Origin of the sequence: Vibrio sp. 10N.286.51.B11 (assembly GCF_041469245.1) — a bacterium.
Classification (GTDB): Bacteria; Pseudomonadota; Gammaproteobacteria; order Enterobacterales; family Vibrionaceae; genus Vibrio; species Vibrio crassostreae_C.
Genome location: NZ_JBFRKI010000038.1, coordinates 158,533 through 214,401, shown reverse-complemented (window position 1 = coordinate 214,401; position 55,869 = coordinate 158,533). Strand labels below are relative to the sequence as shown.

At 44.8% G+C, this 55,869-nt stretch carries 45 protein-coding genes and 2 tRNA genes (1 of these 47 only partly in view); 18 read left to right on the top strand and 29 right to left on the bottom strand.

All coding sequences use genetic code 11. The annotated features are described in order from the left end of the window. On the top strand, positions 1-398 hold a 398-nt coding region (locus AB4154_RS18855), incomplete at its 5' end, for a hypothetical protein (protein ID WP_372123809.1). A gap of 97 nt (positions 399-495) precedes the next feature. Further along, the gene (locus AB4154_RS18850; RefSeq protein WP_372123808.1) at positions 496-1,209 is read left to right on the top strand and encodes a hypothetical protein; all 714 of its coding nucleotides are present in this window, start codon (positions 496-498) and stop codon (positions 1,207-1,209) included. Here the strand turns inward: AB4154_RS18850 and AB4154_RS18845 are convergent. The 6 genes from AB4154_RS18845 to AB4154_RS18820 form a co-directional block, all read right to left on the bottom strand. After that, positions 1,206-2,036 (bottom strand): LysR family transcriptional regulator, encoded by an 831-nt coding sequence (locus AB4154_RS18845; RefSeq protein ID WP_136989294.1) that lies wholly within the window; start codon positions 2,034-2,036, stop codon positions 1,206-1,208. The genes AB4154_RS18850 and AB4154_RS18845 overlap by 4 nt on opposite strands. Before the next feature lie 106 nt (positions 2,037-2,142). Further along, the gene (gene prfC / locus AB4154_RS18840) at positions 2,143-3,723 is read right to left on the bottom strand and encodes a peptide chain release factor 3 (RefSeq protein WP_017063282.1); all 1,581 of its coding nucleotides are present in this window, start codon (positions 3,721-3,723) and stop codon (positions 2,143-2,145) included. A 172-nt stretch (positions 3,724-3,895) separates the two neighbouring features. Further along, positions 3,896-4,351 (bottom strand): ribosomal protein S18-alanine N-acetyltransferase, encoded by a 456-nt coding sequence (gene rimI / locus AB4154_RS18835; RefSeq protein WP_017059243.1) that lies wholly within the window; start codon positions 4,349-4,351, stop codon positions 3,896-3,898. Then, complete coding sequence (locus tag AB4154_RS18830; RefSeq protein WP_017063280.1) at positions 4,344-4,742, bottom strand: DNA polymerase III subunit psi; 399 nt, start codon at positions 4,740-4,742, stop codon at positions 4,344-4,346. Before AB4154_RS18830 ends, rimI begins: the two co-directional genes overlap by 8 nt. A gap of 198 nt (positions 4,743-4,940) precedes the next feature. Next, complete coding sequence (locus AB4154_RS18825; protein ID WP_017063279.1) at positions 4,941-5,444, bottom strand: GNAT family N-acetyltransferase; 504 nt, start codon at positions 5,442-5,444, stop codon at positions 4,941-4,943. Next, entirely contained in the window at positions 5,428-5,955 is a 528-nt protein-coding gene (locus tag AB4154_RS18820) for an SCP2 domain-containing protein (RefSeq protein ID WP_029235120.1), read from the bottom strand. The genes AB4154_RS18825 and AB4154_RS18820 overlap by 17 nt, the downstream gene beginning before the upstream one ends. 258 nt (positions 5,956-6,213) lie before the next feature. Here AB4154_RS18820 and AB4154_RS18815 point away from each other — a divergent pair, with 258 nt between their 5' ends. The 3 genes from AB4154_RS18815 (at position 6,214) to AB4154_RS18800 (ending at position 10,344) form a co-directional block, all read left to right on the top strand. Then, positions 6,214-8,253 (top strand): bifunctional diguanylate cyclase/phosphodiesterase, encoded by a 2,040-nt coding sequence (locus tag AB4154_RS18815; protein WP_017072096.1) that lies wholly within the window; start codon positions 6,214-6,216, stop codon positions 8,251-8,253. Between the two features lie 180 nt (positions 8,254-8,433). Next, positions 8,434-9,447 (top strand): peptidase U32 family protein, encoded by a 1,014-nt coding sequence (locus AB4154_RS18805; RefSeq protein WP_017068227.1) that lies wholly within the window; start codon positions 8,434-8,436, stop codon positions 9,445-9,447. Between the two features lie 18 nt (positions 9,448-9,465). Further along, positions 9,466-10,344, top strand: coding sequence for a U32 family peptidase (locus tag AB4154_RS18800; RefSeq protein WP_017059237.1), 879 nt, complete (start codon positions 9,466-9,468; stop codon positions 10,342-10,344). An 85-nt stretch (positions 10,345-10,429) separates the two neighbouring features. Here the strand turns inward: AB4154_RS18800 and AB4154_RS18795 are convergent, their stop codons facing one another. From AB4154_RS18795 to rlmE, 17 genes are all read right to left on the bottom strand, one after another. Next, positions 10,430-11,767: an MATE family efflux transporter gene (locus AB4154_RS18795; protein WP_372123806.1), complete on the bottom strand. Its 1,338-nt coding sequence runs from the start codon at positions 11,765-11,767 to the stop codon at positions 10,430-10,432. 89 nt (positions 11,768-11,856) lie between these two features. Beyond that, a complete protein-coding gene (locus AB4154_RS18790; RefSeq protein ID WP_017056675.1) occupies positions 11,857-12,264 on the bottom strand; it encodes a MarR family winged helix-turn-helix transcriptional regulator in 408 nt (135 codons plus the stop codon). Between the two features lie 153 nt (positions 12,265-12,417). After that, the gene (nlpI, locus tag AB4154_RS18785; protein WP_372123804.1) at positions 12,418-13,341 is read right to left on the bottom strand and encodes a lipoprotein NlpI; all 924 of its coding nucleotides are present in this window, start codon (positions 13,339-13,341) and stop codon (positions 12,418-12,420) included. Positions 13,342-13,465: 124 nt separating this feature from the next. Further along, positions 13,466-15,586 carry a polyribonucleotide nucleotidyltransferase gene (pnp, locus tag AB4154_RS18780; RefSeq protein ID WP_017059234.1) on the bottom strand — a complete coding sequence of 707 codons (2,121 nt, stop codon included), beginning with the start codon at positions 15,584-15,586 and terminating at the stop codon, positions 13,466-13,468. 378 nt (positions 15,587-15,964) lie between these two features. Next, on the bottom strand, positions 15,965-16,234 hold the full coding sequence (rpsO, locus tag AB4154_RS18775; protein ID WP_010436144.1) for a 30S ribosomal protein S15: 270 nt from the start codon (positions 16,232-16,234) through the stop codon (positions 15,965-15,967). 213 nt (positions 16,235-16,447) lie between these two features. Continuing rightward, the gene (gene truB, locus AB4154_RS18770) at positions 16,448-17,401 is read right to left on the bottom strand and encodes a tRNA pseudouridine(55) synthase TruB (protein WP_017059233.1); all 954 of its coding nucleotides are present in this window, start codon (positions 17,399-17,401) and stop codon (positions 16,448-16,450) included. After that, complete coding sequence (rbfA, locus tag AB4154_RS18765) at positions 17,401-17,814, bottom strand: 30S ribosome-binding factor RbfA (protein WP_017059232.1); 414 nt, start codon at positions 17,812-17,814, stop codon at positions 17,401-17,403. The genes truB and rbfA overlap by 1 nt, the downstream gene beginning before the upstream one ends. A gap of 134 nt (positions 17,815-17,948) precedes the next feature. Then, positions 17,949-20,639, bottom strand: a complete 2,691-nt coding sequence (gene infB, locus AB4154_RS18760; RefSeq protein ID WP_017059231.1) for a translation initiation factor IF-2 — start codon at positions 20,637-20,639, stop codon at positions 17,949-17,951. A 22-nt stretch (positions 20,640-20,661) separates the two neighbouring features. Beyond that, positions 20,662-22,149, bottom strand: a complete 1,488-nt coding sequence (gene nusA / locus AB4154_RS18755; protein WP_017059230.1) for a transcription termination factor NusA — start codon at positions 22,147-22,149, stop codon at positions 20,662-20,664. Positions 22,150-22,184: 35 nt separating this feature from the next. Further along, the gene (gene rimP, locus AB4154_RS18750; protein ID WP_004738265.1) at positions 22,185-22,640 is read right to left on the bottom strand and encodes a ribosome maturation factor RimP; all 456 of its coding nucleotides are present in this window, start codon (positions 22,638-22,640) and stop codon (positions 22,185-22,187) included. A 234-nt stretch (positions 22,641-22,874) separates the two neighbouring features. Continuing rightward, positions 22,875-22,951 (bottom strand) — tRNA-Met (locus AB4154_RS18745). A 53-nt stretch (positions 22,952-23,004) separates the two neighbouring features. After that, positions 23,005-23,089 (bottom strand) — tRNA-Leu (locus AB4154_RS18740). 16 nt (positions 23,090-23,105) lie between these two features. Beyond that, positions 23,106-23,438, bottom strand: a complete 333-nt coding sequence (gene secG / locus AB4154_RS18735; protein WP_017059392.1) for a preprotein translocase subunit SecG — start codon at positions 23,436-23,438, stop codon at positions 23,106-23,108. Between the two features lie 310 nt (positions 23,439-23,748). After that, the gene (gene glmM / locus AB4154_RS18730; protein WP_017059393.1) at positions 23,749-25,089 is read right to left on the bottom strand and encodes a phosphoglucosamine mutase; all 1,341 of its coding nucleotides are present in this window, start codon (positions 25,087-25,089) and stop codon (positions 23,749-23,751) included. A 21-nt stretch (positions 25,090-25,110) separates the two neighbouring features. Continuing rightward, positions 25,111-25,941 (bottom strand): dihydropteroate synthase, encoded by an 831-nt coding sequence (folP, locus tag AB4154_RS18725; RefSeq protein WP_372123802.1) that lies wholly within the window; start codon positions 25,939-25,941, stop codon positions 25,111-25,113. 88 nt (positions 25,942-26,029) lie between these two features. After that, positions 26,030-27,997: an ATP-dependent zinc metalloprotease FtsH gene (ftsH, locus tag AB4154_RS18720; protein WP_017059395.1), complete on the bottom strand. Its 1,968-nt coding sequence runs from the start codon at positions 27,995-27,997 to the stop codon at positions 26,030-26,032. Between the two features lie 107 nt (positions 27,998-28,104). Continuing rightward, positions 28,105-28,734, bottom strand: coding sequence for a 23S rRNA (uridine(2552)-2'-O)-methyltransferase RlmE (gene rlmE / locus AB4154_RS18715; protein ID WP_017059396.1), 630 nt, complete (start codon positions 28,732-28,734; stop codon positions 28,105-28,107). Between the two features lie 114 nt (positions 28,735-28,848). Between rlmE and yhbY the strand changes: the two genes are divergently transcribed. Beyond that, positions 28,849-29,145: a ribosome assembly RNA-binding protein YhbY gene (gene yhbY, locus AB4154_RS18710; protein WP_004738252.1), complete on the top strand. Its 297-nt coding sequence runs from the start codon at positions 28,849-28,851 to the stop codon at positions 29,143-29,145. Between the two features lie 125 nt (positions 29,146-29,270). Here the strand turns inward: yhbY and greA are convergent, their stop codons facing one another. Then, positions 29,271-29,744 carry a transcription elongation factor GreA gene (greA, locus tag AB4154_RS18705; RefSeq protein ID WP_017059397.1) on the bottom strand — a complete coding sequence of 158 codons (474 nt, stop codon included), beginning with the start codon at positions 29,742-29,744 and terminating at the stop codon, positions 29,271-29,273. Between the two features lie 511 nt (positions 29,745-30,255). Between greA and AB4154_RS18700 the strand changes: the two genes are divergently transcribed. Then, entirely contained in the window at positions 30,256-31,335 is a 1,080-nt protein-coding gene (locus AB4154_RS18700) for a porin (RefSeq protein WP_372123801.1), read from the top strand. A 110-nt stretch (positions 31,336-31,445) separates the two neighbouring features. After that, entirely contained in the window at positions 31,446-32,879 is a 1,434-nt protein-coding gene (gene dacB / locus AB4154_RS18695; RefSeq protein ID WP_372123799.1) for a serine-type D-Ala-D-Ala carboxypeptidase, read from the top strand. Positions 32,880-33,004: 125 nt separating this feature from the next. Here dacB and AB4154_RS18690 read toward each other — a convergent pair whose 3' ends face one another. Continuing rightward, a complete protein-coding gene (locus tag AB4154_RS18690) occupies positions 33,005-33,850 on the bottom strand; it encodes a magnesium transporter (RefSeq protein ID WP_372123797.1) in 846 nt (281 codons plus the stop codon). 376 nt (positions 33,851-34,226) lie between these two features. Beyond that, positions 34,227-35,414 (bottom strand): tyrosine--tRNA ligase, encoded by a 1,188-nt coding sequence (gene tyrS / locus AB4154_RS18685; RefSeq protein ID WP_017059402.1) that lies wholly within the window; start codon positions 35,412-35,414, stop codon positions 34,227-34,229. A gap of 129 nt (positions 35,415-35,543) precedes the next feature. Here tyrS and AB4154_RS18680 point away from each other — a divergent pair, with 129 nt between their 5' ends. After that, positions 35,544-36,833 carry a peptidoglycan DD-metalloendopeptidase family protein gene (locus AB4154_RS18680; protein WP_372123796.1) on the top strand — a complete coding sequence of 430 codons (1,290 nt, stop codon included), beginning with the start codon at positions 35,544-35,546 and terminating at the stop codon, positions 36,831-36,833. A 77-nt stretch (positions 36,834-36,910) separates the two neighbouring features. Here the strand turns inward: AB4154_RS18680 and AB4154_RS18675 are convergent, their stop codons facing one another. The 3 genes from AB4154_RS18675 to erpA all read right to left on the bottom strand — a co-directional run bounded on the left by AB4154_RS18675 (position 36,911) and on the right by erpA (position 41,839). Further along, complete coding sequence (locus AB4154_RS18675) at positions 36,911-40,000, bottom strand: efflux RND transporter permease subunit (protein WP_372123794.1); 3,090 nt, start codon at positions 39,998-40,000, stop codon at positions 36,911-36,913. A 10-nt stretch (positions 40,001-40,010) separates the two neighbouring features. Beyond that, a complete protein-coding gene (locus AB4154_RS18670) occupies positions 40,011-41,135 on the bottom strand; it encodes an efflux RND transporter periplasmic adaptor subunit (RefSeq protein ID WP_372123793.1) in 1,125 nt (374 codons plus the stop codon). A 362-nt stretch (positions 41,136-41,497) separates the two neighbouring features. Beyond that, positions 41,498-41,839 (bottom strand): iron-sulfur cluster insertion protein ErpA, encoded by a 342-nt coding sequence (gene erpA, locus AB4154_RS18665; RefSeq protein ID WP_004734539.1) that lies wholly within the window; start codon positions 41,837-41,839, stop codon positions 41,498-41,500. A gap of 296 nt (positions 41,840-42,135) precedes the next feature. Here erpA and hemL point away from each other — a divergent pair, with 296 nt between their 5' ends. The 9 genes from hemL to AB4154_RS18620 all read left to right on the top strand — a co-directional run. Next, a complete protein-coding gene (gene hemL, locus AB4154_RS18660; RefSeq protein WP_010436060.1) occupies positions 42,136-43,431 on the top strand; it encodes a glutamate-1-semialdehyde 2,1-aminomutase in 1,296 nt (431 codons plus the stop codon). 343 nt (positions 43,432-43,774) lie between these two features. Then, positions 43,775-44,860, top strand: coding sequence for an AI-2E family transporter (locus AB4154_RS18655; protein WP_004734536.1), 1,086 nt, complete (start codon positions 43,775-43,777; stop codon positions 44,858-44,860). Positions 44,861-44,970: 110 nt separating this feature from the next. Then, positions 44,971-45,993, top strand: coding sequence for a 16S rRNA (guanine(1207)-N(2))-methyltransferase RsmC (rsmC, locus tag AB4154_RS18650; protein ID WP_017088379.1), 1,023 nt, complete (start codon positions 44,971-44,973; stop codon positions 45,991-45,993). A gap of 216 nt (positions 45,994-46,209) precedes the next feature. Further along, a complete protein-coding gene (locus tag AB4154_RS18645) occupies positions 46,210-49,599 on the top strand; it encodes a response regulator (RefSeq protein ID WP_372123790.1) in 3,390 nt (1,129 codons plus the stop codon). A gap of 711 nt (positions 49,600-50,310) precedes the next feature. Beyond that, a complete protein-coding gene (locus tag AB4154_RS18640; protein WP_017056650.1) occupies positions 50,311-51,993 on the top strand; it encodes an ABC transporter substrate-binding protein in 1,683 nt (560 codons plus the stop codon). 169 nt (positions 51,994-52,162) lie between these two features. Continuing rightward, positions 52,163-53,149, top strand: a complete 987-nt coding sequence (locus AB4154_RS18635; protein WP_017059409.1) for an ABC transporter permease — start codon at positions 52,163-52,165, stop codon at positions 53,147-53,149. A gap of 2 nt (positions 53,150-53,151) precedes the next feature. Next, complete coding sequence (locus AB4154_RS18630; protein WP_017056648.1) at positions 53,152-54,177, top strand: ABC transporter permease; 1,026 nt, start codon at positions 53,152-53,154, stop codon at positions 54,175-54,177. A 2-nt stretch (positions 54,178-54,179) separates the two neighbouring features. After that, complete coding sequence (locus AB4154_RS18625; protein WP_017059410.1) at positions 54,180-55,163, top strand: ABC transporter ATP-binding protein; 984 nt, start codon at positions 54,180-54,182, stop codon at positions 55,161-55,163. A 74-nt stretch (positions 55,164-55,237) separates the two neighbouring features. Beyond that, on the top strand, positions 55,238-55,869 hold the 5' portion of the coding sequence (locus AB4154_RS18620; RefSeq protein WP_017059411.1) for an ABC transporter ATP-binding protein. The gene runs 364 nt beyond the window's last position; 632 of the gene's 996 nt are visible here — the first part of the coding sequence; the start codon lies at positions 55,238-55,240; its stop codon lies off the right edge, out of view.

Genomic DNA, 55,869 nt, shown 5'->3' with positions numbered 1-55,869 from the left:
TAGTTTCTGGTGACCGTCCAATTACACCACCAACAGATGAACTCCCTTTAGAACCAACACCTCCAGGTCACGGTCATCACACTGTGTCAGTTGATATTAACGATGGCTATGTTGAAATCACGGTAAATGGCAAATCCCAAACGACTGACTATACAGCAGAAGCTGATGACCGTGGTGTTGTTCACATCAAAGATCGTCACGGAAACATTGTGGGTGAAGGCAACATAGATGAAGTCAATGGTACAGTCACTTTTGGGAACGGTATTGTTGTAAATGACCGAGGTGATGTAACACTTCCTCCAGCGGTTAAAAACAACGTAAAAGACAGAGTGCAATCTATCGACCCAACTAAACTACAGAAAGCTAAATCCGCTATTCAACAACGTTTACGCGGCTAAAATTCAACCTGAGTTGAACCCGCTCACCCGATAATAGTGAACGCTATTATCGGGTGTTTTTACTCACTAGCTAAGGAAAGCGATTCGGAATTTGAATATGAAACGCCTTCTATTAATACTTGCTTCCACCTTCCCTTTTCATTCATCAGCAAATGACACTCTGGTTGAATCTATTGAGCGTTTTACGGATATTTTTTCCGTCAGCTTATCTCAAAACCCAGACAACGAAAAAACGGTTGCCACTCTTGATATCAACTATCAAATCAATGATAAATTGCGTGTTTTTGGAGAGGTTGATACTCAAGACTATTGGCAAGCAGGGTTGGGATATTCATTCTGGCAAGGGGACACGTACTACACTGAAAACACCGTAAAAGTCAGCGAACATGAGATCACAACAGGCATTTTTGTTGCTAAGTTGATTCATGAAAATTGGACACTGCTTGGCGATATCAACTACAACTATATGGACAGAGATTTCGATGCTTGTCTTCCAAACTTATGCATGGAATATAGAGCCTCTGACACATTCGATTATAGTGCAGGCGCTCTGTGGAGCCCGATTCAATATGCTGACTTTCTTTACAAATTCAACCAAGAAATCGGATTCAAAAAAGATACCCAAGACTTTTATATTAAAGATGAGACTACTACGAGATCTAGACATATCAGAAATGAAACTAGGACCAACATTCATTATCACGAAGTAGCTGTATTCTTTAACTTGAAGTACGTAAAACCGTCCGTTACCTATACCATATACCCTGAAACCAAAAACTATGTGGAATTCGGTTTAGCCTTCGATTTCTAGCTATTTAATAACTGTTTAAGCTCATCTCGTAACTCTTGATGTTGCCCATTAGTTTGATACTTCTTGTGATAGAAAAACTCAAACTCCACGGGACGCATTGAGAATGGAGGCTCATGAATTTGTAAGCCAATGATTTTTGCTAAATGGATCATGCTAACCGGAACAGCTGCAATATAGTCAGTCCCTTTTACCGCCAATATCAAGTTAGTGATGTTTCTTACTTCGATAGCAACATCACGAGTAAAGCTCTTTTCGGAAAGAAAGTCGACTATTTGAGTATCTTGGCGAAGTAACTTCAAGGTTACATGCCGTGCTTCAAGAAACTCATCCATCGAAATCTTCTCACCAAATTGACTGTTTTCAGGATCACTCATAAGAAGCAATCTATCAGTAGTTGCAAATTCAGACGCTAAACTTGACTGTTTAGGTAAACCAGTATCGACCACTAAATCTACTCGATTGAGTCGGATATCCTCGACAACATTCTCTACAGAAATTGGGGATTCAACTAACTGAACACCATTGAGCATGGGCATTTTGTGGAGCAGATTCGCAGGCATATAAACCGTAAAATCACGCTTTCTTGATACTGCACCTTCCATCAACTCTAAAGCATCAGATAATTGACCAGCCAGTTTGTGAGACATTGACGTTGGTTCTATTGAACGCCCTACTCTTACGAACAACGCATAGCCTACCACCGCTTCAAACCTCTTGATTGCAGCACTAACCGCAGGTTGAGTTAGCTCTAACGATTCAGCCGCTTTGGTTATCGATCTTTGTTGATATACAGAGAGGAATGGCTTTACTAAATTGAGATCAAACACGCTTTACTCCATCAAAACGGTGTACTCTTAGTGTAACAAAAAAGCCGAATGCTAGAAGCAATTCGGCTTTAATATTATCCAACAATGTTATGTAGAACTGTCGCTATTAGTGCTCGCGCGTCGCTCGGAATTGAACTTCAGGGAAACGTTCAGAAGCTAGGTTCAAGTTCACCATAGTTGGTGCGATGTAAGACAGGTTGTCACCGCCATCTAGCGCTAGGTTAGATTGGTTCTTACGTTTGAACTCTTCCAGTTTCTTAGCGTCGTCACACTCAACCCAGCGAGCTGTTGCAACGTTAACACCTTCGTAGATAGCTTCTACGTTGTATTCCGCTTTCAAGCGCGCTACAACCACGTCGAACTGAAGTACACCAACCGCACCAACGATCAGATCGTTGTTCTGCATAGGACGGAATACTTGTACTGCGCCCTCTTCAGAAAGCTGAACTAAGCCTTTTAGAAGTTGCTTCTGCTTAAGTGGATCGCGTAGGCGAATACGACGGAATAGCTCAGGTGCGAAGTTAGGAATACCAGCGAACTTAAGGCTCTCACCTTGAGTAAAGGTATCGCCAATCTGGATTGTGCCATGGTTATGCAGACCAATAATGTCACCAGCGTATGCTTTTTCAGCACGCGCACGGTCGCCCGCCATGAAGGTTACCGCATCCGAAATACTTACGTTCTTACCAGTACGAACATGGTTCATCTTCATGCCTTGGTCGTAAGTACCTGATACGATACGCATGAATGCGATACGGTCACGGTGTTTTGGATCCATGTTTGCTTGGATCTTAAACACGAAACCAGAGAACTTCTCTTCTGTCGCTTCAACATCACGCTCGTTCGCTTGACGCGTTTGAGGTGCTGGAGCCCATTTCGTTAGACCATCAAGCATGTGGTCAACACCAAAGTTACCCAATGCAGTACCGAAGTAAACCGGCGTTAGCTCACCAGCAAGGAACAGTTCGTGATCAAACTCCGGACAAGCACCAATAACAAGCTCTAGTTCTTCACGTACGCTTTCCGCAAGATCAGCACCTACCGCTTCATCTAGCTCAGGGTTGTCCAAACCTTTAATGATGCGAACTTCTTGAATCTCATGACCGTGGCCAGATTCGTACAAGATCGTTTCGTCACGGTGAATATGGTAAACACCTTTAAACTCTTTACCACAACCGATTGGCCATGAGATTGGAGCACAGGCCATACCTAGCTCGCTTTCCACTTCATCAAGCACTTCCATCGGGTCACGAACATCACGGTCAAGTTTGTTCATAAACGTTACGATTGGAGTATCACGCAGACGCGTTACTTCCATTAGTTTACGAGTACGATCCTCGACACCTTTCGCAGCATCGATAACCATCAAACATGAATCAACCGCTGTTAGCGTACGGTACGTATCTTCCGAGAAATCTTCGTGTCCTGGAGTATCTAGTAGGTTTACTAGGCAATCATTGTATGGGAATTGCATTACCGACGTAGTTACCGAGATACCACGTTCTTTTTCCATCTCCATCCAGTCAGATTTAGCGTGCTGGTTAGAGCCACGGCCTTTTACGGTACCCGCTTTTTGAATCGCGTTTCCGAATAAAAGAACTTTTTCAGTAATCGTGGTTTTACCCGCATCCGGGTGAGAGATAATCGCAAACGTTCTACGTTTGCTCACTTCTTGTTGGAAAGACATAGTCGCCCTTTGCTGATCTAAAGCGTAAAAAGGGCAAGTAGATAATACTTGCCCTTGAATTCTGTGTGCGGATTATACAGAAAGCGTATCACTTTCTAAAGGGTCAGTTTACACCCTATTTTTTGGCTAATTTTGTGATTAGCTATCTAGTTAGCGAAAAGACGTAACATGACTAGCTAAAAGACATAAAAAGATAGCTCATAATGATGGCATCTTCGTTGCCTTGTTTAGTTGGATAGTAATTACGACGGCGATCAACTTCGTTGAAGCCTGCCTTTTCGTAAAGATTAAACGCGTTCACATTACTTTCGCGAACTTCCAGCCAAGCGCTTTCAGCATCAGCTTGTTCACATATATCAAGGAAATGTTCAGTTAGTGCCTTACCATAACCTTTGCCTTGCTTGCTTGGGTCTACCGCAATATTAAGCAGCGTCACTTCACCAACAATATTTTGAGCGAAGAAATAGCCCACCACTTGTCCATCAACTTCAAGGACATGATGACAAGCGCCTCGGCTATCAAGATCTCGGATCATATTTTCAGACCAAGGGTGAGAATGCGCGGCCTGCTCTATCTTCCAAATGGCGTCTAGGTGTTGTTGTGAAGTCGGTAAAAATTGATTAGTCATAAGCACAAATTTGTTGCCATAAGTCGCGGCGGTGTTGGTTGTTACCGTTAATGTCAGACAGTAATGGCGATTGAAGTGTTTTAGCCTTCAGCTCTTGAGCCGACTCACAACCCGCAAACCATATCCACTCAACCGAACCTAAATCCACAGTAGACAAGTGTTGCGGTTGAAGGTGTAAAGCCTGAGATAAGTCGAGCTTGATACTTTTGAGTACTCGCTCAAACATCACGGCGAGATCTTCCTGAGGTTTTTCAGGCGAAACCAACAGTAACTTGCAATCGCTCGAGAGCGGAGTCAATTCAGATTCATAACCTGCTAAACGCTCTGGGTGACTTAGTTCCCATTGGCTAATGCCCATCTCATGTAGGTATTGCGCGTGTGTTTGTGACATATCTAGCGGTAGTAACCTTAAGTTTATTGGAGCCAAAGTTTATTGAAACCAGAAGTTTGTTAGAACTAGTTTTGTGAAAGCTGCCTCTATTGAAAGAGCGCTTATTAGAGCAGGGCTGATACTAACAAAAAATAAAGGAGCATCAAGCTCCTTTATTTAGACTAAATCAGTTTGTATCTTGTTGCGTGATAAATCAGCTTATAAGTCGTTGAACTCGGGGCTGTAAGCAATCTCACCAGCATGTCCAGCAAACGCACCGTTTACCAATTCAATCGCTTGGAAAGCACCTTCAGGCACATCCCAAACACAACTCAGGCCAAACTCGCTCGCAGCCTTGAAACCAAAGCGGCTGTAATAAGCAGGGTCACCCAACACAACGCAAGCTGGGTAACCAAAATCAACCAAAGTGGAAAACGCATCTTCAACTAGAGATTTGGCAATGCCTTGGTTGCGGAACTCTTCTTTCACAGCGAGAGGCGCAAGCCCTTGCCAGTTATGATCGTCGCCATCAAGAGTGATAGGGCTAAACATCAGGTGACCAACCACCTCGCCTTCATCAGAACAAGCCACCAGCGATAGCGTTAAATGGCTATTCTCACGCAAGCTCATAACCAAGTTAGCTTCTGCATCTGTTTCAAAAACAGATTTCAATAAACGATCAATGACAAGTATATCTGCCGGTGCTTCAGTTCGAATAAGCATTCATTACCTCACTTTGTGTATCTGGGGATTGTACTCCCTTCTGCACAAAATCAGCTAATTGATTTAACAAAGTTTTCATAGGAGTCGGCAATAAGTCCAAATCTACGCTATCCATCAAGTTTTTAACTTCTAAACCGAGCTCGGTATCGCCTTCAATAGACAGTCTACGTTGGAAGAAAAGCGTATCTGGGTCTTCTTTACGCCCCGCAATCAACACAAGATCGTTAAGATTGCCGCTAAAGCTTACATCTTCAACCACCTCTTTATCAGCTACAACCAGTTGCTCATTTTTGTAGCTAATACACCAACTTAACCCCATGTCTTTTATTGAGACTTTCAGCCATTTGTCTTCTAAAAACTCAAAGTCACCGTCCTCTAAAGCTTCCTTGAATACATTCTTAAGCGCCTCCAATAAGGCTCTTTTTTGTACTGTTTTAGGCAATAACTGGACTGGAGATCGCAAAATTGATGCGGCATTTTGAACTAGTTGAGTGCGAATCTTGTTTATCACGTGACTTATCCGTAACTTTGTCAATAATATGGAATGCATCATAGATGATGTTGAGATCTCAGTTACTGTTATGTATCAAATTAACTTCTGTTTGATACTCGACCTTTAATATCCTGAAAATCACAGTTATAGTAACTCAGGTAATGAGAATTACAGCGGATCGCTGCACTCACAGGTAAATATCGATAGCCACACAAAAAGTAATAAATATTTATCGATAGTGAATATTCAAGCTCTTGGAGAATTGGTAGTACTTTGATGCCTCCCCAACAACTACAACATTGGTTTACCCAGCTAACTGCAAATAGTCCGTTCTTTTTTGCAGTACTTGATGCTCAACATAACTATTTTATGGTGAATGAGCGTTACTGCGATATTGCTGGTTTGAGTCAACCAGAGCTTGCAGGCATGAATGATCGCCAAACATTGGGCGAACAGTTCTACCAACATCTCAAGCCTTACTATGAGCGTGCATTCAGTGGCGAAACGATTGAGGCCGAAGTCACCCTCAACGAAACAGACCTCGATACCAGCCTTCATTTCAGCCTATCTCCGCTTACCAATGGCAACAAAACCGACTACATCGTCTTTCACGCCTTCGACACATCAGAAAACCAAGTACTTGTCCGTTCTTTAGAAGAATCCGAAGCCAAATTCCACAAACTATCTCAACTACTCCCTGACGGATTACTGCTCGTTGAAAGTGACTATATCTTGTCATCCAACCCAGCGGCAGCGCGCCTGCTTGGCTTTAACTCAACCACAGAGTTAATTGGCGAACAGCTGGGACGCCTATTTATCGATGAACAAACCAAAACAGTCTTCAATAATAACCTCAGCTCTATTATTTCTGAGTCTGGTTTGGTTTGCTTAACGGGTGCGCGATGCGGCTTTGAACGTAAAGTTCAGCTCAACATCGACTCCACCACCGTTCTTGGAAGCAACACTCAGCTGGTGCTTATTCAAGACGCACAAGAAACCGCAAAACAATACACACCAGCAAACAGTGAAGATGCCTACATAGATGCACTGACCAAGCTCTACAACCGAGTTGGGTTTACTAAGCGTCTTGAGCAGTTCATTCACAATGATACGCCGGTGGTGATGCTCTACTTAGACATTGATAACTTTAAGAATATCAATGACTCACTTGGTCATCACATCGGTGACAAGGTGATTAAAGAGGTCGCTTCGCGTCTTAAACGCTTACTGCCTCGTAAGGCCGTGATTGGACATTTAGGCGGGGATGAGTTTGGTATTATCCTGCCAGAACCTGAACATCAGCGAACACCTGAAATGCTCGCTGAAAAGATCATATCTCTGATCAATCAACCCTTCGATCTTCACCACTTTAGCAAACGCTTAGCCTGCTCAATTGGTAGCGTGAGCTTTCCTCAAGATGGGACTGATGCTCGTATCTTGCTGCAAAATGCAGACACAGCAATGTATGAAGCCAAAGATCGTGGTCGCAACCGCCTGATCAAGTTCAACGAACAGATGAACAAAGAAGCGCGCATGCGACTGTGGCTTGAGATAGAGCTCCAAAAAGCACTGCAACAAAATGGACTTGAGGTTTGGTATCAACCGAAAGTGAATGCCCGTGATTTCACCATCAACGGCGCTGAAGCTCTGGTACGTTGGAAGCATCCTGTCGAAGGTTATATCAGTCCGGCCGCGTTCATTCCTGTGGCGGAACGAGCAGGGCTTATTGAACAACTTGGCCGAGTGGTAATGCGTGAAGTGTTTGCTACGGTTAAGCGCTGGAAGATGCAAGGTATCCTTCCAGGTCGTGTCGCGATCAACCTATCTCCAGAACAGTTTGGTAACCCAAAGCTGATTGATTATATGGAAAAATTGCTGCGTTCGACCGAGCTTGATCCAAGTGCGATTACGTTTGAGCTAACGGAAAGCGCGGTAATGAGTGATAGTGAACACACACTTCAAATGCTTAACGCCATCAAGAAACTTGGCTTTGCTCTCTCAATTGATGATTTCGGTACAGGTTACTCTTCACTGTCTTACCTTGCTCGCTTCCCAATTGATGAGCTTAAAATAGACCGTGCTTTCATCTCTGATATCGATACCCTACCAAAGCAAATTACCGTAATTGAAAACATCATCAACCTAGGTAAATCTCTCGATTTGACCGTGGTTGCAGAAGGTGTCGAAACCAGTGAGCAAGCGACTCTGCTGTCTAACCTCAACTGTAGTTCGATTCAAGGCTTCCACTTCTATCGTCCGCAACCAAAACAAGATGTCGAAGAGTTGTTTGCTCAAAACCGCCGTCATAAGAACTGATTAGACGATTCCAATACGCACCTCATTCAAAACCAAAGCAACACACAAAACTACCACTCGTCAGTACCTCAAACGGAGTAAAAGCAGATTTATCCATCTAAACCTGCCTTACATCAATTCCGTCATTCACAATTCTTCATAAAATGCTCGCTTCAACTTAATTCTACTGGTAGTGAGCAAATGGAACTCTTATGCCCAGCGGGTAACTTACCTGCTTTGAAAACCGCTATTGATTGTGGTGCGGATGCTGTCTATATCGGATTCAAAGACGATACCAATGCCCGACACTTTGCAGGCCTAAACTTTGCGGGTAAAAAGCTCGATCGTGCTGTGCAGTATGTGCATGACCACAACAAGAAAATTCATGTTGCCCTAAATACGTTTGCTCACCCAAATGGCTTCGACCGTTGGACTAATGCCGTAGACAACGCCGCTGCTCTGGGTGTTGATGCGCTGATCATCGCAGACATCGCGGTGCTTGAGTACGCAGCAAATAAGTATCCAGATCTAGAACTGCACCTATCAGTGCAAGCATCTGCGACCAATGCGGCGGCTATCGACTTCTACCATAAAAACTTCAACGTTAAGCGTGTCGTACTACCGCGTGTGTTGTCGATTCATCAGGTCAAACAGCTTTCTCGTAACATCACTTCTGACGTTGACCTTGAAGTATTCGCTTTTGGTAGCTTGTGCATCATGGCAGAAGGCCGTTGCTACCTCTCTTCATACATGACAGGCGAATCACCAAATACCGTTGGTGCTTGTTCTCCCGCAAAATACGTTCGCTGGCAAGAAACAGAAACTGGCCTCGAGTCTCGCTTGAACGAAATCCTTATCGATAAGTATGAAGCAGGTGAGAACGCAGGTTACCCAACGCTGTGTAAAGGCCGCTTTGAAGCCGAGATCGATGGTGAACGTAAGCGCTATCACGCACTTGAAGAGCCCACCAGCCTCAACACGCTATCCATGTTGCCTGAGCTTTTCGCGGCAAACGTTGCCTCAGTGAAGATTGAAGGTCGCCAACGCAGCCCGGCTTATGTTGAACAAGTCACTCGCACTTGGCGCGCAGCTATCGATCGCTACTTAGCGAACCCAGAACAATACCAAGTGGAACAAGCTTGGAATGCGACACTGGCGAATGTATCTGAAGGTACACAAACCACGCTTGGCGCTTATCACCGTAAATGGCAATAGAGCCAAATGGAGAACTCAATGAAATACGCATTAGGCCCTCTACTTTATTTTTGGCCAAAACAAGACGTTGAAAGCTTCTATGAGCAAGCGAAATCAAGCTCAGCCGATATCATCTACCTAGGTGAAGCGGTGTGTTCAAAGCGTCGTGAGATGAAAGCGAAACACTGGATGGACATTGCTAAAGAGCTGTCGGCTTCAGGTAAGCAAGTCGTACTTTCCACCATGGCATTGCTAGAAGCACCAAGCGAAGTCAACATCATGAAGAAGTACATCGATAACGGTGACTTTGCGATCGAAGCCAATGATGTGTCTGCTATTCAACTGGCCAGCGAAAGCAAAGTACCTTTCGTGGTTGGCCCGGCAGTAAACACCTACAACGCACGCACCCTGAACCTGTTCTTGAAACAAGGTATGACGCGTTGGTGTATGCCGGTTGAGCTTTCTCGCGAATGGCTAAGCAACGTAATGACCCAGTGCGAAGAGCTAAATATTCGTAACAAGTTCGAAGTTGAAGTGTTTAGCCACGGCTACCTACCGCTTGCTTACTCAGCACGCTGCTTTACCGCTCGCGCTGAAAACAAAGCTAAAGACGATTGCGAAACCTGCTGTATCAAGTACCCAACAGGGCTACAAGTAGAAAGCCAAGAAGGCCAATCAGTCTTCAACCTTAACGGTATTCAGACGCAATCAGGCTACTGCTACAACCTAGTCAACGATTTGCCAAATATGCACGACTTGGTTGATGTGGTTCGTTTAAGCCCTCTCGGTATCGATACCTTCTCTGAAATCAACAACTTCAGAGCAAACGAGCAAGGTCAAAAACCGATGAAAATTGAAAGCCGCCAATGTAATGGGTATTGGCATCAGCTTGCAGGTTTAGACGTTAAGAACATCTAGTTCCTCGCATTGGACTAACCAGTAACAAATACAAAAAAGGTCTAGCATTCGCTAGACCTATTTTATTCGACTTAAGAAACGCGACCTATGCCGCCGCGGTTTCCATCGATGAGGCATCGAGCTTCTTTATATCTTTGTAGAGCATCACCATCACCACCACACTTAGCGCGATGTTAGACAGTGGGTACGCAATCCAGATCCCCGGCACACCATACAACTTAGGCATAATGTACAAGAACGGTAGTTGGATAAGCATATTACCTATAGTCACAAACATCGCCTTGCTGCCCTTGTTCACCGCTTGATAGTAAGCAGCTGCGACTACCAAGAAGCCATCCAGCGCCAGTGCAAACATGTGAAGGCGAATACCCAACACGGTGTACTCAACCAACTGAGGTTCGTCTGAGTTAAATACTGATACAAACTCACGTGGGAACGCATTGAGAAGCAGCACGAACGCCACACCAATCAATACCGAACTCATCATCGCAATCTTAAGTAGCTTGCGGATGTTTGCTTGGTTACGCGCACCATGGTTGTAGCTCACCAATGGTTGCATGCCGTTGGCGATACCTTCAGCCATGAGATAATAAACCGTCACGATGTAGCCCAAAATCGCGTAAGCACCGATCATCAACTGGTCGCCATATTGAGAGAACAACGCATTGTGCAACGCCACCATCATCGAACCATAAGCGTACATAAAGAAGCTTGATGTACCAATGGCGAAGATTTGTGGAATCACATCCAGCTTCAATCTCAACTCATTCCAACGTAAACGTAGGTTTGCTCGACGCGAGAAGAAGTAAGCCAAGCCGAGAGCCGTTACTACAAACTGGGCAATCGCTGTTGCTAATGCTGCACCCATCAACTCCCAGCCATAGAGAGCGATAAACAGGTAATCGAGCACGATATTAATCACCGCACCAACGATCATCAGTATCGTCGCTAAGTTCGGACTGTCATCGTTACGCAGTAGAAACGGCATCGCGATCGAACCTAGCGTGAAGACACTAGCACCAATCAGAATGTGTAAGTACTGCAGACCAAGTTCATACACTCGCCCTTCAGCGCCCTGCCAAAGCAAGAAGTTATCAGCAAACAAGAACAGCAATGCAGAGACAATAGGCGTTATCGCTAACAACAAGGTTAAGCCCGTTGCTAAGATCTGCTTAGCGCCTTGAGTATCTTTTTCACCTTGGCGAATCGAGACAAGCGCACCTGTGCCCACACCCACCAACATACCAATACCAAGAATCGAACCAATCACAGGCCACGCAACATTGATACCTGCAAGTCCATCAGCCCCCACATAGCGGCCAATGAAGATGCCATCCACCACTTGGTACAGGCCATTAACCAACATGGCCGCCACGGTAGGGATTGTGTATCGCCAAAATTGACGACTAATTGAGTTACTCATTTCTTACTCTACTTTCATTTGTGAGTCGCATATCAACAAGATATGACTCGAAAAATTAGTTAACAAGGCTAACTAAATATCTAAATTATTTACTTTAAAGCTTTATTTAATAATAGGTTTAACTGCTGAGATTCTTGCTCAGACAAACGGCTTTCCAGTATCTGTGCCATGACCTGATAGATCTTACTTTCTTCTTCCAAGCCGACTTCCGCTTTGCTGGTCAGTACGACCAACTTAGACCTCGCATCTTCGAGCGAAGCTTTACGCTCAACGAGACCTTTTCTCTCTAACCTTTGAACCATAGTAGTTGCTGAAGGCTTGGTTACTTGCATTTCAATCGCCAGATCTGTCAATCGAATCGGTTCAGGAGAGGCTTGAATGACCTTCAAATAGTCATATTCATTGAAGCTCAATTGGCAAATAGGATCTTCATTTACCTGAGTGCGCCATATCTTAGAGGCGAAGCGCTCAATCTTTTCTAAATTCTGGTTCAGCATACTCACCTAATCAAAGAATGGCATTTAGTTAGCAAGACTAACTATTTTAGTGTTGTTTAAATAAAAAGCAATCAAAACGAGATGAAGATCATAAAAAAGGAGCATAAAAAAACCGCTGACAGACAGCGGCTTTTCGGAATCAAAATGTGTTGCTTACTTAGCGTTGGCTTCTTCTTCGGCCTCAGCCAGCTTAACTTGCGCTAAGTGCTCAGCTTTAAGTGTGGTGAAGATACGGCTTAACTCTAAGAAAGAGTAACGATGTTCTACGTATTCATACACGTTAAAAGAAACCGCTAACTTGTACAAAGAGATAGCATTCGCGTAATCACCATTCATATGGTAACGCTTAGCAAGGTAGAAGTACGTCTCTGTTAGACGCTGCGCAAGTAACGTGTTGTCACGAGTACCGGTTAAGATCGCCTTGAAAGCCTGCTCTTCAGTAATGTCATCAAGCATAATCGCGACTAATACCCAACCCCACTGCTCATCACGGCTCTCGTAACGTTTTTGCAAATCAAGCTTAGCCTGCTCTGGCGTCAGCTCATGCTGAATGATGTACAACCACAGAGCGCGAAACGGATCGCTAGGATCGTCGGCATAGTGCTTCATCATCTCTTCATTGGCTAAGTCGTAACGCTCGCCATAGTAAAGCGCGATAGAGCGGTTCCTTTCTGCGTAAGAGTTTGCAGGATCAAGCTCTAACGTAGAATCAAAAGATTCATAAGCCGCATCAAACTCCCCTACCTGCGTAAAGTAAACACCCAAAAGATTGAAGATATCAGGTTGAGCAGGGTTCAATGAAAGAGATTGGTTGAAGTCGAGACGCGCGAGATCACGCAGGCCAACATTGTCGTAGTAGTTACCACGTTCAAACAGCATCTTAGCTCGAACTTCATCGTTCAAATCTGGGCGCTGTAATAACTGACTAAGACGTGCAATTTGAACTTCTTGCTGAACGCTTGGTTGCAGTGGCACAGCCATCGGTGGATAAACCCAACTTGAGGTGTTATCTGATGTTGTCGCACAACCTGTTAGTACAAGCAGTAAACACATACTCGCGGTTTGAAACCATTTCACAAATAATTACTCCTGTTATGACCGCAATAAAAAAGGGGAGCGATATGCTCCCCTTTATAACATGCTTTGTTGACGATAGGTTAGAAATCACTAAAAAGCGATATCACCATCGACACACTGAGAATTACTCAGCAGCAGGTGCTTCGCCTTCAGCTGGCGTTTCAACTGCTTCTTTCATGCTTAGACGTACACGGCCTTGACGGTCAATTTCAAGAACCTTAACAGGAACTTCTTGACCTTCAGTTAGGTAGTCAGACACTTTCTCAACGCGCTTGTCAGCGATTTGAGAGATGTGTACTAGACCATCTTTACCTGGAAGGATAGTAACGAATGCACCGAAGTCAGCTAGACGAGCAACTTTACCTTGGTAAATGCGGCCAACTTCAACTTCAGCTGTGATCTCTTCGATACGACGGATAGCTTCTTTAGCAGCTGCGCCTTCAGTTGCAGCAATCTTGATTGTGCCATCGTCTTCGATTTCGATTGTAGTACCAGTTTCTTCACAAAGAGCACGGATAACTGCGCCGCCTTTACCGATAACATCTTTGATCTTATCAGAGCTGATTTTCATTGTGTGGATACGTGGAGCGAATTCAGAGATATCTTCACGAGCACCAGAGATAGCTTCATCCATTACAGAAAGGATGTGCTTACGTGCACCTTGCGCTTGGTTAAGTGCAATTTGCATGATCTCTTTAGTGATACCTTCGATCTTGATGTCCATTTGAAGTGCAGTGATACCAGCGTTAGTACCTGCTACTTTAAAGTCCATGTCACCTAGGTGATCTTCGTCGCCAAGGATGTCAGAAAGAACAACGAAATCGTCGCCTTCTTTAACAAGACCCATTGCGATACCCGCAACAGAAGCTTTGATTGGAACACCAGCATCCATAAGAGCTAGAGATGTACCACATACAGAAGCCATTGAAGAAGAACCGTTAGATTCTGTGATTTCCGATACAACACGAACTGTGTATGGGAATTCTTCAACAGAAGGCATTACTGCTTGGATACCACGTTTAGCAAGCTTACCGTGACCAATTTCACGACGCTTAGGAGAACCAACGAAACCAGTTTCACCTACACAGTATGGAGGGAAGTTGTAGTGTAGAAGGAAGTTGTCTTTCTTCTCACCCATCAGGCTGTCGATGATTTGAGCATCACGTTGTGTGCCAAGCGTTGCAGTAACAAGTGCTTGAGTTTCACCACGAGTGAATAGAGAAGAACCGTGTGTACGTGGAAGAACACCAGTACGTACGTCTAGCGCACGAACCATGTCTTTTTCACGGCCATCGATACGTGGGTTGCCAGCGATGATGCGGCTACGTACTACGTTTTTCTCTAGAGAACCAAGCATGCCGCGGATTTCGCGCTCATCTAGGTTTTCGTCTTGTGCAATTAGAGCTTCAACAACGTCGTTCTTGATTACGCCAACTTGCTCGTAACGAGCCATTTTCTCAGTGATCTGGTACGCGTCAGATAGACGAGTTTCAGCAAGTTCAGCAACTTGAGCTTTAAGCTCAGTGTTAACTGCTGGTGCTTCCCAGTTCCAAGATGGAGTTGCAACTTCAGCAGCAAACTCGTTGATTGCTTTGATTACAACTTGTTGTTGGTCGTGACCGTAAACAACAGCTGAAAGCATTTCTTCTTCAGATAGGTTATCTGCTTCAGATTCAACCATAAGTACTGCGCCTTCTGTACCAGACACAACTAGGTCTAGTTTAGAGTTTTCAAGCTCAGTATTTGATGGGTTAAGAACAAGTTCGCCGTCGATGTGACCAACACGTGCAGCACCGATAGGACCATTGAATGGAGCACCAGAGATAGCAAGCGCAGCAGATGTTGCGATCATAGTGATCATGTCTGGGTTTACGTCAGGGTTGATAGAAACAACCGTAGCGATAACTTGAACTTCGTTTTTAAACGCACTTGGGAAAAGTGGACGAATTGGACGGTCAATCAGACGAGCTGTTAGTGTTTCGCCTTCAGATGGACGACCTTCACGCTTGAAGAAACCACCAGGGATTTTACCCGCAGCGTATGTACGCTCTTGGTAGTTTACTGTTAGTGGGAAGAAGTCTTGACCTGCAACTGCTTCTTTCTTAGCAACAACAGAAACGAATACTGAAGTATCGTCCATAGTCGCCATTACAGCAGCAGTAGCTTGACGTGCAATTACGCCCGTTTCTAGAGTAACGGTGTGGTTACCGTACTGGAACGATTTTACAACTGGTTTTTCAAACATTGTATATCCTTAGCTCTAAAGTCAGACTTTAGATTAAGTGAATAATGACTCAAGACATTACCAATCGCGACTAGTGAAAAGGGACTTAGGATGGTGACTCTTTGTATGTGTTCATACGCCGAATTAAGACCAAATCCGCCTTTGAATAGTCGCGACCTATTGGCCGACATCTGTGACTGTAATCTCTTGAGAGGTTGATTGCCAAACGCTGAAAACGCTATAGGCGGGCGTAGTATAAACTATTTTTATTAGGAGATATATTTCCTATCAGAAAAAGCCAGATGATATTCTGAGCATCCAGCCTAGCATTTTCTTACAGGCACAAAAAAAGGAGCATAAATGCTCCTTTTCTTCAAACTGTCTTTGCAGACATCGCTATTAGCGACGTAGGCCTAGACGCTTGATTAGGTCTTGGTAACGAGCAAGGTTTTTGCCTTTCAAGTAATCAAGAAGCTTACGACGGCTAGAAACCATACGTAGTAGACCACGACGGCTGTGGTGATCGTGTTTGTGCGCTTTGAAGTGACCTTGTAGGTGGTTGATAGAAGCAGTAAGTAGTGCTACTTGTACTTCTGGTGAACCTGTGTCGCCTTCAGATTGTGCGTATTCTGCAACGATTGCTGCTTTAGTTTCTGCATTCAGAGACATAATTCTCTCCTGATAAGAGTAAGTTTATATTTGTAGCAGCCAATCTCTGATTCAGCCGCTACGCGAGCCGAGGATTATAGGGAAGTTTGTCAGTTGGTGCAATAACAATCGAACCCATTAAAAACGAAAAAAGCGAACCACCTAAATTAGGCGTTCGCTTTCTATCTTATTTGCTCGCTTTTCACGACTCAGCGCTAAGATCCGATGTAAGCGCTACGCTTGTGGCTCTTCATCTCTGAAAACAACCAAACGCTTCGGTGCAACTCGGCCATCTTCAGCAATCTGAGCTACGCCGACAAACAGCTTCTCTTCGCCACTTGTCATACGAACCGTGCCTTCAGTTGGCGCACCAGCAACCTGAACTGGCATACCGTGCTGAACTAGGTCAGTCAGTTCCGCGTTCAGGTTTACTTCTGGTAAGTCTTCAACGGCAGTGTCCATTGGCATCAGCAGTGGATCAAGCAGCTCTTTCGGTGCAATTTCTTGCGCCTGTGCTTGCTCTAAGATCTCGTTTAACTGCTCCAAAGTCACCATACGCTCGTATGGGTACTTCGCGACACCTGTACGACGAAGCATGGTCACGTGAGCACCACAACCTAGCATCTCACCAAGATCGTCGGTAATTGTGCGGATGTATGTGCCTTTCGAACAATGCACTTCCATTTCAACTTCATCACCTTCAAAGCGAAGCAGTTCAATAGAGTACACAGTGATCTTACGAGACTCACGAGGAACCTCAATACCTGCACGTGCGTATTCGTACAAAGGCTTACCTTGATACTTCAATGCCGAAAACATTGATGGTATCTGATCGGTTTCACCCTTGAAGCTCGCAATGCAACGCTCAAGCTGTTCTTGAGTCACGTTAACATCACGTGTCTCTACCACTTCACCATCAGAGTCAGAGGTATTGGTACGCTCACCAAGCTTAGCGATAACAACGTAGCGCTTATCAGAATCTAGAAGAAACTGAGAGAACTTCGTCGCTTCACCAAGACAAATTGGCAGCATGCCAGTCGCAAGAGGATCCAGAGCACCGGTGTGCCCTGCCTTCTCTGCAAAGTAAATACGCTTTACTTTTTGCAGTGCATCATTAGACGAAATGCCAGTCGGCTTATCTAATAGAATTACCCCGTTGATAGGGCGACCTTTACGACGGCGAGCCATTACTCTTCGCCCTTAGACTGAGCTTCGTCAGTGCGGCCAGCTTCTTCTTGCTTACGCTTATCATCGTTCAGAACTTCACTTACTAGGTTAGACATACGCATGCCTTCTACTAGTGTGTTGTCGTAAGTAAAACGAACTTCAGGCGTTAGACGGTGGCGAATACGCTTACCAAGAGCCATACGAACTGGCACTTCATGCTCTTTAAGAGCTTTAAGGCATGATTCAGGAGTTTGCTCACCAACACACAGGAAAGTCACGAACACTTTTGCGTAAGCAAGGTCACGAGACACTTCTACGTCTGAGATAGTTACCATACCAATACGTGAGTCACGAACTTCACGTTGTAGGATAAGAGCAAGCTCTTTTTGAAGCTGCTGAGACACACGTTGTGTGCGGCTAAATTCTTTTGACATTTTCTTTTCTCACTTAGAAAGATGGGGGGCTTGGTAATTACCAGCCCCCCATGGTGTATTCAACAACCGATTACTTATTACCTTTACTAGTAATGTTAGTAACCTTAGTCAATATGTCGAGTCGTACAGACTGATTAGTCTAGAGTACGTTTAACCTCAACGATTTCGAATACTTCGATCTGGTCACCAACGCGAACGTCGTTGTAGTTCTTAACGCCGACACCACACTCGTAACCGTTCTTAACTTCTTGTACGTCATCTTTAAAGCGACGAAGTGACTCTAGTTCACCTTCGTAGATAACAACGTTTTCACGAAGTACGCGGATTGGGTTGCTACGCTTAATCGTACCTTCAGTCACGATACAACCAGCGATTGCACCAAGTTTAGGCGACTTAAATACGTCACGAACTTGTGCAAGACCAATGATCTCTTGACGGAATTCAGGAGCAAGCATACCGCCCATCGCCTGTTTAACTTCGTCAATTAGTTGGTAAATGATTGAGTAGTAACGTAGATCTAGGTTTTCGTTCTGAACCGTGTTACGCGCAGTTGCGTCAGCACGAACGTTGAAACCAAGGATGATAGCGTTAGAAGCTGCAGCAAGAGTTGCATCAGTTTCAGTAATACCACCAACACCAGAACCTACGATGTTCACTTTAACTTCGTCAGTAGACAGTTTCAGTAGAGAGTCAGCAATCGCTTCTACAGAACCTTGAACGTCAGCTTTAAGTACAACGTTAAGCTCAGCAACTTCGCCAGCCGTCATGTTCGCGAACATGTTCTCTAGTTTCGCTTTTTGTTGGCGAGCTAGTTTAACATCACGGAATTTACCTTGACGGTAGTTCGCAACTTCACGTGCTTTACGCTCATCACGTACAACAGTCGCTTCATCGCCTGACGAAGGAACACCAGAAAGACCTAGAATTTCTACAGGAATAGATGGACCTGCAGTTTCGATGTCTTTACCGTTTTCATCACGCATTGCACGAACACGGCCGTACTCTTGACCACAAAGAACGATATCGCCTTTGTTTAGAGTACCAGACTGTACTAGTACTGTTGCAACTGGACCGCGACCTTTATCAAGACGAGATTCAACAACAACACCAGACGCCATGCCTTCTTTAACCGCTGTAAGTTCAAGAACTTCAGACTGAAGAAGGATTGCTTCTAGAAGACCATCGATGTTTGTACCCTGTTTTGCAGAGATGTGAACGAAGATGTTCTCACCGCCCCATTCTTCAGGGATAACGTCGTATTGAGCTAGCTCATTCTTAACGTTGTCTGGGTTTGCACCCTCTTTATCGATCTTGTTCACAGCAACAATCAGAGGAACGCCTGCCGCTTTCGCGTGCTGGATTGCTTCGATTGTTTGTGGCATTACGCCATCGTCTGCTGCAACTACAAGTACAACGATATCTGTCGCTTGAGCACCACGAGCACGCATAGCGGTAAACGCCGCGTGTCCAGGAGTATCAAGGAAAGTGATCATGCCGTTGTCAGTATCTACGTGGTAAGCACCAATGTGCTGCGTGATACCGCCAGCTTCCCCAGAAGCAACGTGTGCTTTACGAATGTAGTCAAGTGTTGAAGTTTTACCGTGGTCAACGTGACCCATGATAGTAACAACAGGAGCACGACCTTCAGCGATAGCATCGCTATCACGGTCAGCTAGTACTGCTTCTTCAAGTTCGTTTTCTTTACGTAGGATTACCTTGTGACCCATTTCTTCAGCAACAAGTTGTGCTGTTTCTTGGTCGATCACTTGGTTGATAGTCGCCATAGCGCCCATCTTCATCATTACTTTGATAACTTCAGTTGCTTTAACTGACATTTTGCTAGCCAGTTCAGAAACAACGATAGTTTCGCCGATAGCAACGTCAGATTTAGCAACAGTTGCTGACTTATCGAAGCCTTGCTGCATTGAAGTTGGTTTAGCAAGCTTACCTTTACCGCCACGACCACGTTGGTTACGACCACCACGGTTGTTTGCAGGTTGGTTAGCAGGAGCTGCTTTCTTCTTGCGACGACGAGGTGCTTTCTCATCTTTCTTATCTGCCGCATCTTCAGCTTCACGAGCGTAAGTAGAAGTAGTCACATGGTAATCCGCAGATTTCTCTTGCTCTTTCTTCTTCTTCTCTTCTTCAGACCAACGTTCTTGGTTCTCTTCTGCTAACTTACGAGCTTCTTCAACAAGCTTAGCTGCTTCAGCTTCTGCTTTACGAGTTGCTTCTAGCTCTTGACGAGCTTTAAGTTCATCCGCTTCTTTTTTCGCTTGTGCGTTAGCGTCTGCATTTTTTGAATTCATGTCTTTTTTAGCCTTTTCAGCTTGTGCGCGTTGAGCCTTCTCTTCAGCTTCACGTTTTGCATCCGCTTCACGTGTTACTTTTTCTTCGGCTTCGCGCTGTGCTTTCTCTGCAGCATCACGTTTCGCTTGCTCTTCAGCATCGCGTTGTGCTTTCTCTTCCGCTTCACGATTAGCTACTTCCTCAGCTTCACGTTTCGCTTCATCTTCAATAGTGCTGCGCTTCACGTAAGTACGCTTTTTACGTACCTCTACTTGAACATCCTTACTCTTACCGCCTCCAGCGGCAACACTTAGCGTGCTGCGGGTCTTGCGTTGAAGAGTTAAACGAGTCGGTTCTGTTTCGCCTGAAGTATCGCCGTGCTCCTTTTTAAGGTGCGTTAGCAATGTTTGCTTCTCTGAATCAGTCACTTGATCCGACCCTGCTTTCTTCATGCCTGCATCAGCAAGTTGTTCAATTAAGCGGTCAACTGGCGTACCAATCTCTTCACTCAGTGCTTTAACTGTTAATTGTGTCATACCGCTTTCTCTCCTTGCTGAATTATTCTTCGTCGCCGAACCAACAGATGTTACGCGCAGCCATAATTAGCTCGCCTGCACGCTCTGCAGTTAGGTCTTCGATGCCTTCTAGTTCATCAACGCCTTGGTCAGCTAGGTCTTCCAGTGTCGCAACGCCTTTTGCTGCTAGCTTGTAAGCCATTTCACGCTCAAGACCTTCAAGTGCAAGTAAGTCTTCAGCAGGCTCAACACCGTCGAAAGTTTCTTCTTTCGCTAGCGCTAGAGTAGTCAGTGCGTCTTTTGCGCGGTTACGTAGTTCTTCAACGATACCTTCGTCTAGACCGTCTACTTCAAGAAGCTCGTTCACAGGAACGTATGCTACTTCTTCAAGCGTAGAGAAGCCTTCTTCAACAAGCATTTGAGCAAAGTCTTCTTCAATGTCTAGGTGCTTCATGAAGTTTTCAATAGAGGCAACTGCTTCTTCTTGGTGCTTCTTCTCAAGATCAGCAACAGTCATTACGTTCAGTTCCCAACCAGTAAGTTGAGACGCTAGACGTACGTTTTGACCGCTACGGCCAATCGCTTGTGCTAGGTTATCCGCTTCAACAGCGATATCCATAGAGTGTGCGTCTTCATCAACGATGATTGAAGCAACATCAGCAGGAGCCATTGCGTTGATTACGAATTGAGCCGGGTTATCATCCCAAAGAACGATATCGATACGTTCACCACCAAGATCGTTAGAAACAGCTTGTACACGTGCGCCACGCATACCAACACACGCACCAACTGGGTCAATACGTTTGTCGTTTGTTTTCACAGCGATTTTAGCACGAGAACCAGCGTCACGTGCAGCACCTTTAAGTTCAATTAGCTCTTCACCAATCTCAGGCACTTCAACACGGAATAGTTCAGCTAGCATTTCTGGCTTCGAACGAGTAACGAAAAGCTGGAAACCACGAGCTTCTGGTTTAACTGCGTAAAGAAGACCACGAACACGGTCACCTGGACGGAAGTTTTCACGAGGAAGTTGGTCATCACGAAGGATTACCGCTTCAGCGTTGTTACCTAGGTCTAGGATAATAGTGTCACGGTTAACTTTCTTAACTGCGCCAGTTACTAGCTCGCCTTCGTTATCGATGAACTGCTCAACGATTTGAGCGCGTTCAGCTTCACGTACTTTCTGTACGATAACTTGCTTAGCCGTTTGAGTCGTAATACGGTCAAACGTTACTGATTCGATATCATCTTCAATGAAACCGCCAAGCTCGATCTCTGGGTCATCGTACTTTGCAGCTTCAATAGAGATTTCTTTTGTTGGGAATTCAACTTCCTCAACAGCTTCCCAACGACGGAAAGTTTCGAAATCACCCGTTTTACGGTCAATTTCAACACGAACTTCAATTTCTAGTTCGCTTTTCTTTTTTGTTGCCGTTGCAAGCGCGATTTCAAGCGCTTCAAAAATACGCTCACGAGGAACTGCTTTCTCATTTGAAACAGCTTCTACTACCGCCAAAATTTCTTTGTTCATTAATCTAGCCTCTTAAGCTCTTCTCTCTAGGAGAACTAAAATTTAGGGATCAGGTTAGCTTTCGCAATATTGCTCAGGACGAATTCTTCTTCTTGTCCTTCAACCAATACTTTCACTGTCTCGCCTTCGATAGATTGGATATCACCTTTCCATTTACGACGGTTGCCGACAGCCATTTTCAAAACGATGCTTACCTCGTGACCAATAAATTGTTGGTAATGCTCTGCTTTGAACAGTGGTCTCTCTAAACCTGGTGAAGACACTTCAAGGTTATAAGCCACTGAAATTGGATCTTCAACGTCCATTACGGCACTTACTTGGTGACTAACTTCAGCGCAATCATCTACATTGATACCGTTTGGTGAATCGATGTAAATACGTAGCGTTGAGTGCTCACCAGCACGAATAAATTCTAATCCAACTAACTCATAACCTGATGCTGCTACTGGAGCGTCAAGCATTTCAGTAAGTTGTCTTTCTAAACCAGTCATTTAACCACTCCAGAAACAAAAAAAGGGCTCAAAGCCCAATTTAAATTCCAAGCAAACATTATCTAAATACATTTACAAATGCTTAGATAACAAAAAACCCCGTATAAGCCGGGGTTTTTGTTGCTGGACCCTTATATGTTAAGTGCCATCACATTCGATATCGCACTTAACTCACAGTGAGGTTCACACTGTGCAAACTTGCAACCAATACAAGCTATATAATAGCATTGAAATTGGTTGCGGGAGCCGGATTTGAACCGACGACCTTCGGGTTATGAGCCCGACGAGCTACCAAACTGCTCCATCCCGCGTCCGACTTGCGAGCATTATACGCCCAACAAGATGTTTTACAAGTTTGTAAACATGGTGCCGAGAGAGGGACTCGAACCCTCACACCCTAAGGCACTAGCACCTCATGCTAGCGTGTCTACCAATTTCACCATCTCGGCATCAAATCTTTACAGATTATTGTGGAATTTCGTCGCCTTGCGCCGGAACTTCACTCACTGCATCATCAGCTTGTTGAATCACCTGACCTTGGGTCGGGTCAATCCATTGTGACTCAGTTTTATGTGTAGACATATTACCAAGCACTAAGCTAAGGATAAAAAATGTAGTTGCAAAAATTGCAGTCATTCGGGTAAGGAAATTTCCTGAGCCACCAGCACCAAACACAGTGTTTGAAGCGCCAGCACCGAAAGAGGCTCCCATATCTGCGCCTTTACCTTGTTGAATCAACACTAGGCCAATTACACCAAGCGCTGCCAACAGGTAAATCACAAGTAGAACTGTAAACATTTTTCCACCTATGTTCCTAATTGTTGAGCCAGCGCCGTTCAAAAAACTATTTTTAAGAACAAGGCTAGCGACCTCCTAACTGAAGGCCGAGCAATACTAGCGAATGCGACGATGGCTGACAAGGAGAATTTGCTAAAAAATAAGCCTTTACCAAGTGAGTGGTCAAAAAAAGGTCAAAAGCGACACAAAACTCATTTATGTCTCTTTTGACCGTTATATCTTTTGACCGTGATATCTTTTGACCGTGATATAAGTCAACCACTTCTAATCACAAGCGCTATTCGCTGCGCCAGCTAAGTAAAAGGTTAAATTAGCAGTTTGCTTTTACTGCATCTGCAATCTTAAGCGCTGATGCTTGAACAAGCTCTGCATCTTCGCCTTCAACCATGACACGCAGTAGTGGCTCGGTACCAGACTTGCGTAATAGTACACGGCCTTTCTCGCCAAGCTCTGCTTCTACTTCAACAACCGCTGCTTTTACCGCTTCGGCTTCTAGTGGGTTTGAATCTCCGCTGAAACGAACGTTTTCTAGAACTTGAGGGTACAACGTCATGCCCTGAGACAACTCATTCAGTGTCATTTCGCTATCAACAACTGAAGCCAAAACTTGCAGAGCAGCAACGATAGCATCACCCGTCGTCACTTTATCTAGTAGGATAACGTGCCCCGAGTTTTCAGCGCCGATCTTCCAGCCTTTAGCAAGAAGCTGTTCCATTACGTAACGGTCACCAACAGCAGCACGTACAAACGGAATACCTAACTGCTTAAGGCCGTTTTCCATACCCAGGTTGGTCATTAGTGTACCAACAACGCCGCCTTTCAACTCACCGCGACGCAGTGCATCACGAGCAATAATGTAAGCGATTTGGTCGCCATCAACTTTGTTGCCTAGCTCGTCAACCATGATGATACGGTCACCATCACCATCAAAGCCAAGACCTAATGCCGCTTTTTCTTCAAGCACTTTTGCTTGCAGAGCACGTACATCCGTCGCACCGACTTCGTGGTTGATGTTAGTACCGTTTGGCTCAACACCAATCGCAACGACCTCAGCACCCAGTTCTTTAAATACAGCAGGCGCAATGTGGTAAGTCGCACCATGTGCACAATCGATAACGATCTTCATGCCAGCTAATGTCATTTTATGTGGGAACGTACTTTTACAGAACTCGATGTAACGGCCAGCCGCATCGTTCAAACGTACTGCTTTACCTAGCTCTGAAGAATCAACACATTCGATGTCTTTATCCAACTCTGCTTCAATTGCCAACTCGATATCGTCCGGCAGTTTTGTTCCCTCAGAAGAGAAGAACTTGATACCGTTATCGTAGTATGGGTTGTGTGATGCAGAGATAACAATACCGGCTTCAGCGCGGAAGGTTTGAGTTAGGTAAGCCACAGCAGGTGTTGGCATTGGGCCAGTAAACGTAGCCTGAAGACCAGCAGCAGCAAGGCCAGCTTCTAGCGCTGACTCAAGCATGTAACCAGAGATACGAGTATCTTTACCAATGATGACTTTCTTTGTGCCTTGCTTCGCAAGAACACGACCCGCAGCCCAGCCAAGCTTCAGAACAAAATCAGGTGTAATCGGGTACTGGCCTACTTTGCCACGCACACCATCTGTGCCGAAATAACGTCTTTTATCAGACATAGTGATTTTCCTTAATTATATTTAGTGATTGTTGTTCATCACTTCGATTATTTTCATCGCTTCCAGTGTCTCCTCGACATCATGAACGCGAATAATTTGTGCGCCTTTCATCGCGGCAATCGTCGCGCAAGTGACGCTTGCGACCATGCAGTCGGCCGGAACCTTGTCTAGCAATTTAAAGATCATCGATTTTCTCGACATCCCCGCTAAAACAGGTAAGCCTAACGAATGAAACTTTTCAAGATGCGCTAGTAGGTGATAATTGTGTTCGATGGTTTTCCCAAAGCCAAAGCCAGGGTCAAGGATCAGCTGATCTTTTGAAATACCCACCGCCTCACACGCTTCTACCCTTTCTTGCAAGAATGCTTCTACATCCTGAAGAACATCATCATAACTTGGGTTAGCTTGCATGGTTCTCGGCTGACCTTTCATGTGCATCAGACAAATCGGAACATTAGCATCAGCGGCGACTTGTAATGCTCCAGGCTCTTGCAAAGCGCGCACATCATTGATCAAATCAGCGCCCGCTTCAACAGCTTGGCGCATCACTTCCGCTTTACTGGTATCAATGGAGATCCACACATCAAACTTAGCGCGAATTGCTTTAATGGCAGGAATAACGCGAGCGAGCTCTTCTTCTAAAGGAACGTCAGGCGCTCCCGGGCGAGTTGATTCACCACCAATGTCAATAATGCTAACACCAGCTTGAATCATTCGCTCTGCTTGCAGTAAAGCATTATCTAATGAATTGAATTTTCCGCCATCAGAGAAAGAGTCAGGCGTAACATTGAGGATACCCATCACATGTGGGCGGTCTAAAACGAGCGTTTTATTATGTGCTTTTAATATCATGGAAGGTGGGTCTTAAAGGTAAAAACATCTAGGGCTAGAAACAGAAAAACCCTGAGCGTACTCAGGGTTTTAATTGATAGTTTAGCGATTAAGAATCTTTGTTTTGAGCATCATCTGATTCAGATTTAACTTCTTCAACTTTTGACTCTTCAGCTTTAGGTTCCGCTTTAGCTTCTTCTGCCTTAGCTTCAGGTTTTGCTTCTTCCTTTGTAGGTTCAGCTTTTACCTGATCACCCCAACCAGCTGGATCACGAATCTCTTGCTTACGCTCCATCAAGTCATCAATTTGACCTGCATCGATCGTTTCGAACTTCATTAGAGCGTCTTTCATCGAATGCATGATATCCATGTTATCTTCAAGAATCTTCTTAGCTCTATCGTAGTTACGGTCGATAAGGATACGAATCTCTTCATCGATAAGCTTAGTCGTGTCATCAGAAACGTGCTTAGCTTGGCTCATGCCGCGACCTAGGAAAACTTCACCTTCTTCTTCTGCGTAAAGAAGAGGACCCAATTTCTCAGAGAAGCCCCACTGCGTAACCATCTTACGAGCAATATCAGTTGCACGTTCGATATCGTTAGACGCACCAGTTGACACTTTGTCTTTACCGTAAATAAGTTCTTCAGCAAGACGACCACCGTACAGGCTAGAAATCATAGACTCTAGATGTTGGCGAGACATGCTCACACGGTCTTGCTCTGGCAAGTACATGGTTACACCAAGCGCACGACCACGTGGAATGATTGATACTTTGTACACTGGATCGTGTTCAGGTACCAAACGACCAACAATTGCGTGACCCGCTTCGTGGTAAGCCGTTGACTCTTTCACTTCTTCAGACATAACCATTGAACGGCGCTCTGCACCCATCATAATTTTGTCTTTCGCAAGTTCAAACTCAACCATAGATACATTGCGCTTGTTACCACGAGCAGCAAATAGCGCCGCTTCGTTCACAAGGTTCGCAAGATCTGCACCAGAGAAGCCTGGAGTACCACGAGCGATCAGCGACGGTTCAACATCACCTGATAGTGGCACTTTACGCATGTGTACTTTAAGAATCTGTTCGCGACCACGTACATCCGGTAGACCAACCACAACTTGACGGTCAAAACGACCAGGACGAAGTAATGCAGGGTCTAGTACGTCTGGACGGTTAGTCGCAGCGATAACGATAATACCTTCGTTACCTTCGAAACCATCCATCTCAACCAACATTTGGTTCAGTGTTTGTTCACGTTCATCGTGACCACCACCAACACCAGCGCCACGTTGACGACCTACAGCATCAATTTCATCGATAAAGATGATACAAGGTGCCGCTTTCTTCGCTTGTTCGAACATGTCACGCACACGAGATGCACCAACACCAACAAACATTTCAACGAAGTCAGAACCAGAGATAGTAAAGAACGGTACTTTCGCTTCACCGGCAATCGCTTTTGCAAGCAATGTTTTACCCGTACCAGGAGGACCAACCAACAGGATACCTGTCGGGATCTTACCACCTAGCTTTTGGAAGCGGCTTGGGTCACGAAGGTAGTCCACAAGCTCTTTCACGTCTTCTTTTGCTTCGTCACAACCAGCAACATCAGCAAACATGGTTTTGATTTGTTCTTCGCTCATCATTCGAGCTTTACTCTTACCGAAAGACATCGCGCCTTTACCGCCGCCGCCGCCTTGCATTTGACGCATGAAGAAAATCCATACACCAATCAGTAAGATCATTGGGAACCATGAGATGAAGATAGTGCCAAGCAGGCTCTGCTCTTCAGGTGGTGTACCCTGAACTTTTACGTTTTGATTAATTAAGTCATCAAGTAGCTTTTGATCATAAACAGGCATGTAAGTTACATACTTAGAACCACCACCACGACGTGTGAAAGTGATTTCGCTGTTATTGAACTGTGCGTCTTGAATCTGGCCTTGGCCAACTTCCTGTACAAACGTGGTGTAATCTACTGCTCTGCCGTTACTTTCCCCAGGGCCGAAGCTCTGGAATACCGACATCAACACTACCGCGATAACAAGCCACAGAATTAAATTTTTTGCCATGTCACTCAAGGTGTAAGCCTCTCGATAACTAATTGTAATTAAAGGTAGGGTACTACAGTTTGTAACCTGTAGCCATGTTGTTAACTCTCACTCTTGGAAGAGAATCGTTAACCTTTGTAACCAGTGGCTACGATAAACACTTCACGAGATCGAGCTCGAGAAGAGTCGGGTTTTCTAACTTTTACTGTTTTAAACATCTCGCGGACGTCCTTAACGTATTGGTCAAACCCTTCGCCTTGGAATACTTTTACAACAAAACTACCATTGGTAGCTAGAACTTGTCGACACATATCCAAAGCTAATTCAACTAAATACATAGCTCTTGGCTGATCCACAGAATTGTTGCCTGCTATATTAGGTGCCATATCTGACATCACGACATCAACCATGTTTGGTTGTATACGTTCCAACAAGGCATCTAGCACAGCTTCTTCGCGGAAATCGCCTTGTAAAAAGCTAACACCAGCAATCGGATCCATTGGTAACAAGTCACACGCAATGATTTGTCCGTTGTCTCCAACAATCTTAGCAGCATATTGAGACCAACCGCCAGGTGCTGCACCCAAATCCACAATGGTCATCCCAGGAGACAGCAATTTATCTTTCGTTTGAATCTCTTCCATTTTGAAATAAGCACGTGAACGATAGCCTTTCTTTCTTGCTTCATTTGCGTACTTGTCGTCGAAGTGTTCCTTCAACCAACGGCCTGAACTGGCCGAGTGTTTCTGTTTGCTCATTGGATACCTAAATTGGAGGAAAGTACTAATTGCTGAATAAATTATAGTCTTCAGCTTTAGATGGCGTTAAAATAGGTTTTTTCAACCCTAATAGTAAAGAAAATTGGCCGCGTAATGAACCTAAGTACCAAACAAAAGCAGCATCTAAAGGGCCTAGCTCACAGTTTAAAACCTGTTGTGCTAATGGGCGCAAATGGACTTACTGAAGCTGTTCTAGCGGAAATCGAATTAGCTCTAGACCACCACGAACTGATCAAGATTAAAGTTGCATCAGAAGACCGTGAGACTAAGCAACTGATTATCGATGCAATTGTACGTGAAACTAAAGCTGAGAAAGTACAGACTATCGGTAAAGTTCTAGTACTGTTCCGCCAGTCAGAAGCACGTAAAATCGAGATTCCACGTAAATAAGCGAGTTTGATATAAGCTAACTTCACTAATAGGAAGCCACAGCGCTTATCTTTTAGTGTAGCGTGAGAAACGAAAAAGGTCGCATTTAGCGACCTTTTTACTTATCAGAAACAAAGAAAATTCAATTAGATATATTCTACTTTGTCGATTTCGAAGTCTTTGTCACCACCAGGGGTAGAGATCATGACTTCGTCGCCTTCCATTTTACCGATAAGACCGCGAGCAATTGGCGATTTCACAGAAATGCGACCCGTTTTGATGTCTGCTTCGTCTTCTGAAACGATTTGGTAGCGGAACTCATCATCGGTATCCACATCAATCAGTGTCACTGTCGTACCAAAGATAATCTTGCCCGTATTATCCATTTGCGTTACATCGATGATCTGAGCCAGTGATAGCTTATATTCAATATCACGGATCTGAGCTTCACAAATACCCTGCTCTTCACGAGCGGCGTGGTATTCAGCATTCTCTTTCAGGTCACCTAGTTCACGTGCTTCACCAATAGCTGCTGAGATAACAGGGCGTAGCTTAAGTAGGCGATCTAATTCGTCACGTAGCTGCTGAGCGCCACGTACTGTCATTGGAACCTTTTCCATTTTTTACCTCTATGCCAAAGCTTTCTTTGGCCAACATAAATACACCCAACGTATTTATTGGGTGATAGAAACAAAACGATTTGGCTTAGTGTAAACAAACTTTATGGCTAAATCACCTTTATTCCACTTTGCGTTATAAAAGCTTTATCTAGGTCTAAATTACAGACATCACAAAAATGAATAATAACCTCCCCATCAATAAGTGGAGAGCTAAATACCTAAAAAAACAAAAAACAAACAAAATAAACACAGATCACACTTTTATAAAATACACTCAAAAACAACCACTTAAACAAAAAAGATATAATAAAACAGTGTTCATTTTTTAGTTTTATATCATTTTACTAACTGACCATGGAACTTTAGAGGTAAAAAGTAACCCATGGATTGCACTGGCATTTTCAGACTTCTGTTCTAATCATGATTATGAAGCCTGATTAATACAGGCAATACACAAAAGGGTTCAAATCCTTAATAAAACTTCTATGGACAGTAATTAGGAAATAATAACATGAACAAGACTATGATCGCGCTTGCTGTATCTGCTGCAGCTCTTGCTACTAACGCAGTGGCAGCCGACGGTAAACAAGCTGGTGATATTGCCGGTACTTCTGTATACAGCTCAAACGGCACTTCTCTAGAGATCGGTGGTCGTGCAGAAGCTCGTCTATCGATGAAAGATGGCAAAGCTGACGACAAATCACGTGTACGTCTTAACTTCCTAGGTAAAGTTGAAATCCAAGACGGCCTATACGGTGTTGGTTTTTACGAAGGCGAATTCACAACTGCTGAAAACGGCGGCTCTACTGATAACAACGACGGCGACATCACTAACCGTTACACATACGCTGGTATCGGCGGTACATTCGGTGAAGTAACTTACGGTAAAAACGACGGTGCGCTAGGCGTAATCACTGACTTTACCGATATCATGTCTTACCACGGTAACTCTGCTGCAGACAAAATCGCAGTAGCTGATCGTTCAGACAACATGCTTTCTTACAAAGGTCAATTCCAAGACCTAGGCGTTAAAGCTAGCTACCGCTTTGCTGACCGTTCTGAAACAACTAGCGGTGACTTCAGCGACAACGGTAAAGATGGCTACTCTCTATCTGCTATCTACGCAATCGGCGATTCTGGCGTTAAGCTAGGTGCTGGTTACGCAGACCAAGATCAATCTAACGAATACATGCTTTCTGCATCTTACCGCATCAGCGATTTTTACTTCGCTGGTGTATTCACTGATGGTGAAAAACAAGCAACTTTCAAAGATGCTGATGGCAACGTTTTTGAATTCAGCAACCAATCTGTAGACTACACTGGTTACGAATTCGCAACTGCGTACACGCTAGACCAAACTGCATTCACACTAACGTACAACAACGCAGAAACTGACGGTGAAACTTCAGCAGACAACGTTGCTATCGATGCGACTTACTACTTCAAGCCTAACTTCCGTACTTACATCTCGTACAACTTCAACCTAATCTCTGAAGGCGACAAGATTGGCGGGACTTCTCTAGTAAACGGCACAGCATCTAAAGCACAAGCTGAAGACGAGCTAGCTCTAGGTCTACGTTACGACTTCTAATTCTGATTATCTAATGATTCATTAGTTAATTGAGAATCAAAACGCCCGCTATCTAGCGGGCGTTTTTTATATCTGTATACTGAAAACATCAGCCATCCAAGAAATCTTCTATGCGCCTTCTATCCACACTACTGGTATGTAGTTTTTCCATTAGCGCTTTCTCAGTTAACGCTTTCGCTTACCCCCCTCTAGATAAACTGCCTGATGGCAGTAGCACCAGTGTAATTTTGGAATCCCTGAAAGGCGATTCAAACAAAATGAATTCCAACAGTGATGGCTTCTATCCCCCCGCTAGTACTTTAAAGCTGGTGACAGCGTTGGCGGCTAAGTTGGAGTTAGGGGATGACTTCCATTACACGACCAGCGTTGCTCGTTCTGGTAATGATGCAATCATTTCGTTTAGCGGCGACCCAACACTGCAACGTGAGCAGCTAAAAAGCCTGTTAACTCAATACGCTAAGTCTCAATCCAGAACCATCAAGGGCAATTTATATCTGGATAACACAGCTTATACCGGCTATCAGCGAGCGGTGGGGTGGCCTTGGGACATTCTAGGGGTTTGTTACAGCGCGCCTTCTAGTGCAATGACCTTAGACAGCAACTGCGCACAAGCCTCTATTTATACAAAAGGTAATGGCAGCACTCGCGTTTATATTCCCGCTCACTATCCGATAGACGTGACGACCACCGCTGCCACGGTAACTCGCTCTGGGCAGAAGGCGACACAATGCGACTTGGAACTCATCACCACACCAGATAACGCTTACAAGCTCTCTGGTTGCTTGGTTGAGCGCAAAAAGCCACTGCCACTTAAGTTCGCCATTCAAAATCCAGAACTTTACACCTATCAAGTTGTTGCATCGCTTCTCAAAGAACTGAAAATAGAAGTAAAAGGTGATGTGATTATTGGTAAAAAAGAGAAAGCAGACAAAACCACGTTAGTCGCTAGTCACAACTCAGAAAAGCTTCCTGAACTGCTCGATATCATGCTCAAGAAGTCGGATAACCTTATCGCAGATAATCTAACTAAAACGCTAGGAGCCACATTTTATGTTCAACCAGGCAGTTTCAATAACGGTACTGAAGCGATAAAGCAGATATTGCTGACCAAGGCTAATATTGACCTCAGTAAAGCGCAGCTCGTCGATGGTTCAGGGCTATCTAGAAATAACCGAATGAGGTCACAGACCATGGCTCAAGTGCTTCGTTATATCTGGGAAAACGATCAACAGCTCAACCTAATTGAGGCTATGCCTACATCAGGTGTAAATGGAACGCTCAAGTACCGTCCAAGCATGAGAAAAGCACCGATTCAGGGCAACATCACAGCCAAAAGTGGTTCTTTGTACGGAACGTACAACATGGCGGGATATGGTTTAGATGAGTCCGGGAAACCAAACTCTTTGTTTGTGCAGTTTATTCGTGATTACTTCCCTGAAGAGCAAGATCCAGACAGACCGGTAGAGGCTCCAATCACCCAGTTTGAGCGTGCTTTCTACAAAGATGTAGTTGAGTTCAGTCAAACACAAAGCAAATCGAAGTAATGTTTGGCTCTGTGTAAACTTCTACTCAAACAATAAAAATGGCGCTAAAGACCTTAAATCTTCAGCGCCATTTTTGTTTCTCAGATGTATTTAGCTATTTTTATAGGTGCCTATTTTTATAGGAGCTAAGCGATACCGAGGAATGAGTTAACCACAGTGAAGTAGATCCACATTCCTGAGATATCAACTATGGAAGCAAGCACTGGGCTCACTAACACCGCTGGATCAAGCTTAAATAGCCTAGCAACTATCGGCAATCCGCCACCCAGCACGGTTGATATGGTCACCTGAATAAACAGCGCTACCGCAATAGCTAACGCAATCATGTTGATATCATAACCACCTGTCGCTTGGTTTTCACTAAAGAGCAAAATACGTCCAATCATCACCACAGCAATCGCTAAAGCTAAACAAATAGCGACTCTAAACTCTTTCCACAGAACGTTAGCCCATTGGCGTTTTTTTAACTCACCTGTGGCTAAGGCTCTGATAACCAAAGTCGCGGCTTGTGTCCCGGTATTACCACCAGCTGCAGCAATTACCGGCATGTAGATAGCCAAAAGTACCAACTGACTGAGAATGTCTTCATATTGAGCGATAATAAGCCCTGAGACGATGCCCAATAGTGCTAACGCAATAATCCAACCGATACGCTGTCTAACGTGGCTCATGACGCCAGTAGAAAGATAGCCCTGCTGAGGTTCTACCTCTGAGTAAATCAGCCCTAGTTGGTGAGCTAGATGTCGAGAGCGCTTCTCAAAGCCCTGCTCTTCTAGCTCACTAAGTAAAGTCTGAATCGTACTAAGAGAGCATTGCCCCAGCACTAACACCGCATCTTCGAGCAGCATTCGGTTCAAAAGGTTAATTTGTTGTTCACGTCCGTACTGTTGAAATGCATTCGACACAGCTTGGATGTCTTGCTCTGAGTACAGAGCTTCAATAGATAAAAAAGTGTTGTTCATTACCGTCATGGCGAATCTCCCGATTGGCAAAGGTAACGACCATCAAAACAAATAGCATAGATTTATAGATTTATAGATTTATGCGCACCAAGAGCTGAAAGCTACTGGTGTGTCTACTTGTTAGAATCTAGTGTGTGGAAAAGAATGAGGGGGAAAAACAAAGATACCCTACCTGAACGGCAGGACAATAGATCAATACCGAGACGGGTTATTCTTCTCCATTCAAACTAGGAGGATGGTCGGTATTGTTCATAAAAATCTCCAGAATTACTGTCAATTTGACAGCGCGCATAGTGTAGCAATAGGCGTTTCAAAGTTTCGTCAATTTTAAGTCAATAAAAAAGGCATCCGTGGATGCCTTTGGTTCAATTATTGATGTGCATTATTACTTAATAGTAATACGAGCAAACTTACGCTTACCTACTTGGTAAACGGCAGTACCTGCTTCAGGCACGAATTTGCTGTCTTCAATCTTCTCGCCTTCAAGCTTAGCCGCACCTTGCTTGATCATACGCATCGCATCAGAAGTCGAGTTTACAAGACCCGCTTCTTTTAGAACGTTCGCAATTGGCAGGCCTGCTTCGAATTCAAACTCCGGCATTTCATCAGGAACTTGGTTCTTAGCAAAACGGTTAACGAACTCTTGCTCAGCGGCTTCAGCATCTGCTTCACTGTGGAAACGAGCGATGATCTCTTTAGCAAGAAGCACTTTAACGTCACGCGGGTTCTTACCTGCATCAACGCCAGCTTTCAGTTCCGCAACTTCTTCAAGAGGACGGAAAGACAGCAGCTCGTAGTAGCTCCACATTAGATCGTCAGAGATAGACATGATCTTACCAAACATCTCGCTTGGTGCTTCGCTAATACCGATGTAGTTATGCGCAGACTTAGACATCTTCTTAACACCGTCTAGACCAACAAGTAGTGGCATCATTAGTACCGCTTGTGGTTTTTGACCTGCTGCTTTTTGCAGTTCACGACCCATTAGAAGGTTAAACTTCTGGTCAGTACCGCCAAGCTCAACGTCGCTCTCTAGTGCAACAGAGTCGTGACCTTGTAGAAGTGGGTACATGAATTCGTGGATTGCGATCGGTTGACCACCAGCGTAACGCTTTTTGAAGTCATCACGCTCAAGCATACGAGCAACAGTTTGGTTAGAAGCAAGACGAATCATGCCTTCAGCGCCAAGCTCAGATAGCCATTCAGAGTTGAAACGAATTTGCGTCTTCGCAGGATCTAGAATCTTGAATACTTGCTCTTTGTAAGTTTCAGCATTCTTCAATACGTCTTCGCGGCTTAGCGGTGGACGTGTTGAGTTTTTACCTGATGGGTCACCAACCATTGCAGTGAAATCACCGATAAGGAATGTCACTTCATGACCAAGCTCTTGGAAAGCACGAAGCTTGTTAAAGATAACCGTATGGCCTAGGTGGATATCTGGAGCTGTTGGATCGGCACCCAGCTTAATGCGTAAAGGACGACCTTCTTTTAGTTTTGCAATCAGTTCGTCTTCTGGAATCAGTTCTTCTACGCCACGTTTGATCTCGGCTAGTGCAGCTTCAATACTCGCCATTCTTGTTCACTCCCACAGATTTGGCAAAAATACATTAATTAGACATCTTACTTGAATAGCGATGTATTTTGAAACCAGTTACACTATTCCGTCGTCGATTTTCATAATATTTACAGAACGAACCGGAACATGTTGTCTATTTTTGCACGCCTTCCTATTTTGCACCGGGCTTTTATCGCATTTTTTAGTGCCATAATTTTCGTCGCGATTTTCTTACTCCCCGACGTCAACAGTTTGCGTGACGATTCGGGCGCTTTAGTTGTGGGAAAACATTACCCACTGACTATCAATGCCTCTGCACTTATTAGCTCAAGTGACGCGCCGCCGACGGCAGTGCTCAATTGGGAGAAATACACCGTTCGCTCTGGCGAAAGCACCTCTGTTTTATTTGAACGTATTGGCCTCTCATACCGTCTGCTGATCACGCTACTCAATACCAATAATGATATTAAGAAGCAGCTGTCTAACCTAAGACCTGGTGATGTCTTGCAGTTCGGCTTTGATGAAAACAACGACCTTATTCAGTTAAAACGACAACTTAGTGCGTTTGAAAGCTTCAAGATCACTAAATCTGGCGATTCTTTCTCATCAAGTTTCGACAAAAAAGAAGTGGTATACCAATACAATTATGCCGAAGCCAACATCACCTCTAACTTCTGGAACGCTGGCGTCAGCGCAGGTTTAACCGCAAACCAAATTATGGAACTGGCCGGCATCTTCGGTTGGGATATCGACTTTGCGTTAGATATTCGTAAGAACGACAGCTTCAAAATCTTATACCAAGAGAAAGTGGTTGAAGGTGAAGTAGTTGGTCGCGGTAAGATCATGGCAGCCGTATTCAAAAACCAAGGCGATTCATTTACCGCGGTATTGGATGATAAAAGCGGCAACTACTTCGATGAAAATGGTCGTGCGATGAAGAAGGCGTTCTTGCGCTCACCAATTGATTTTCGTCGCGTAACATCGAACTTTAACCCTACCAGGAGACACCCAGTAACCGGTAAGATTCGAGCTCACCGCGGTACTGACTACGCAGCCCCTGTTGGCACGCCTATCTGGGCAGCCGGTGACGGTATTGTTCAGAAGTCAGGTTACAACCAATTCAATGGTAACTACGTGTTCATCCGCCACAGCAACACCTACATCACCAAGTACCTGCACATGAAGCGACGTATGGTGAAAACCGGTCAGCGCGTAAAACAAGGCCAAACCATTGGTACTTTGGGCGGTACAGGCCGTGTGACTGGCCCGCACTTACATTATGAATTCTTGGTTAATGGCGTACATAAAAATGCGCGTACCGTGAAATTGCCTCAATCCAAGTCGTTAACTGGTAAAGCAAAAGCAACCTTTATTGCCAACTCAGAGATTCGACTGAATAACCTTGAGCGATACGGCCAGTTACTAGCGACTAATTAGGTTAAGAACCCTATAAACCAACGAAAAGAGCGCCCACCAAGGCGCTCTTTTTTATGTTCATCGAACCACTGTATCTACTATTTTTCCGGCTTCTTATCTCGCCCTAACATTAATAAACAAGGAGTCAGTACCAAGGTCAATACCGTGGCGAATGCTAAGCCTCCCGCAATTGCCGTAGCGAGTTGCGACCACCATTGCGTGCTCGGCGCACCAAATTCTATCTTTTGATTAATCAAGTCGATATTCATTTCTAGCACCATCGGCATCAAACCTAAAATGGTGGTGACCGTGGTAAGCATTACAGGCCTTAAACGCTGAACACCGGTTCTCAGAATCGCATCTCGCTTATCCAAGCCTCTTTTAATCAATTGGTTATAAGTATCGATCAGCACGATGTTGTTATTCACCACTATACCAGCCAGCGCAATCACCCCAATACCGGACATCACGATGCCAAACGGGCGCTGGAAGATAAGTAAACCAACGAACACACCAACCGTTGAGAACAACACTGCACTTAGAATCAAGAACGCCTGATAGAAACTATTGAACTGAGTAATCAGAATTAAAGCCATCACCGCTAGTGCCACCAAGAACGCGCTTTGTAAAAAGGCTGACGAGTTCTCTTGTTCTTCGTTTTGGCCACGGATACGAAATTCCACGCTACTCGGCAGCCCTAGCTCACTTAATGCTTGTTCGATCTTTGGTAGTTCCAGCGCAAGGTTATAGCCTTCTTCCATATCTGCCATGATGTTCACCACACGCTTACCATCGAGACGTTTAATCGTATCTTGCTTATGGTCGGGAACAATCTGAGCAAAGTTGGTGATCGGCACCAAGCCAGCTGGCGTTTTCACTCTCAGCTGGTCAAAGCGTCCAATATCCCTTTTATCATTCGGGTAACGCACCAAGATATCGACCTCTTCTGATGAATCATCAGGCAAGTAATCACCAATCTTTAATCCATTAGTGACGAACTGAACGGTATTGCCGACCAAGGTCGCGTCAGCTGCAAAACGGGCGGCATCATCGCGGCGGATATCCACCTTCCAATCGATGCCATCTTTACTAGCAGTGTCGCTGATATTGGTCAGTGCTTGATTGCCATCAGCCCAGTTTCTCACAATTTTTGCGGCCTGATTAAGTTGCTCTGGTGTTTTAGCCGACAGCTCAATCACTAAGTCATTTTCAACCGGAGGCCCAGCATCAGGGAACTTATATTCAATCTCAACACCAGCGTATTGATCGGTTTGTACCTTCAACTCATCAATAATCGCCTTAACGCTGCGGCGATATTGCCAGTCAACAGGCGTAATTGAGATCAAACCAATCTGGTCGTCACCACCAGTACGCGTGTAAACGGTATCGAACTCATCATGATTGAGCATCATCAGTTCAATATCGCGCATAATGTCATCCTTTTCTTGGATAGACAGATCACCATGAGAACGAACTTTGACATTAAAGAATGGCGGATCAACCTCAGGAAAGAACTCTGCTCCAAGGCCGGCTTTTGAATACGTGAAACCAACCGCAACCGCGAGCAGTATCGCACTACAAAGAATCTTAAAGGGGTGCTTAATCGCAATAGAAAGTGTGTGGTAATACGCCTTGGTTAAGCCTGTCGCCTGTGAGAAATCCCCATTATGCAAAGCCACCATTCGAGCTTGGCTCTGAGACGAGACGTATTGCGGTTTACCAATCAAACCACCGAGTACGGGCACAAACAATAAAGCCATGATCAGTGATGCAGTTAATGTCGCGATCAATGTTAATGGAAGGAACTTCATGAATTCGCCTGTTACATCAGGCCAAAACAGGAGTGGAGCAAATGCGGCCAAGGTTGTGGCAGTCGATGCGGTTATCGGCCACGCCATCCGTTTAGCTGCATCTCGGTAAGCGGCTTTACGCCCTTCACCTTCTTGCATTCGCCTGTCGGCAAACTCGGTCACCACAATGGCGCCATCAACCAACATACCAACCGCCATGATCAACGAGAACAGCACTACGATGTTGACGGTTAGACCAAACACAGACAACACCAACAACCCCGTGAGGAACGACCCAGGAATTGAAATTCCGACCAATAGCGCGGTTCGAACACCAAGAATGGCGATGATCACGATCACCACTAAGATGATGGAGGATAAGATATTGTTTTGAAGATCGTTGAGCATGATCTTCACATCTTTAGATTCATCCCAGGTGTATTTGACCAATAGGTTATTTGGCCACTCGGCTTGCTGCTGAGCACCAGCCATTACCGCTTTGACTAGCTCAACGGTTTCAATGATGTTTTCACCCGCACGTTTCTTGATATCCAAGACAACCGCGGATTTGCCATCTAAACGGGCAAAGCTTTCAGGATCTCGAAACGCTCGGCGAACCGTAGCCACATCACCAAAGGTTACTACCTGCTTGCCATCCACTTTGATAGGTAATTCAAGTACGTCTTTTAAGGAGTTAAACACCGAAGGGACTTTGACTGAGAAACGTCCGTAGCCGGTATCAACAAAGCCAGCAGCAACTACTCGATTATTCAGAGCGATCAGATTGTAGATATCCGCTTGATCTAAGCTGTAGCTCTCCATCAATAATGGATCAACGATGATTTCCACGATGTCATCGCGATCGCCTGCAATGTCGACTTCAAGGATCTGACGATAGCTTTCGAGTTTATCTCCGAGCTCTCGGGCAATTTGCACTATGGTGCGTTCAGGAACGGTACCGAATAGCACAACAGACAGAACAGGCTGCTCAGAAGCCAGCGTCACCTCATTTACGGTCGGCTCGTCACTGTCTTCTGGCAGTTTTGGTTTAGCCAGGTCAACCGCGTCACGAACATCAGCCATCGCTTTAGTAAGATCGACGCCAACATTAAACTCTAACACCACAGAGGCGTGCCCTTCTGCTGCGGTTGCTGTCATCTCTTTTACGCCTTCGATTGACCTAAGCTCTTGCTCAATAGGTCGAACCAATAAACGTTCTGCATCCGTTGGCGAGATCCCTTGGTGCCCGACCGAAACATAGATAATTGGGATGGTAATGTCTGGGCTCGATTCCTTAGGTATCGTGATATAGGTGACGACACCGGCTACAAGGATTAACGCTAAAAGGGAGAGCATTGTTCGAGCACGAGACAAGGCTGCATCAATAATTGAATACATCGGCTATCTCCTACTCAGCAATTACATTAGAGAGTTCAGCGCCTTGCTCAACAGCAATCACCGAATCACCATCACGAACAAACCCTTGGCCTACTGTGATGATATCGACGCGTTGACCTAGCCCCGTGAGCCACACTCCATCTTGTTCGGCCTTTACTAGCTGAATGCCTACAAACTTCACCGTTGGTGAGTCATCGACTGAAACCAAGGTTTTGACCCCTAGGTTACCCGCCTCATCCAATGCTAGCATCGCCGGTGTTATCTTTATTGCATCTCTTGTTTCTAGGTTGAGTTTAACTTCGGCACTGACACCTGCTGGTAATAGGCCTTTAGAGTTATCGATTTCTATCTCGATTGGGAAGGTATTAGTAGCAACAGAAGAGATACGAGAAACATAGCGTAAACGGCCTTCCGCTTCTTCTCGCCCTAACAAACGAACCAAAGCAGATTGATTGACTAGCAAATGTTGGATATGACGCTCACTGACATCCGCCTCAATAACCAAAGGATCGAGGTCAATCACGCCAGCAACAGGATCGCCAACACTAACGAAATCACCGAGCTCCACCATCAAATCTTGAACCACACCCGAAAAAGGCGAAGTAATCACAGTATTCTTTAAAGCCAACTCCGCATTGCGCATCATGGCTTTTGCTTCTGTTAATGAAGCCTCAGCTGTGGTGTAGGCGATTTCACCTTGCAGTCCTCTTTTCTTCAGTGACTGCGCCGCTTTGAACTCTTTCTGCTTCAAGCGATATAACGCAGATGCTCGCTCTAGTTGAATCTCTAAATCACCCTTATCTATCTGGGCAATGGCTTGTCCTGCTTTAACCATCCCCCCCTTAACAACATTCAATCTGACAATCTTACCCGCGACTTCTGCACCTAGACGAGCATGCCTATCGGGCGCCGTTCTTCCATAGAGATCAATCGTTTTAAAGGTCGGTGATGAGGTGAAGGTTTGAAAGGAAACCTTAGCCAGCGGAATTTCTGTTGCCTTTTTTTCAGGTGACTCTTCTGCTTGCCCTACGCCTAAACCAAGCCAGATCGACAACAACACGACTAGAGTCAGAGAAACCAGCCACGGCTGCTTCAATTTCTGAAAAAGTGGTGAGTTAGAAAATAGAGTGGGCATAACAAATCCTTTTGTCCGATGTCATTCAGGCGCGCTAGTTGGCTTAATAGCGTGATGTGCAACTTCCTTATGCACAAAGGTAACCTTAACAGACCAATCCTCAACGAAGTTGGACGCTATCGACAGTTTAAAAAATATGCCGTGTACTAAAAATGACAAAATAGAAGGTTGGAATGATTTTAAAAGCAATAACTTAATATGTCTTAGCAATTTTGAGGCTGCGTGACAAACAAGAGCCTTGCTAAGAAAGGAGCTTTGTTATGAAGAGAAATTTGGGGATATAAAAACAAAAACGCCGAACATAAGTTCGGCGTTTACAACCTTCTGGTGTGGCTTTCAGCTAATGCAGCTTTGAGCTCATGCTATACGCTAAATGATGCACCACAACCACATGTTGTTGTCGCGTTCGGGTTGTTCACAAAGAAACGAGCGCCTTCTAGGCCTTCTGTGTAATCAACCATGCCGCCCATTAAGTACTGTAGGCTCATTGGGTCAACAACCAGCGTTACACCGCTGTTTACAATCGTAGTGTCGCCATCATTTACTTTTTCATCAAATGTGAAGCCGTATTGGAAACCGCTACAACCACCACCTGTAATGTATACACGCAGTTTTAGTTCTGGGTTTTCTTCTTCAGCAATTAGCGTTTGTACGCGGGTAGCTGCTGCATCAGAAAAAGACAATGGGATATTTACTTCGCTCACGACAACCTCTCTTACCTGTGTCAAAAACAACATGATACAAATCTAATTCGAGACCATAGTTGTTGAGTATTTTCTTATATTCCGGTGATTATCTAATACCTGACTGAAACGTTCAAGTATTCACCACAGGATCGGTCCTTTTACTGCTGTAAACTCACCAATATCTAACAATTAAAACGTGTAACCACACAAAACAACCAGATTCGGGTGATTATCTGGGCGAAAGCATTCCTAGTTGGATTAGGGATAGGTACAATGCGTGCCAATTGGTCCGACAGTCAAAAGAGGATATATCAATGACCAAATCAGCAGAGCTGTACGAAAAAGCACAGCAAACTATTCCTGGTGGCGTAAACTCTCCAGTTCGTGCATTCAATGGCGTAGGTGGTTCTCCAATCTTCGTTGAACGCGCTGATGGCCCACTTATTTTTGATGCTGATGGTAAAGCGTATATCGATTACGTTGGCTCTTGGGGGCCAATGATCCTTGGTCACAACCACGCTGTTATTCGTGATGCTGTGATTGCAGCAGCTCAACGCGGCCTTAGCTTCGGTGCTCCAACCGAAACTGAAATCAAAATGGCTGAACTTGTCTCTGAGATGGTTCCATCAATGGAACAGCTACGTATGGTGAGCTCAGGTACAGAAGCAACAATGAGCGCGATTCGTCTAGCTCGTGGCTTCACTGGTCGTGACAAAATTCTTAAGTTTGAAGGCTGCTACCACGGCCACGCAGACAGTCTACTGGTAAAAGCTGGTTCCGGCGCACTGACTTTAGGTCAACCAAGCTCTCCTGGTGTACCGGCTGACTTTGCTAAGCTGACATTAACGGCAACCTTCAACAATCTAGATTCAGTACGTGAAATCTTCGCAGCAAACAAAGGCGAGATCGCTTGTATCATCGTTGAGCCAGTAGCGGGTAACATGAACTGTATCCCTCCTGTAGAAGGCTTCCACGAAGGTCTACGTGAAATCTGTGACCAAGAAGGTGCATTGCTAATCTTTGATGAAGTAATGACAGGTTTCCGCGTTGCTGAAGGTTGTGCTCAGGCTTACTACAACATCAAGCCAGACCTAACGTGTCTTGGTAAAGTGATCGGCGGCGGCATGCCTGTGGGCGCTTTCGGTGGTCGTAAAGACGTGATGCAATACATCGCACCAACTGGCCCTGTTTACCAAGCGGGTACGCTTTCAGGTAACCCTGTTGCAATGGCTGCTGGCTACGCATGTTTGAACCTTCTACGAGAAGAAGGCAACGAAAAGCGTCTAGCTTCAAAAACTAAGCAGTTGGCAAAAGGCTTCAAGCAACTTGCTGACAAGCACGGCATCCCAATGCTAGTTCACCAAGTTGGCGGCATGTTTGGTTTCTTCTTCACTGACCAAGAAACTGTGACGTGCTACGAAGATGTAACTAAGTGTGATGTAGAACGCTTCAAGCGCTTCTTCCATCTAATGTTAGATCACGGTGTTTACCTTGCACCGTCAGCATTCGAAGCAAGCTTTACTTCTCTTGCTCATGGTTCCAAAGAACTGGATGCAACACTAGAAGCTGCTGATCGCTCTCTTGCGATCATTGCTGCTGAAAGCAAATAGTCGAAAGCATTTTATAAGTCGCTAACCGATTGAATTTAGGGCTGCATTAGATGCAGCCCTTTTTAATACATCACGCTCGCTAACCACAAATATGACAGCTTACTTCCCCTTCGATTAAGGCTAAAACTGAACTAAAAGCGCCTAACGTTCCCAGAAAAGAAAAACCAACAACATCAAGGTGCCAAGGAACATTCTGAACCAAGGGATCTCTTTTTTTGTTTGCTGTTCTTCATCTTGGCATTTCTTATCTTTATTACAGCATCCCATTATCAAAACTCCTCATTGCTAACTCTCTGTTTTGCAGCCATTATAAACTCAGAACGCAAATATAGAGACCATTAACGTGTCAGAAAAACTCAAAATCAATACCAGCCACTGGGTGATCATCATTGCCCTACTTGCGGCGGCTTATGCTTGTTACTTGCTTATAGAGCCGTACGTCAACTCAATCGTGATGGCCTTTATCATTTCACTATTGATGTTCCCAATCCATGAGTGGCTTGAAAAAAAGCTCCCGAATAAAGAAAACATCGTCTCTCTACTGTCTTGTGTGATTCTGACTTTCATTATTGTTATCCCTTTATTGGCAGTATTCGCAGCAATTGTTCAGCAAGGTTCTCTGTTCTCTCAGAACACCTACCAATGGGTGACCCACGGCGGTATTCAGACTTTATTTGCACACCCATTAGTGGTCAAAGCGCTGTCATTTGTGAATAACTACTTGCCTTTCGACAACATTGAGCCTCAAGCCATCGCACAGAAAGTCGGTGAATTTGCGACCAGCTTTGGCTCAAAACTGGTTGGTATCAGTGCAAAAATCCTTGGTGATGCGACCAATTTCTTGATGGATTTCTTCTTGATGCTGTTTGTTCTGTTCTTCCTACTAAGAGATCACGACAAAATCATCAGTGTGGTTCGTCATATTTTGCCTTTATCTCGTAGCCAAGAAGACAAATTGCTAACCGAGATTGAGCAAGTATCGAAATCAGCTGTAATGGGTTCATTCTTAACCGCAATAGCACAAGGTTTTGCGGGCGGTTTAGGTATGTGGATTGCCGGTTTCCCTGGCCTATTCTGGGGCACCATGATGGGCTTTGCCTCTTTCATCCCAGTTGTGGGTACCGCTCTAATCTGGATCCCTGCTGCGACCTACTTGTTCCTAACAGGCGATACCACATGGGCAATTTTCCTAACGGTTTACTGTGTAGCGATTGTTGGTTCGATTGATAACCTGCTTCGTCCGCTGCTGATGCAAGGCAGTGCAGGCATGAATACCCTGATGATCTTCTTCTCACTGTTAGGTGGTATTCAATTGTTCGGCTTAATTGGTCTTATCTACGGCCCACTAATCTTTGCGATTACCATCGTCCTATTCAACATCTACGATGAAGAGTTTAAAGACTTTTTAAACCAGCAAGACAAGAGTTAATCAACTGTTCGACAACTTGGTTGCCGAACGAGTATTAAACACTTCAAGCTTTGGGCGGATTATGCGAAAATCCGCCCTCATTTTTTGCTAACGATTCAATAGAGTGTCCTATGTCAGCTTATATTGCCCCAAGCCAGATTGCTCAACGTCAACTCGCCTACTTTGAAGGCAAACATGTTTTAGTTGCAGGTGAGGCAGAAGACTTATTCCCTGTTGAATTAGCGAAACATTGTGAATCAGTCACCGTGTTTACCTCTAATTACAGCTACTACCGTCAATTAGAAGGCTGCAACACCATCCAACGTTTTTATGGTGCGGAGTTTACCGAAGAAACCAAAGCCGACTTAGTGATGCTGTACTGGCCAAAGGCTAAAGCAGAAGCGGAATTTCTGTTGGCGATGTTATTTGCCAAGCTAGGTAAAGATACCGAGATTGTCGTAGTTGGCGAGAATCGTTCTGGTGTTAAAAGTATCGAGAAGATGTTCGCTCCTTACGGTAAAGTCGTGAAATACGATTCGGCGCGCCGTTGCTCTTTCTACTGGGGTCAATGCTTCGAGCAACCACAAGCCTTCAATCTGCAAGACTGGTTTAAAACCTATACGGTTAACATTGATGAGCAATCACTTACGGTAAAAAGCCTTCCTGGCGTCTTCAGTCACGGTCAATTCGATGTCGGTAGCCAACTTCTGTTGGATACTCTGCCAAAGCTGAAAGGAAAGGTACTGGATTTTGGTTGTGGTGCAGGCGTATTGGGCGCGGTAATGGCATCTCGTCACCCTGATATCGAGCTAGAAATGTGCGACATCAGTGCATTTGCCGTGGCATCAAGCCAAGCTACGTTAGAAGCGAACGGTTTAACGGGAAATGTCTTCGCCTCAGATGTCTATTCCGACACATCAAAAGACTACCAATTCATCATCAGTAACCCACCATTCCATTCTGGTTTGGATACAAGCTACAGCGCGACTGAGACCTTACTTGCTCAGGCTCCTAAGCATTTGAAGCGTTCTGGCGAGATGATTATTGTTGCGAATAGTTTCTTAAAATACGTTCCAATTATTGAACAAGCGTTTGGAAAATGCGCGACTCTAAATAAGACCACTAAATTCGCGATTTACCACGCAAACAAATAGCCTATCTAGCACAGCGCAGGGTCATTATCTGCGCTGTCTGTTCATATTTTTGTCAAAACTCTATAAAAATGAGCTTTTGCACACGCTTTAAATACCACTTACTTGTCAAAGTAAAAAAACTCGTTAATTTCGTTAAATTGGAACCCGTTAATTCTATTCTCTGTACTTGTTTTCAGCCCTTTTAGCAGTACATCAAAGGAAAGTAGTACCCAATTTATGTTTAGATTCTATCGTAAGCAGAAGTTTAAGCGCCTTCAAAATACCCTAATGCTGGCATTTCTTGTCCTCAGTATTACCCCAGTGACACTTATCGCGATATTTTTCCTCCAGTCGCACAGTCAGGATCTTCAGGAACAAAGTACTTCGCACCTTGTTTCGGTCCGTGATACTAAGCAACAGCAAATTGTCGATTACCTACAAGCTCAAGAGTCCCAAGTCATGGGTTTTGTTCGCTCAGAATTGGCCAATGCCAGTGGCGGGCGATTCTATGGTTTAATCAATGCGTTCCAACGCTTAGGGTTAGATATTGACGAAGCGCGCAGTAATGCGCAGCAGCGTTACATTCAAGGCTCTGGCGATCAAATCAAGACATCGATTCTTCCAGAATCTAGTAGCTTTATTGGCAGCGAACGTTATCGACTGCTTCACAAGCGCTACCATAACTCATACCAAGAATTGCTTAAGCGTTCAGACTTTGATGACATTCTATTAGTCGACATTAACGGTAACGTCGCTTACTCAATCTTTAAGCGTGATGATTACGGCACTAACTTGCTAACAGGTAAGTACAAAGATTCAAACCTAGGCGTTACCTTTCAACGCTTAGCAAAAGACGTAAAAGACAAACGTAAATCCAACGAGGACTATACACCGGTTATCGTTTCTGACTTTAAAGATGAAAACGGTAAGCAGACGGCTTGGTTAGGTGCGCCTATTGTTCAACAAGGCTACCTGCACAGTTACGCCATGTTTAGGCTGCCAATCAATGGGATTACTAAGCTGATTGCGGATCTCAACAAGAGTTCAAATATTCAAACACTGCTTGTGGGTGATGATCACCTGCCACGCAGCCTCGCCCATTCGCAAGAGTCGATTAATTTAAGCTTAGACGTTGTCGATAAAGCATTGGCTGGCGAAACGGCCGTAGGTACGTTCAACAATACTCAAGATCAAGCGATCATCGCAGCATATACCCCAATTGAGCTGAAATACGCAACATGGGCTCTTGTCGTAGAGCTGCCAGAAAAAGAGGCGTTTGCCCGTATTCATCAGTTAGAGAAGATCTTCGTGATCGTGATGCTCACAGCGATCATTCTTGTGTTTGTTGCATCGCATTACCTGTCCAATTTCATCACTTCTCCTCTCCTCAAGCTCACATGGGCTGCCGAGAAAGTCTCTGCTGGTGATCTTGATGAAACCATGATCAATACCGAACGCAAAGATGAGATTGGTCGACTCGCGGTTAGCTTCGAAAGAATGCAGCGATCGATCCGTGAAAAAATGCAGCTCATCAAGAGCCAAAACGGTGAGCTTGAGGACAACCTTAAGACCATTCAAAAGCAAAACGAAGAGTTGCAACTGGCGAACAAACTTAAAGATGAATTCTTAGCCACCACCTCACACGAATTGAGAACGCCATTGCATGGCATGGTTGGCATCGCTGAAGCGCTAATATCTGGTGCTAACGGTCCTATTCCGGCCAACCAGAAGTACCAATTGGATATCATCATCAATAGTGGTCAGAGGTTGGCTACACTGGTTGATGACCTGCTTGATTATCACAAGATGCGCTATGGCAGCTTAGATATTAAGAAATCAGCCGTTGATTTGTCGGCAGCCACCAGCTTGGTCCTAGAGTTGTCTCATCACCTATTGGGCAATAAGCCAATCCGTATTATTAACCAAGTCCCAAGTGATTTAGGTCTGGTTTCATCGGATCCTCAACGACTTGAGCAAGTGATGTATAACTTGGTCGGCAATGCCATCAAGTACACCTCAGAAGGTAAAATTGTTATCTCTGCCAGCGTTATCGATGACAACATTCGTGTGCAAGTTGTCGATACTGGCCAAGGTATACCGGCCGAGTACCTTGAGCACATCTTTGAGCCATTGATTCAAGCAGGCCAAGATGCGAGTAACTACCGCCAAGGTGCAGGGCTTGGACTATCGATCAGCCGTCAGTTGATCGAGCTAATGGGCGGTTCACTGTACGTAAGTAGCCAACCAATGCTTGGCACTACGTTTAGCTTTACCCTGCCCCTAGCGACTCAAGGTGAGCTGGACAGTTACAACGAATCCGGTCATTACTCGCACTTCCAAGCGCCTGATTTAATTGATAACAGCCAACAAGAAAACAGTGTTATCAGTGAAAACCCAGATGGCCCGTTATTGGTTATCGCCGATGATGAGCCGGTTAACCTGCGAGTATTAGACAGCTTCTTGAAGTTAGAAGGTTATCGAGTACGTACTGCATGTGATGGCCCTGAAACCATTGAACTGATTGAAAAAGAGAAGCCAGAGCTGCTTCTACTCGACATCATGATGCCAGGAATGAGCGGCTATCAGGTTTGTGAAGCACTGAGAAAGCAATACGATCATGCTCAGTTGCCAATCATCATGCTAACGGCACTCAACCAAGCAGAAGACCGTGTTCGAGGTTTCGAAGCGGGTGCCAATGACTACTTGTCTAAACCGTTCAACAAACAAGAACTGGCGGCTCGAATTACAGCACATCTATCAGCAAGCAAAGCTGAACAGAGACGCCTTGAAAACGATCAACTGCAACTCGAACTCAAACATAGAGCGATGGTTGAAGCTAACTTGTTAGAAACTCAAGGCCGCTTATTAGAGCAGCTAGAATCGGCACCTGAAGCCATCATCTGTATTCGCGATGACCAACGCATTCGTTTTGCTAACGAAGCCGCGGCGAAGCTATTCAGACGCGGACAGGAGCAACTCAAACGCTCAATGGCTGACGAGATCATTGCACCTAAATACCTTAAGGTAGAACAAGCCCACTACTGCGGTGATATTGATATCTATATAGACGATACACGTCAGCGCATACCAAGTGACATCCTTAAGCTGCCTGAAGGCTCAGGGCTCGACACCATGTATATCTTTAATGTAGGTGGTGGTGTTAACTCAAACCGAATCAATAACCTTGAAACGGCGGTTGAGGCTCTCTCTAGTTATGCCTTTGAAGGCGACAAAGATAAGTTACAGCAGCTGAAAGAGCTTGGCGGAGAATTTACTCGTCTTGCTGACAAGGCAACCGGTGAAGGTAAAAACAAGCAAGAGTTAATGCGTGAGGTACTGGTCGATGCGATGACGAATGCCATCATCTACTGGGAATCGGTGACTGGTGAAACCAAGTTTGCTTTCGCCGAGAAGAGTGGCTTGTGGCGCGTCTACTTAGACCGCAGTACGCTGCAAACTCGAACGCTAGACAAATACCTACGCGTAGAAACCCTACCGAAAACGCCTCGCTGGCGAACGGTACTGAGCTCAATCGAATTCATTCTGGAACACTGCAAAGAACAGACGCCAGAAAGAACCCATATTGAGATGCTGAGGGATAAACTTCAGAAACTACTGACCAGTTAAACCCTGAACCAACATCACGATACTTTGAATAATGGAGCCCACCTAGCGTGGGCTTTTTTGTACGCCTTATAATCACAAAAAGTAGAATCCCATCGCTTGCAACGCACTTTTTTTACGCCCTTAAACAAGGAAGAATTCACGCCAATCACGTACAGTGTGAGCTCGTAACGGTCAGTACTTTTCGTTCTATTCTCAATCATATCTGACCGTTATCTGACTCTTTGTTGCAGTTTGAGAAGCGAGTCACAACAGAACGGCAGATTTAATTTTCTAGGGAAATTTAACGTAAAACTGGCAAGTGACCGAGATCTACAATTATACCAACTTAGGGTAAAGCATTATAATAAAAAGCCTTTAAAGTTAGTGACCACTTACAACCTGCAAGAACCTCAAAACCAAATGCGAGTCACATCACTTTAACAATTGCGTACAAAAAACCACCAAAGCAACCTATTTTGACGTTAATGACGTGGGGTTGTGTGTTTTTAACGTTTTTGACGGGAAACGAGTTTGATTAATTCATCGATAAGGTGTTTTCTTACTCCTGCCAAAGGCCTACAGGCCACTCTTACCACTTCTCAGAATCAACGATGAATCTGGAGCAACGAAGAAGAGGTAGGCCTTTAACCAGAGTGTGTATCTACTAAACAATTTAGCGACAGATAACATTCAATCCATTAGTGAAATGAAAGCAAATAGTAAGGAACAGCTATGCTTGCCAATATAAAAAAAACAGCAATAGCAACAGCAATTATTGCAACTGCTACAACAGGTTTTGCATCAGTAGCAACCGCTGCAGAACGCAGTGAACTGACCGTTCACCCGAAAGAGTACACTACATTCGTACGTAACTTTAACCCGTACCTTGGTGCTACTAACCTACATACTACAACTGACTTCATGTATGAGCCGCTAGTAGTATTTAACGAAATGCACGGTAACACTCCAGTGTTCCGTCTAGCTGAAAACTTCAAGATGTCAGATGATCTGATGAGCGTTGTTTTCGACATTCGTAAGGGTGTTAAATGGTCAGACGGAGAAACTTTCTCTGCTGATGATGTTGTTTTTTCTTTCAACCTTGTAAAAGAGAAGCCAGAGCTTGACCAATCTGGTATCAACTCTTGGGTAACTTCTGTAGAAAAACTGAACGACAACCAAGTTAAGTTCACACTAACAGAAGCAAACTCAAACGTACCTTACGAGATTGCTAAAGTACCTGTAGTACCTAAGCACATCTGGAAAGACGTTAAAGATCCATCAACGTTTACCAATGAGAACCCGGTAGGTTCTGGTCCATTTACAGAAATCGATACGTTTACAGCGCAGCTATACATCCAGTGTGCAAACCCGAACTACTGGGATGCAGACAACCTAGATGTTGACTGTCTACGTGTTCCACAAATTGCGAACAACGACCAATTCCTAGGTAAAGTTGTAAACAGTGAAATGGACTGGACGTCTTCTTTCGTTCCAGATATCGATCGTACATACGCAGCAGCTAGCCCTAAACACCACTACTGGTACCCGCCAGCAGGTACACAGGCATTCATCGTTAACTTCAAGCACCCTGATGCTGCGAAGCATGAAGCATTGAGCAACGTTGACTTCCGTCGTGCTTTCTCTATGGCTCTTGACCGTCAAACTATCATCGACATCGCATTCTACGGTGGCGGTACTGTGAACGATTTCGCATCGGGTCTTGGCTACGCGTTTGAAGCTTGGTCTGATGAAAAAACTCACGACAAGTACAAAGGCTTCAACACTTACAACGCTGAAGGCGCGAAGAAGCTTCTTGCTGACGCTGGCTTCAAAGATGTGAACAAAGATGGTTTTGTTGACACTCCATCAGGCAAATCTTTCGAACTAATGATTCAATCGCCAAACGGCTGGACTGACTTCAACAACACAGTTCAACTAGCGGTAGAACAACTGAACGAAATCGGTATTAAAGCGAAAGCTCGTACACCTGATTTCTCTGTTTACAACCAAGCAATGCTTGAAGGTACATACGACGTAGCATACACAAACTACTTCCACGGTGCGGATCCATACACGTACTGGAACAGTGCTTACAACTCATCACTACAATCTGGTGATGGTATGCCTCGTTTCGCAATGCACTTCTACAAAAACGACAAGCTAGATGGTCTTCTAAACAGCTTCTACAAAACAGCTGATAAGAACGAACAGCTAGATATTGCACACGGTATCCAGCAAATCATCGCTGCAGACCAAGTGACAATCCCTGTGATGTCTGGTGCTTACATGTACCAATACAACACAACTCGCTTCACTGGTTGGTGGAACGAAGAAAATCCAAAAGGCCGTCCAAACATTTGGGCTGGTATTCCAGAGCGTCTACTTCATGTACTGGACCTAAAACCAGTTAAATAAGTAATCGTTCAATCCTTGCGGCGTAACCTCTTACGCCGCTTATAAAAATCCCCACACTCTCAATTGAAAGTATGGCGCTAGTCGTCAGGGGATTTTTCGTTCCAAATTTCGCTAGGAGCGACCTGAATCCAGAAACAGGGAAACAATCTGGGTGAGTAAGGTGTGAGTTATGGGTTATTTTTTAAGACGTTTGTCATTTTATTTTGTCGCGCTATTAGTTGCTGCGACGTTAAACTTTATTATTCCAAGAGCAATGCCTGGTGACCCGGTTACCATGATGTTTGCGAACGCTTCTGTACAAGTTACTCCAGAGCGTATTGCTGCAATGAAAGAACTATTAGGCTTCGTTGATGGTGGCTACTTAGTTCAATACGTGGCGTACATGAAGAACATTCTTAGCTGGGAACTTGGTACATCAATTCAATTCTACCCACTTTCTGTAAACACACTGTTGGGTGGAGCATTCGGTTGGTCGCTTTTCTTAGCCGGCACCGCAGTTATTCTTTCTTTCTCGATTGGTTCAATCCTAGGTATTTTCGCAGCGTGGAAACGCGGCAGTAAGTACGATGCCTTCGTAACGCCAGGGATGCTGATTCTACAAGCCGTTCCTCAAGTTGTTATCGCGATGATTGCACTATTTACCTTTGCAATTGGCTTGAAGTGGTTCCCAACAGGGTATGCCTACACCGCTGGTACTATACCTGATTGGACAAGCTGGGCATTCATTAAAGATGTCGCTTACCACGCCTTCTTACCACTGTTCTGTGCTTCTGTTGTTCAAATTGGTGGCTTCCTAGTAAACATGCGTAACAACATGATCAACCTACTAGCCGAAGACTACATCACCATGGCGAAAGGCAAAGGCCTGAGCGAAAACCGAGTGGTATTCAACTACGCAGCTCGTAACGCGATGCTACCTAGTGTGACAGCCCTGTCAATGTCGCTAGGTATGGCAATCGGCGGTCAGTTAATTATCGAAATCATCTTTAACTACCCAGGTCTTGGCAGCGTACTTTTCAACGCAATTAACGCTCGTGACTACCAAGTACTGCAAGGTCAGCTGCTTATCATGACGCTATTCATGCTGTTCTTTAACCTAGTTGCAGACATGCTTTACGTTGTTCTTGACCCTCGTCTTCGTAAGGGTGGTAAATAATCATGAAAGACTTTTTAAAACTCATTTGGCGTAACCCGATGGCCCTAACAGGCGTCATCATCCTAAGTATTTTTATTCTTGGCGCGATTGCAGCTCCATTAATCACCAAACATGTACCAGACAAGCGTACAGGTAACCCACACGAATATCCTGGTTTCGTGGTGAAGTCTGCACAAACTAACCCTGATGGCTGGGTTGCTCAGAATCTAGCAGACGACCGTCGTACATTGATCATGTCTAAAAAGGCAGACCACGTACTAGGTACAACTCGTATGGGTCGTGACGTTTGGTCTCAAGTGGTATACGGCGCACGCGTATCTCTTGCTGTAGGTTTTGGTGCGGGTCTAACCGTATGTTTACTCGCAACTGTTATTGGTGTTTCTGCAGGTTACTTCGGTGGCCGTGTCGATGACGTTCTAACAGCCGCAATGAACATCATGCTGGTAATCCCTCAATACCCATTACTGTTCGTAGTAGCAGCCTTTATCGGTGAGGCAGGGCCACTCACCATAACCTTGGTTATCGGCTTTATGTCTTGGGCTTGGGGTGCCCGTGTTGTTCGCTCCCAAACCTTAGCACTGCGTGAAAAAGAGTTTGTAAAAGCCGCTGAAGTTTTGGGTGAATCTTCATTCCGCATCATCTTCGTAGAGATTCTGCCAAACCTTATCTCTATCGTTGGCGCAAGCTTCATCGGTTCGGTGATGTACGCAATCATGATGGAAGCAACCATCTCGTTCCTAGGTCTTGGTGACCCGAACACAATCAGCTGGGGCATCATGCTTTACAACGTTCAAACCTCTTCATCAATGCTGATTGGCGCTTGGTGGGAACTGTTGGCTCCTTGTATCGCATTGACACTACTTGTAACTGGTCTTGCTCTACTTAACTTCGCGGTCGATGAAATTGCTAACCCGCAACTGCGTTCTCACAAAGGCATGAAGCGTTGGAAGAAACTAGCAGCTCAAGACAAAGAAGAACGTGAACCAGAACTACCACCACAAAATGCACTTTGGAGCGGAGATAAATAATCATGTCTGAACCACTAATTTCTATCCGCAACTTATGCGTGGATTACATCACAGAGTCTGGCGATGTTCGTGCGTGTAACAACGTAAGTTTCGACATCGCTCCAGGTGAAGTCTTCGGCCTAGCTGGTGAATCTGGCTGTGGTAAATCAACGGTCGCTTTCTCTCTTATGCGTCTTCATAAGCCGCCCGCTTACATCAGTGGTGGTGAGGTTATCTTCAACGGTGAGAACATCCTTGAATACAGTGATGACCGTATGCAGTCGTTCCGTTGGAGTGAGATGTCGATGGTATTCCAGAGCGCGATGAACGCACTCAACCCAGTACTACCGATGGAAGAGCAGTTCTGTGACGTAATCATGCGTCACACCAACATGACTCGCGAGCAAGCTAAGCAGCGTGCTGAAGGTCTACTTGAAATCGTCGATATTCACCCGAGCCGATTGAGTGACTATCCTCACCAATTCTCTGGCGGCATGCGTCAGCGCTTGGTTATTGCTATCGCGTTAGCACTGAATCCAAAGCTGATCATTATGGATGAGCCGACAACCGCACTTGATGTGGTTGTGCAACGCGAAATCCTACAAAAGATCTATGCACTAAAAGAAGAATTTGGCTTCTCAATTCTGTTCATCACCCATGACTTGTCATTGATGGTCGAGTTCTCTGACCGCATCGGCATCATGTACTCAGGTGAGCTAATCGAAGTGGCTAACTCTCAAGATATTCTAGAAAACCCTTACCACCCTTACACCAAAGGGCTGGGAAATTCTTTCCCTCCACTGACAGGGCCAAAGACAAAGTTAGCAGGTATTCCGGGTAACCCTCTGAACCTGTTAGAGATCCCTGAAGGGTGTCGTTTCCAAGCTCGTTGTGACCGTGTACATGAAAAGTGTACCAAGGTGCCAACCAAGCTGCGTTCTATCGACCCGGGACATTTGTCTAACTGCCACCTGTACGGTGACCCAATAGTACAAAGGAAGCTATAGCTTGCGTGAATAACGAACAAGGCGGCTCGACCGCCTAAAAACAAGCAAAGCGAATAAGGATTCTGGAGACAATTATGAGCAAAGATTTCGGTCAATTATTGGTAGAAGGCAAGAATGTCGTAAAAGACTTCCCAATAAGCAGTACCACCATTCAAACCCCAATGATGCGTGCGATTAACGACGTGTCATTCAAGATGTACAAAAGCCGTGGCCTAGCAGTGGTTGGTGAGTCTGGTTCAGGCAAATCAACAACCGCAAAAATGATCGCAAAAATGTACGCACCTTCAGGCGGCACGATCGAATACAAAGGTCGTGATATCCAAGAGATCTCAAGCAGAAAAGATCTTATGCACTACCGTGAAGGCGTGCAGATGGTATGGCAAGACCCGTTTGGTTCATTGAACCCAACGCACAATATCTTCCACCACATTGCTCGACCACTGTTGATCCACAAGAAAGTATCTCCGGGCAACAAGAAAGAGCTAGAAGAACGCGTTTACGATCTTTTAGAGCAAGTAGGTCTCATTCCGCCAAAAGAGACGGCGAAGAAATACCCTCACCAACTGTCTGGTGGTCAGCGTCAACGTGTCAACCTAGCCCGCAACATCGCGGTAGGTGCCGAAGTTGTACTAGCCGATGAGCCAACTTCAATGCTTGATGTATCGATTCGTGCCGGTGTTTTGAACCTGATGGAAGAGATGAAGTT

Excerpts from the sequence above, each read along its gene's own strand:
- AB4154_RS18850 (WP_372123808.1), top strand. The coding sequence starts at position 496 with ATGAAACGCCTTCTATTAATACTTGCTTCCACCTTCCCTTTTCATTCA.
- prfC (WP_017063282.1), bottom strand. The coding sequence starts at position 3,723 with ATGTCTTTCCAACAAGAAGTGAGCAAACGTAGAACGTTTGCGATTATC.
- rimI (WP_017059243.1), bottom strand. The coding sequence starts at position 4,351 with ATGACTAATCAATTTTTACCGACTTCACAACAACACCTAGACGCCATT.
- AB4154_RS18830 (WP_017063280.1), bottom strand. The coding sequence starts at position 4,742 with ATGTCACAAACACACGCGCAATACCTACATGAGATGGGCATTAGCCAA.
- AB4154_RS18825 (WP_017063279.1), bottom strand. The coding sequence starts at position 5,444 with ATGCTTATTCGAACTGAAGCACCGGCAGATATACTTGTCATTGATCGT.
- AB4154_RS18815 (WP_017072096.1), top strand. The coding sequence starts at position 6,214 with ATGCCTCCCCAACAACTACAACATTGGTTTACCCAGCTAACTGCAAAT.
- AB4154_RS18805 (WP_017068227.1), top strand. The coding sequence starts at position 8,434 with ATGGAACTCTTATGCCCAGCGGGTAACTTACCTGCTTTGAAAACCGCT.
- AB4154_RS18800 (WP_017059237.1), top strand. The coding sequence starts at position 9,466 with ATGAAATACGCATTAGGCCCTCTACTTTATTTTTGGCCAAAACAAGAC.
- AB4154_RS18795 (WP_372123806.1), bottom strand. The coding sequence starts at position 11,767 with ATGAGTAACTCAATTAGTCGTCAATTTTGGCGATACACAATCCCTACC.
- AB4154_RS18790 (WP_017056675.1), bottom strand. The coding sequence starts at position 12,264 with ATGCTGAACCAGAATTTAGAAAAGATTGAGCGCTTCGCCTCTAAGATA.
- pnp (WP_017059234.1), bottom strand. The coding sequence starts at position 15,586 with ATGTTTGAAAAACCAGTTGTAAAATCGTTCCAGTACGGTAACCACACC.
- rpsO (WP_010436144.1), bottom strand. The coding sequence starts at position 16,234 with ATGTCTCTGAATGCAGAAACTAAAGCAGCAATCGTTGCAGAATACGCA.
- truB (WP_017059233.1), bottom strand. The coding sequence starts at position 17,401 with ATGGCTCGCCGTCGTAAAGGTCGCCCTATCAACGGGGTAATTCTATTA.
- rbfA (WP_017059232.1), bottom strand. The coding sequence starts at position 17,814 with ATGTCAAAAGAATTTAGCCGCACACAACGTGTGTCTCAGCAGCTTCAA.
- infB (WP_017059231.1), bottom strand. The coding sequence starts at position 20,639 with ATGACACAATTAACAGTTAAAGCACTGAGTGAAGAGATTGGTACGCCA.
- nusA (WP_017059230.1), bottom strand. The coding sequence starts at position 22,149 with ATGAACAAAGAAATTTTGGCGGTAGTAGAAGCTGTTTCAAATGAGAAA.
- rimP (WP_004738265.1), bottom strand. The coding sequence starts at position 22,640 with ATGACTGGTTTAGAAAGACAACTTACTGAAATGCTTGACGCTCCAGTA.
- secG (WP_017059392.1), bottom strand. The coding sequence starts at position 23,438 with ATGTTTACAGTTCTACTTGTGATTTACCTGTTGGCAGCGCTTGGTGTA.
- glmM (WP_017059393.1), bottom strand. The coding sequence starts at position 25,089 with ATGTCTGATAAAAGACGTTATTTCGGCACAGATGGTGTGCGTGGCAAA.
- folP (WP_372123802.1), bottom strand. The coding sequence starts at position 25,941 with ATGATATTAAAAGCACATAATAAAACGCTCGTTTTAGACCGCCCACAT.
- ftsH (WP_017059395.1), bottom strand. The coding sequence starts at position 27,997 with ATGGCAAAAAATTTAATTCTGTGGCTTGTTATCGCGGTAGTGTTGATG.
- rlmE (WP_017059396.1), bottom strand. The coding sequence starts at position 28,734 with ATGAGCAAACAGAAACACTCGGCCAGTTCAGGCCGTTGGTTGAAGGAA.
- yhbY (WP_004738252.1), top strand. The coding sequence starts at position 28,849 with ATGAACCTAAGTACCAAACAAAAGCAGCATCTAAAGGGCCTAGCTCAC.
- greA (WP_017059397.1), bottom strand. The coding sequence starts at position 29,744 with ATGGAAAAGGTTCCAATGACAGTACGTGGCGCTCAGCAGCTACGTGAC.
- AB4154_RS18700 (WP_372123801.1), top strand. The coding sequence starts at position 30,256 with ATGAACAAGACTATGATCGCGCTTGCTGTATCTGCTGCAGCTCTTGCT.
- dacB (WP_372123799.1), top strand. The coding sequence starts at position 31,446 with ATGCGCCTTCTATCCACACTACTGGTATGTAGTTTTTCCATTAGCGCT.
- AB4154_RS18690 (WP_372123797.1), bottom strand. The coding sequence starts at position 33,850 with ATGACGGTAATGAACAACACTTTTTTATCTATTGAAGCTCTGTACTCA.
- tyrS (WP_017059402.1), bottom strand. The coding sequence starts at position 35,414 with ATGGCGAGTATTGAAGCTGCACTAGCCGAGATCAAACGTGGCGTAGAA.
- AB4154_RS18680 (WP_372123796.1), top strand. The coding sequence starts at position 35,544 with ATGTTGTCTATTTTTGCACGCCTTCCTATTTTGCACCGGGCTTTTATC.
- AB4154_RS18675 (WP_372123794.1), bottom strand. The coding sequence starts at position 40,000 with ATGTATTCAATTATTGATGCAGCCTTGTCTCGTGCTCGAACAATGCTC.
- AB4154_RS18670 (WP_372123793.1), bottom strand. The coding sequence starts at position 41,135 with ATGCCCACTCTATTTTCTAACTCACCACTTTTTCAGAAATTGAAGCAG.
- hemL (WP_010436060.1), top strand. The coding sequence starts at position 42,136 with ATGACCAAATCAGCAGAGCTGTACGAAAAAGCACAGCAAACTATTCCT.
- rsmC (WP_017088379.1), top strand. The coding sequence starts at position 44,971 with ATGTCAGCTTATATTGCCCCAAGCCAGATTGCTCAACGTCAACTCGCC.
- AB4154_RS18645 (WP_372123790.1), top strand. The coding sequence starts at position 46,210 with ATGTTTAGATTCTATCGTAAGCAGAAGTTTAAGCGCCTTCAAAATACC.
- AB4154_RS18640 (WP_017056650.1), top strand. The coding sequence starts at position 50,311 with ATGCTTGCCAATATAAAAAAAACAGCAATAGCAACAGCAATTATTGCA.
- AB4154_RS18635 (WP_017059409.1), top strand. The coding sequence starts at position 52,163 with ATGGGTTATTTTTTAAGACGTTTGTCATTTTATTTTGTCGCGCTATTA.
- AB4154_RS18630 (WP_017056648.1), top strand. The coding sequence starts at position 53,152 with ATGAAAGACTTTTTAAAACTCATTTGGCGTAACCCGATGGCCCTAACA.
- AB4154_RS18625 (WP_017059410.1), top strand. The coding sequence starts at position 54,180 with ATGTCTGAACCACTAATTTCTATCCGCAACTTATGCGTGGATTACATC.